The 54,778-nt window shown below is 70.9% G+C and carries 56 protein-coding genes and 1 tRNA gene (2 of these 57 cut by a window edge); 23 read left to right on the forward strand and 34 right to left on the reverse strand.

The genetic code is table 11. The features are described 5' to 3' along the window. Positions 1-271 carry the 5' portion of an amidohydrolase gene (locus OF850_RS11795; protein WP_301590329.1) on the reverse strand. Its footprint begins 881 nt before the window's first position, so 271 of the gene's 1,152 nt are visible here — the first part of the coding sequence; its start codon is at positions 269-271; the stop codon falls past the left edge of the window. Positions 272-422: 151 nt separating this feature from the next. Between OF850_RS11795 and OF850_RS11800 the strand changes: the two genes are divergently transcribed. Then, entirely contained in the window at positions 423-1,307 is an 885-nt protein-coding gene (locus OF850_RS11800) for a helix-turn-helix domain-containing protein (RefSeq protein ID WP_301590330.1), read from the forward strand. A gap of 13 nt (positions 1,308-1,320) precedes the next feature. Here OF850_RS11800 and OF850_RS11805 read toward each other — a convergent pair whose 3' ends face one another. Beyond that, positions 1,321-2,181, reverse strand: coding sequence for a metal ABC transporter permease (locus OF850_RS11805; RefSeq protein WP_301590331.1), 861 nt, complete (start codon positions 2,179-2,181; stop codon positions 1,321-1,323). Further along, positions 2,178-2,894, reverse strand: a complete 717-nt coding sequence (locus OF850_RS11810) for a metal ABC transporter ATP-binding protein (protein ID WP_301590332.1) — start codon at positions 2,892-2,894, stop codon at positions 2,178-2,180. Before OF850_RS11810 ends, OF850_RS11805 begins: the two co-directional genes overlap by 4 nt. 162 nt (positions 2,895-3,056) lie before the next feature. Here OF850_RS11810 and OF850_RS11815 point away from each other — a divergent pair, with 162 nt between their 5' ends. Both OF850_RS11815 and OF850_RS11820 read left to right on the forward strand, forming a co-directional pair. Continuing rightward, the gene (locus OF850_RS11815) at positions 3,057-4,340 is read left to right on the forward strand and encodes a DUF445 domain-containing protein (RefSeq protein ID WP_301590333.1); all 1,284 of its coding nucleotides are present in this window, start codon (positions 3,057-3,059) and stop codon (positions 4,338-4,340) included. Then, positions 4,340-4,786 (forward strand): MaoC/PaaZ C-terminal domain-containing protein, encoded by a 447-nt coding sequence (locus tag OF850_RS11820; protein ID WP_301590334.1) that lies wholly within the window; start codon positions 4,340-4,342, stop codon positions 4,784-4,786. The genes OF850_RS11815 and OF850_RS11820 overlap by 1 nt, the downstream gene beginning before the upstream one ends. A gap of 9 nt (positions 4,787-4,795) precedes the next feature. Here the strand turns inward: OF850_RS11820 and OF850_RS11825 are convergent, their stop codons facing one another. The 7 genes from OF850_RS11825 to urtA all read right to left on the reverse strand — a co-directional run bounded on the left by OF850_RS11825 (position 4,796) and on the right by urtA (position 13,154). Then, positions 4,796-5,515 carry a 2-keto-4-pentenoate hydratase gene (locus OF850_RS11825; RefSeq protein WP_301590336.1) on the reverse strand — a complete coding sequence of 240 codons (720 nt, stop codon included), beginning with the start codon at positions 5,513-5,515 and terminating at the stop codon, positions 4,796-4,798. An 89-nt stretch (positions 5,516-5,604) separates the two neighbouring features. After that, the gene (fusA, locus tag OF850_RS11830) at positions 5,605-7,686 is read right to left on the reverse strand and encodes an elongation factor G (protein WP_301590337.1); all 2,082 of its coding nucleotides are present in this window, start codon (positions 7,684-7,686) and stop codon (positions 5,605-5,607) included. 188 nt (positions 7,687-7,874) lie between these two features. Then, positions 7,875-8,567 carry an urea ABC transporter ATP-binding subunit UrtE gene (gene urtE, locus OF850_RS11835; protein WP_301590338.1) on the reverse strand — a complete coding sequence of 231 codons (693 nt, stop codon included), beginning with the start codon at positions 8,565-8,567 and terminating at the stop codon, positions 7,875-7,877. Positions 8,568-8,570: 3 nt separating this feature from the next. Next, entirely contained in the window at positions 8,571-9,308 is a 738-nt protein-coding gene (gene urtD / locus OF850_RS11840) for an urea ABC transporter ATP-binding protein UrtD (RefSeq protein WP_301590339.1), read from the reverse strand. Continuing rightward, positions 9,305-10,342, reverse strand: a complete 1,038-nt coding sequence (gene urtC, locus OF850_RS11845) for an urea ABC transporter permease subunit UrtC (RefSeq protein WP_301590340.1) — start codon at positions 10,340-10,342, stop codon at positions 9,305-9,307. Before urtC ends, urtD begins: the two co-directional genes overlap by 4 nt. Beyond that, on the reverse strand, positions 10,339-11,877 hold the full coding sequence (gene urtB / locus OF850_RS11850) for an urea ABC transporter permease subunit UrtB (RefSeq protein ID WP_301590341.1): 1,539 nt from the start codon (positions 11,875-11,877) through the stop codon (positions 10,339-10,341). The genes urtC and urtB overlap by 4 nt, the downstream gene beginning before the upstream one ends. A gap of 47 nt (positions 11,878-11,924) precedes the next feature. Next, positions 11,925-13,154 carry an urea ABC transporter substrate-binding protein gene (urtA, locus tag OF850_RS11855; protein WP_301590342.1) on the reverse strand — a complete coding sequence of 410 codons (1,230 nt, stop codon included), beginning with the start codon at positions 13,152-13,154 and terminating at the stop codon, positions 11,925-11,927. 194 nt (positions 13,155-13,348) lie between these two features. Here urtA and OF850_RS11860 point away from each other — a divergent pair, with 194 nt between their 5' ends. Genes OF850_RS11860 through OF850_RS11900 form a run of 9 tightly spaced genes read left to right on the forward strand, consistent with a single transcriptional unit; the run spans position 13,349 to position 19,155 of the window. Further along, a complete protein-coding gene (locus tag OF850_RS11860) occupies positions 13,349-14,179 on the forward strand; it encodes an urease accessory protein UreD (RefSeq protein ID WP_301590343.1) in 831 nt (276 codons plus the stop codon). A gap of 24 nt (positions 14,180-14,203) precedes the next feature. Continuing rightward, positions 14,204-14,506, forward strand: a complete 303-nt coding sequence (locus OF850_RS11865; RefSeq protein ID WP_301590344.1) for an urease subunit gamma — start codon at positions 14,204-14,206, stop codon at positions 14,504-14,506. Continuing rightward, the gene (locus tag OF850_RS11870; RefSeq protein ID WP_301590345.1) at positions 14,503-14,808 is read left to right on the forward strand and encodes an urease subunit beta; all 306 of its coding nucleotides are present in this window, start codon (positions 14,503-14,505) and stop codon (positions 14,806-14,808) included. The genes OF850_RS11865 and OF850_RS11870 overlap by 4 nt, the downstream gene beginning before the upstream one ends. 37 nt (positions 14,809-14,845) lie before the next feature. Beyond that, positions 14,846-16,525 carry an urease subunit alpha gene (gene ureC / locus OF850_RS11875; protein WP_408906471.1) on the forward strand — a complete coding sequence of 560 codons (1,680 nt, stop codon included), beginning with the start codon at positions 14,846-14,848 and terminating at the stop codon, positions 16,523-16,525. Further along, entirely contained in the window at positions 16,525-17,061 is a 537-nt protein-coding gene (locus OF850_RS11880) for an urease accessory protein UreE (RefSeq protein WP_301590347.1), read from the forward strand. The genes ureC and OF850_RS11880 overlap by 1 nt, the downstream gene beginning before the upstream one ends. Then, on the forward strand, positions 17,018-17,734 hold the full coding sequence (locus OF850_RS11885) for an urease accessory protein UreF (RefSeq protein ID WP_301590348.1): 717 nt from the start codon (positions 17,018-17,020) through the stop codon (positions 17,732-17,734). Before OF850_RS11880 ends, OF850_RS11885 begins: the two co-directional genes overlap by 44 nt. Then, the gene (gene ureG, locus OF850_RS11890; protein WP_301590350.1) at positions 17,731-18,384 is read left to right on the forward strand and encodes an urease accessory protein UreG; all 654 of its coding nucleotides are present in this window, start codon (positions 17,731-17,733) and stop codon (positions 18,382-18,384) included. The genes OF850_RS11885 and ureG overlap by 4 nt, the downstream gene beginning before the upstream one ends. Positions 18,385-18,388: 4 nt before the next feature. Then, complete coding sequence (locus OF850_RS11895; RefSeq protein WP_301590352.1) at positions 18,389-18,775, forward strand: fluoride efflux transporter FluC; 387 nt, start codon at positions 18,389-18,391, stop codon at positions 18,773-18,775. Beyond that, positions 18,772-19,155, forward strand: a complete 384-nt coding sequence (locus OF850_RS11900; RefSeq protein ID WP_301590353.1) for a fluoride efflux transporter FluC — start codon at positions 18,772-18,774, stop codon at positions 19,153-19,155. Before OF850_RS11895 ends, OF850_RS11900 begins: the two co-directional genes overlap by 4 nt. Before the next feature lie 32 nt (positions 19,156-19,187). Here the strand turns inward: OF850_RS11900 and OF850_RS11905 are convergent, their stop codons facing one another. The 5 genes from OF850_RS11905 to OF850_RS11925 are packed head-to-tail and all read right to left on the reverse strand — an operon-like array spanning position 19,188 to position 24,063. Then, on the reverse strand, positions 19,188-20,390 hold the full coding sequence (locus OF850_RS11905; protein WP_301590354.1) for a pyridoxal phosphate-dependent aminotransferase: 1,203 nt from the start codon (positions 20,388-20,390) through the stop codon (positions 19,188-19,190). Between the two features lie 46 nt (positions 20,391-20,436). Beyond that, positions 20,437-21,210 (reverse strand): ABC transporter permease, encoded by a 774-nt coding sequence (locus OF850_RS11910; RefSeq protein ID WP_301590355.1) that lies wholly within the window; start codon positions 21,208-21,210, stop codon positions 20,437-20,439. After that, the gene (locus OF850_RS11915; protein WP_301590356.1) at positions 21,207-22,070 is read right to left on the reverse strand and encodes an ABC transporter permease; all 864 of its coding nucleotides are present in this window, start codon (positions 22,068-22,070) and stop codon (positions 21,207-21,209) included. Before OF850_RS11915 ends, OF850_RS11910 begins: the two co-directional genes overlap by 4 nt. Next, positions 22,034-22,981, reverse strand: coding sequence for an ABC transporter ATP-binding protein (locus tag OF850_RS11920; protein WP_301590357.1), 948 nt, complete (start codon positions 22,979-22,981; stop codon positions 22,034-22,036). Before OF850_RS11920 ends, OF850_RS11915 begins: the two co-directional genes overlap by 37 nt. Then, a complete protein-coding gene (locus OF850_RS11925) occupies positions 22,978-24,063 on the reverse strand; it encodes an extracellular solute-binding protein (RefSeq protein ID WP_301590358.1) in 1,086 nt (361 codons plus the stop codon). The genes OF850_RS11920 and OF850_RS11925 overlap by 4 nt, the downstream gene beginning before the upstream one ends. A gap of 213 nt (positions 24,064-24,276) precedes the next feature. On the opposite strand from OF850_RS11925, the gene OF850_RS11930 reads away from it, so the two are divergent. The 5 genes from OF850_RS11930 to OF850_RS11950 all read left to right on the forward strand — a co-directional run bounded on the left by OF850_RS11930 (position 24,277) and on the right by OF850_RS11950 (position 29,028). Beyond that, on the forward strand, positions 24,277-24,933 hold the full coding sequence (locus OF850_RS11930) for a hypothetical protein (RefSeq protein ID WP_301590359.1): 657 nt from the start codon (positions 24,277-24,279) through the stop codon (positions 24,931-24,933). 46 nt (positions 24,934-24,979) lie between these two features. Next, positions 24,980-27,439, forward strand: a complete 2,460-nt coding sequence (locus OF850_RS11935) for a glycosyl hydrolase family 28-related protein (protein ID WP_301590360.1) — start codon at positions 24,980-24,982, stop codon at positions 27,437-27,439. A 25-nt stretch (positions 27,440-27,464) separates the two neighbouring features. Next, entirely contained in the window at positions 27,465-27,764 is a 300-nt protein-coding gene (locus OF850_RS11940; RefSeq protein WP_301590361.1) for a hypothetical protein, read from the forward strand. 13 nt (positions 27,765-27,777) lie between these two features. Further along, the gene (locus OF850_RS11945) at positions 27,778-28,152 is read left to right on the forward strand and encodes a phage tail fiber protein (RefSeq protein WP_301590362.1); all 375 of its coding nucleotides are present in this window, start codon (positions 27,778-27,780) and stop codon (positions 28,150-28,152) included. Between the two features lie 129 nt (positions 28,153-28,281). Next, complete coding sequence (locus OF850_RS11950; RefSeq protein ID WP_301590363.1) at positions 28,282-29,028, forward strand: Crp/Fnr family transcriptional regulator; 747 nt, start codon at positions 28,282-28,284, stop codon at positions 29,026-29,028. Between the two features lie 15 nt (positions 29,029-29,043). Here the strand turns inward: OF850_RS11950 and OF850_RS11955 are convergent, their stop codons facing one another. From OF850_RS11955 to efp, 9 genes are all read right to left on the reverse strand, one after another. Further along, on the reverse strand, positions 29,044-29,544 hold the full coding sequence (locus OF850_RS11955; protein WP_301590364.1) for a YciE/YciF ferroxidase family protein: 501 nt from the start codon (positions 29,542-29,544) through the stop codon (positions 29,044-29,046). A 32-nt stretch (positions 29,545-29,576) separates the two neighbouring features. Next, positions 29,577-30,686 carry a beta-glucosidase gene (locus tag OF850_RS11960; RefSeq protein WP_301590365.1) on the reverse strand — a complete coding sequence of 370 codons (1,110 nt, stop codon included), beginning with the start codon at positions 30,684-30,686 and terminating at the stop codon, positions 29,577-29,579. 5 nt (positions 30,687-30,691) lie between these two features. Further along, positions 30,692-32,983, reverse strand: a complete 2,292-nt coding sequence (glf, locus tag OF850_RS11965) for a UDP-galactopyranose mutase (protein ID WP_301590366.1) — start codon at positions 32,981-32,983, stop codon at positions 30,692-30,694. 183 nt (positions 32,984-33,166) lie between these two features. Continuing rightward, positions 33,167-33,796, reverse strand: coding sequence for a uracil phosphoribosyltransferase (upp, locus tag OF850_RS11970; RefSeq protein ID WP_301590367.1), 630 nt, complete (start codon positions 33,794-33,796; stop codon positions 33,167-33,169). A 7-nt stretch (positions 33,797-33,803) separates the two neighbouring features. After that, entirely contained in the window at positions 33,804-35,441 is a 1,638-nt protein-coding gene (locus OF850_RS11975; RefSeq protein WP_301590368.1) for a peptidoglycan -binding protein, read from the reverse strand. Next, positions 35,428-36,579: a flagellar motor protein MotA gene (locus OF850_RS11980; RefSeq protein WP_301590369.1), complete on the reverse strand. Its 1,152-nt coding sequence runs from the start codon at positions 36,577-36,579 to the stop codon at positions 35,428-35,430. Before OF850_RS11980 ends, OF850_RS11975 begins: the two co-directional genes overlap by 14 nt. A 10-nt stretch (positions 36,580-36,589) precedes the next feature. Further along, positions 36,590-37,135, reverse strand: a complete 546-nt coding sequence (locus OF850_RS11985) for an OmpA family protein (RefSeq protein ID WP_301590370.1) — start codon at positions 37,133-37,135, stop codon at positions 36,590-36,592. Between the two features lie 2 nt (positions 37,136-37,137). Beyond that, entirely contained in the window at positions 37,138-37,989 is an 852-nt protein-coding gene (locus OF850_RS11990) for an inositol monophosphatase family protein (protein WP_301590371.1), read from the reverse strand. Positions 37,990-38,059: 70 nt separating this feature from the next. Beyond that, on the reverse strand, positions 38,060-38,629 hold the full coding sequence (gene efp / locus OF850_RS11995) for an elongation factor P (protein ID WP_301590372.1): 570 nt from the start codon (positions 38,627-38,629) through the stop codon (positions 38,060-38,062). 123 nt (positions 38,630-38,752) lie between these two features. Between efp and OF850_RS12000 the strand changes: the two genes are divergently transcribed. Beyond that, positions 38,753-38,827: transfer RNA gene (locus OF850_RS12000), tRNA-Thr, on the forward strand. Between the two features lie 56 nt (positions 38,828-38,883). Here OF850_RS12000 and OF850_RS12005 read toward each other — a convergent pair. The 4 genes from OF850_RS12005 to OF850_RS12020 form a co-directional block, all read right to left on the reverse strand. Continuing rightward, complete coding sequence (locus OF850_RS12005; protein ID WP_301590373.1) at positions 38,884-40,122, reverse strand: sensor histidine kinase; 1,239 nt, start codon at positions 40,120-40,122, stop codon at positions 38,884-38,886. 52 nt (positions 40,123-40,174) lie between these two features. Next, on the reverse strand, positions 40,175-41,191 hold the full coding sequence (locus tag OF850_RS12010; protein WP_301590375.1) for a TAXI family TRAP transporter solute-binding subunit: 1,017 nt from the start codon (positions 41,189-41,191) through the stop codon (positions 40,175-40,177). Continuing rightward, positions 41,188-43,104 carry a hypothetical protein gene (locus tag OF850_RS12015; RefSeq protein WP_301590376.1) on the reverse strand — a complete coding sequence of 639 codons (1,917 nt, stop codon included), beginning with the start codon at positions 43,102-43,104 and terminating at the stop codon, positions 41,188-41,190. The genes OF850_RS12010 and OF850_RS12015 overlap by 4 nt, the downstream gene beginning before the upstream one ends. A gap of 232 nt (positions 43,105-43,336) precedes the next feature. Further along, the gene (locus tag OF850_RS12020) at positions 43,337-43,840 is read right to left on the reverse strand and encodes a nucleoside deaminase (RefSeq protein ID WP_301590377.1); all 504 of its coding nucleotides are present in this window, start codon (positions 43,838-43,840) and stop codon (positions 43,337-43,339) included. A gap of 182 nt (positions 43,841-44,022) precedes the next feature. Between OF850_RS12020 and OF850_RS12025 the strand changes: the two genes are divergently transcribed. Together OF850_RS12025 and OF850_RS12030 are read left to right on the forward strand one after the other, a co-directional pair. Then, positions 44,023-45,018, forward strand: a complete 996-nt coding sequence (locus OF850_RS12025; RefSeq protein WP_301590378.1) for an LLM class flavin-dependent oxidoreductase — start codon at positions 44,023-44,025, stop codon at positions 45,016-45,018. A gap of 53 nt (positions 45,019-45,071) precedes the next feature. Further along, positions 45,072-46,097, forward strand: a complete 1,026-nt coding sequence (locus tag OF850_RS12030; RefSeq protein WP_301590379.1) for a YeiH family protein — start codon at positions 45,072-45,074, stop codon at positions 46,095-46,097. Here OF850_RS12030 and OF850_RS12035 read toward each other — a convergent pair. Continuing rightward, positions 46,094-46,897 (reverse strand): DUF169 domain-containing protein, encoded by an 804-nt coding sequence (locus OF850_RS12035; RefSeq protein WP_301590380.1) that lies wholly within the window; start codon positions 46,895-46,897, stop codon positions 46,094-46,096. The two genes, OF850_RS12030 and OF850_RS12035, sit on opposite strands and share 4 nt — an antisense overlap. Before the next feature lie 53 nt (positions 46,898-46,950). Here OF850_RS12035 and OF850_RS12040 point away from each other — a divergent pair, with 53 nt between their 5' ends. Then, complete coding sequence (locus OF850_RS12040; protein WP_301590382.1) at positions 46,951-48,168, forward strand: glycosyltransferase family 4 protein; 1,218 nt, start codon at positions 46,951-46,953, stop codon at positions 48,166-48,168. On the opposite strand, the gene OF850_RS12045 is transcribed toward OF850_RS12040, so the two are convergent. Together OF850_RS12045 and pdxY are read right to left on the reverse strand one after the other, a co-directional pair. Continuing rightward, the gene (locus tag OF850_RS12045; RefSeq protein ID WP_301590383.1) at positions 48,165-49,484 is read right to left on the reverse strand and encodes an APC family permease; all 1,320 of its coding nucleotides are present in this window, start codon (positions 49,482-49,484) and stop codon (positions 48,165-48,167) included. The two genes, OF850_RS12040 and OF850_RS12045, sit on opposite strands and share 4 nt — an antisense overlap. A 7-nt stretch (positions 49,485-49,491) precedes the next feature. Then, a complete protein-coding gene (gene pdxY, locus OF850_RS12050; protein ID WP_301590384.1) occupies positions 49,492-50,337 on the reverse strand; it encodes a pyridoxal kinase PdxY in 846 nt (281 codons plus the stop codon). Positions 50,338-50,392: 55 nt separating this feature from the next. Between pdxY and OF850_RS12055 the strand changes: the two genes are divergently transcribed. After that, a complete protein-coding gene (locus OF850_RS12055; protein WP_301590386.1) occupies positions 50,393-50,851 on the forward strand; it encodes a hypothetical protein in 459 nt (152 codons plus the stop codon). A 9-nt stretch (positions 50,852-50,860) separates the two neighbouring features. Here the strand turns inward: OF850_RS12055 and OF850_RS12060 are convergent, their stop codons facing one another. The 3 genes from OF850_RS12060 to OF850_RS12070 form a co-directional block, all read right to left on the reverse strand. After that, entirely contained in the window at positions 50,861-51,991 is a 1,131-nt protein-coding gene (locus OF850_RS12060; protein WP_301590387.1) for a CaiB/BaiF CoA transferase family protein, read from the reverse strand. Positions 51,992-52,001: 10 nt separating this feature from the next. Then, positions 52,002-53,171 (reverse strand): acyl-CoA dehydrogenase family protein, encoded by a 1,170-nt coding sequence (locus OF850_RS12065; RefSeq protein WP_301590388.1) that lies wholly within the window; start codon positions 53,169-53,171, stop codon positions 52,002-52,004. A 90-nt stretch (positions 53,172-53,261) separates the two neighbouring features. Further along, positions 53,262-54,206 carry a LysR family transcriptional regulator gene (locus OF850_RS12070; RefSeq protein ID WP_301590389.1) on the reverse strand — a complete coding sequence of 315 codons (945 nt, stop codon included), beginning with the start codon at positions 54,204-54,206 and terminating at the stop codon, positions 53,262-53,264. A 289-nt stretch (positions 54,207-54,495) separates the two neighbouring features. Here OF850_RS12070 and OF850_RS12075 point away from each other — a divergent pair, with 289 nt between their 5' ends. Next, positions 54,496-54,778 carry the 5' portion of an alpha/beta fold hydrolase gene (locus OF850_RS12075; protein WP_301590390.1) on the forward strand. 509 nt of this gene lie beyond the right edge of the window, so 283 of the gene's 792 nt are visible here — the first part of the coding sequence; its start codon is at positions 54,496-54,498; the stop codon falls past the right edge of the window.

A 54,778-nucleotide genomic window follows, 5' to 3' on the forward strand; every position in this document is an offset into this window, starting at 1 on the left:
TGGTTGAGCGGTGGGGAAGCGCCTCGTCCGCTTCCTGGATGGGCAGCGCGTCCATGTCGGCCCGCAACCCCACGGCCCGGTTTCCGCCGCCCCGGCGCAGTGTGGCCACGACGCCGTGTCCTCCGATTCCCGTCTCGATCTCGGTGATGCCCAGTTCCCGCAGCTTCTCGGCCACGAAGGCCGCGGTGTCGCCTTCGTCCAGCGTCAGGCCCGGATGGGCGTGCAGATGGCGGCGCCAAGTCGTAAGGCGGCGGTGGAGATCCTGATCCATCGCGCGAGAGTAGCCGCTGCCGATCATGCGGACCACTGCCGGATGCGGAACGGTTTTTTCTCCGTGTTGTCGTTTCGCGCTCTTGTTCTTATGAACGATGGTTGTATCCCCTTCCTGAAACCGCGCTCAGGTTGCAGGCGCAGGAGGTTAGATGAAATTCGCGGATATTGGCCAGCAGCTCCGCGCCTATCGCATGGAATCGGGCATGCGGGCGGAAGAGATTGCGGCCCGCCTCGGCGTTTCGCGCGCCGCCCTGTATCGCTACGAGAAGGGCGAGGTGATCAAGCTGGAAACGATCCGCCGGCTTGCGGAGCTGTTGAAGGTCTCGCCCCTCGCCTTGCTGGGCATCGGCATCGAGTATTTCGCCCGTCCTGCCGCCTTCCAGGAGCGGCTGCGCGGACTGGAGGAACAGGCCGACCAGGTGCTGCAGATCGGCTTCCCCTATTGCGACCTGCTCACCTCGGACGGCTTTGACGGCGCGCTCGCCGAGGCGTGGCGCCAGGCGGCCCCGCCGGGGGCCGAAGGCACCGCCATGCTGGCGCAGGCGGATCAGGCGCTCGGGGCGCTGATCGCGCGCAAGCGGCTGCACGCCGCGCGCCGCCCGACCGTGATCGCGGTGCTGGGCGAGGCGGCGATCGGTTCCTTTCTGTCCCAGGGCCTGTGCTACGGCCTCGACCTGCCGCCTGCCACGCGCGAACGCTGCAAGGAGGCGGCGCGGCAGGAGGTTCTGGCCCTCGCCTCGCTGATGGACTCCATGCCTCTTGGCCTGCAGATCGGCCTCACGCGCGGCCCGCAGCCCGCCGCGCCCTTCGTGGTGCTGCGTGGGCGGGAACGCGCGCATGTCGTCACCTCGCCGCTTTCGGCCGAGCTGCCGGCCGGCGCCCAGGTGGGCGTCGCAGGGATCACGGCGGCGGATGAGGCGGTGGCGGCGCATCAGCGCATCGCCGAGACGATCTGGCGCGAGGCGCTGAAGGGTCCCGAGGCGGCGGAGCGGCTCCGCGAACTGGCGCGCCGGGCGGTCCTGCTGGCCGACTAAAGCGCGCCGGGCTTCAGCCCGACAGATGGCGGCGCGGCCAGTGCCGCGCCAGCAGCCCGTCCACCGGCCCGGCCACCACGGAGATGGCCCAGATGGCAGCGGCAGAAAGCAGGATCGACGGGCCGCTCGGCACGTCCAGGTGAAAGGATGCGCCCAGCCCGAGCAGGCTCGCCGAAAGGGCGATGCCGCAGGCCACCGCGACCATTCCGCCCACGCTGCGCGACCAGTGGCGCGACGCGATGGCGGGCAGCATCATCAGCCCCACCGCCATCAGGCTCCCCACCGCCTGCACCGCCGCCACGAGGTTCAGCACCACGAGGCCCAGCAGCGACAAGTGCCACGCCGAGCCGCGTACCCCCACCGCCCGCGCGAAGGCCGGGTCGAAGCATTCCAGGATGAGCGGGCGCCACGCGAAGGCAAGGAACGCCAGGGTGAGGCTGGCGCAGCCCGCCATCAGCAGCAGCGCCGGGTCGTCCACCCCCAGCACGCTGCCGAACAGGATCTGCGTCAGTTCCACCGCCGAGCCCCGCCAGGAGATGATCGCCACCCCTGCGGCCAGCGCGGTGAGGTAGAGCGCGGCGAGGGACGCATCCTCCCGCCCGCCCGTGCCGCGCGCCAGCGCCCCCGCCCCGAGGGCGATCAGCAGCCCTGCCAGCATCCCGCCCAAGGCGAGGCCGGGCAGCCAGAGCCCGAACACGACGAAGCCCAGCGCCACGCCCGGCAGCATCCCATGCGACAGTGCATCCCCCGCGAGGCTCATCCGGCGGAGCACCAGGAACACGCCGAGGGGCGGCGCGGAGAGCGACAGCGCCACGCAGCCCAGCAGGGCGCGGCGCAGGAAGCCGAACTCGATGAAAGGGTCGAAGGGAGTCACGCCGCCCGCGCGCAGGGCTCCGCGTGGGGGTCCCAGCCTTCCGCCATGCGCCGCGCGCGCAGCCGGTTGGCAGGGGAGAGCGCCTCCTCGGTCGGGCCCACCGCCACCGCCTCGCGCGCCAGCAGCAGCGTTTCCGGGAATTCGTCGCGCACGAGGTCGAGGTCGTGCAGCACGGCGAGGATCGTCCGGCCCTCGCCATTCCAGCGCCGCACCAAGGCCAGCAAGTCGGCGGCGGTGCGGGCGTCGAGCGCGTTGAACGGCTCATCCAGCAGGATCACCGGCGCATCCTGCAGAAGCAGGCGCGCGAAGAGCAGACGCTGGAACTGGCCGGTGGACAAGCTGCCGACGGGGCGCCCCGCGAAACCGCTCAGCCCCACCGCCTCCAGGGCGCGGAGCACGCGGCCATCCTCGGCGATGCGGCCGAAGCCGCCGCATTCGGCCCATAGGCCGAGCATCACCGCCTCGCGGCAGGAGAGGGGGAAGGAGCGGTCCAGCCCGGCCTGCTGCGGCAGCAGCGCCACGCGGCCCTCGGCCACGATCTCGCCCTCCGCCGGGGAGTGAAGCCCGGCGATGGCGCGCAACAAGCTAGACTTTCCGGCGCCGTTGGGCCCGACAACGGCCATCAGACCGCCCCGGCGCAGGGTGAAGGACAGATGATGCACGGCCGGGCGCCGGTCATGGCTCACCGTCAGGTTGCGCACCGCGAGGCTCATGCCGCGAGCGCCCAGAACACCCCGGCCCAAAGAACGGCCAGCAGCACGGCCGCGAGCGCGAGGCGCGCGCTGGCCGGGGCTGCGAGGTCGAGAGGGTTGGTGGGGCGAAGCATGAGGTTATCATGTAACATGCCCGCGCGCCGGTCGCCAATGCGGATCGCCATGCCTATTGTTCGGGGCATGAACGCCCAGGACGAGGCGCTGCGCGCCGCCCTGGCCCGGCACCGGGCCTTCGCGACCTTTCTTCTCCTCCTCATGGGTGCGCTGATGGTGCTCGGCTATGCACTGCCGCCCTCCTTGGGGGCCGACCTGCTGGCGGCCTCGGCCAAGGCGGGCGTGATTGGCGGGCTGGCCGACTGGTTCGCGGTCACAGCGCTGTTCCGTCGTCCGCTCGGCCTGCCCATCCCGCACACCGCCATCATCCCCCGCCAGAAGGAAAGGCTGGGCCAGGGGCTCGGCCGCTTCGTCGCCAACCACGTCTTCACCGAATCCGAGGTAGCGCGGGTGATCGCGCGGCTGGACGTGGCGGGCATCGTCGGCAATTTCCTGGCCGACCGGCAGGCCAGCCGCCCGGCCGCCGAAGCCCTGGCCGCCGCCCTGCCCCGCCTGCTGCAGACGCTGGAGGATGGGCGGGCACGGCGGATGCTCACGCGCCTCCTGCCGCGCGTGGCGGGCGGGCCGGGCGGGGCGCAGGTGGTGGCGCGGGCGCTGCGCGCGCTGCTCGCCGGTGGGCGCCACCAGGCCGTGCTGGACCTCGCGCTGGACCGGCTGAAGCTGATCCTGGCCGAGCGGCAGGACTCGCTGCGCGACGCCATCAAGACACGGGTGCGGGAGTCGGGCGGAGCGCTGGTGGGCTGGGCGGCCGGCGCCTATGTCGCCAACCGCGTGCTGGACGCCGTGAACACCGAGTTGGTCAAGATGGAGCCGGGCGATTCCTCGCTGCGCCAAGCCTTCGAGGCGTGGCTGGAAAGCGAGATCGAGCGGCTGGAGAACGAGCCGCAACGCGCCGCCGCGCTGGGCAACGCCATGCGCCAGGCCCTGGCCCACCCCGCCGTCGCCGAGTGGCTGAACGACGTGTGGAACCGCCTGCGCGACGCGCTGGCCGCCGACGCCGCCAACCCCAATGGCCGGAGCGTGGCGGTGATCGAGGGCGCACTGGCCAATGCCGGCCGCTTCCTGGCCGAGGACGAGAATGCGCGCGCCAAGCTGAACGCCGCAGTGGAGCGCACGCTGAACACCCTTCTCCCCTCCGCCCAGACGCGGCTCGCCGAGTTCATCGCCGGGGTGGTGAAAAGCTGGGACACGGCCGAAGTGACGGAGAAGATCGAGCTGCGCGTGGGGCGAGACCTGCAATACGTGCGGATGAACGGCACGATCGTCGGCTTTCTGGCCGGCGGCGTGCTTTACCTGCTGATCTACGCCCTGGTCGGGAGGGTCTCCCACTGATGAAGCCTCTTTCCTCCTGGCGCGAAATGTCGCCTGGCCAGCGCTTCGACTTCGGCACGCTGGCGCTCGGCGAGGCGGAGATCATCGAGTACGCGCGCAAATTCGACCCGCAGCCCTTCCACACTGACCCCGAGGCGGCTCGGCAGGCGCCACTGTTCAACGGGCTGGTGGCGAGCGGCCTGCACACGATGGGCGCGTGCTTCGGGCGCATCATGGGGTCCGGGCTCTTTGTCGAGGTCAGCCTGGGCGGGTCGCGCATCGACACGCGCTGGCCCGCCGCGCTGCGCCCGGATGAGGAAATCCGGGTGGAAGGCGAGGTGCTGGCCGCCGAGGCGCATCGCAAGCGCCCCGGGATGGGCGTGGTGACGATGCGTTACACCGGTACGCGCATCGCCGACGGGATGGTGGTGATCACCATGGAAGGCACGCATTTCCTGAAGGAATAAGCGGGCCGCTCAGCCCTCGAAACGCAGAGCCACCTCGCCGATGCCGGCAAGGCGGCCCAGGGCGCGCGCGCCCGGCGCGGCGAAGAGCATGCCGGTGAGTGAGCCGGTGGTCAGGATCTCGCCCTGTCGCAGCGCTTCCCCGCGGGCGGCAAGGCGCCGCGAAAGCCCGTGCAGCAGCCACTCCAGGCTGCCCGCGGTGTTGGCGCCGCGCGTCGCGGCCACGACCTCGCCATCCAGGCGCAATTCCGCTTCCAGCGCCGAGAAGTCCAGATCGCGCATGGGAATGGGCTCGCCCAGGACCAGCGCGCCGTGGGTCTGCAGATCGGCCAGCTTCAGCAAAGCGGGCGCCCGCTCCCATCCCGCCAGCCGCGTTTCCACCACCTCGATCGCCGGCAGCATCGCGTCGAAATCCGAGCGCCGGAGCGCCTCGCCGGCGGGGACGTCCCGGCTGAGGCGCAACGCCAGTTCCAGTTCAACCCCTCGCATCGCGCCAGGGAACACCGTGCCGGAGGGGAGCAGGCACCCGGCAGGCAGCGGCGCGGAAAGCGGCGTGGCGCTCGGGCTCGCCGCCCCCACCTTCCAGCCGCCGCGCAGGCCGATCCCATCCAGCATCGCCGACTGCACCGCATAGGCGGCCGCGGCATCAGCCGGTGGGGCCGTGCTGGCCGGCACCGGCGCACCGCCCTTCCAGGCGTCGAGAAGCAGGGTCGCGAGACGGGAATCGGCCATGCGGCCAGGATGGCGGCCACCGCGCACAAGTGAAAGGGGCGGCGCCGTCTCCGGCGCCGCCCCTTCCAGCTCCCCGAAGGATGCGGGCCTTAGCCCGCCGCCTTCATGATCTCGTCCGCCACGTTGCGCGGCACCGGGTCGTAGTGGTGGAACTGCATGGAGAAGGAGGCGCGCCCCTTCGTCATGCCACGCAGGTTGGAGATGTAGCCGAACATCTCCTTCAGCGGCACGTGCGCACGGACGATGACCGAGGTCCCGGCCATGTCCTGCGACTGGATCACGCCACGGCGGCGGTTCAGGTCGCCCACCACGTCGCCGACGTGATCCTGCGGCGTGGTCACCTCCACGTCCATGATCGGCTCCAGGATCACCGGGCCGGCCTTCTTCATGCCTTCACGGAAGCAGGCCTTGCCAGCGATCTCGAAGGCCAGGGCCGACGAGTCGACGTCGTGGTACTTTCCGTCCACGAGGGTGAACTTGAAGTCCACCGTCGGGAAGCCGGCCAGCACGCCCGTGTCGGCCTGGACCTTGATGCCCTTGTCCACCGCCGGGATGTATTCCTTCGGCACGGATCCGCCGACGACGGCGTTCACGAACTCGATGCCCTCGTTCCGCTCCTTCGGCTCGAAGGTGATCTTCACCTCGGCGTACTGGCCCGAGCCACCCGACTGCTTCTTGTGGGTGTAGGTCTCGGTGTGCGGCTTGGTGATCGTCTCGCGGTAGGCAACCTGCGGGGCGCCGATGTTGCAGTCCACGCCATACTCGCGGCGCAGGCGGTCCACGATGATCTCGAGGTGCAGCTCGCCCATCCCGGACAGGATGGTCTGGCCGGTTTCCTGGTCGGTCTTCAGCCGCAGGCTCGGATCCTCGCCGGCCAGCTTCTGCAGGCCGATCGTCATCTTCTCGACGGCTTCCTTGGTCTTCGGCTCGACCGAGATGTCGATCACGGGAACCGGGAAGGCCATGCGCTCCAGCACCACCGGATCCTCGGACGCGGCCAGGGTGTCACCCGTGCCGGTGTCCTTCAGCCCCACGAAGGCCGCGATGTCGCCGGCGGAGACCTCCTTGATCTCCTCGCGCTTGTCGGCGTGCATCTGGAACATGCGGCCGATGCGCTCGCGATGGCCCTTGGTGGTGTTCTGGATCATGTCGCCCTGGCGCAGCGTGCCGCGGTAGACGCGCACGAAGGTCAGGTTGCCGTACTTGTCGTTGATGATCTTGAACGCCAGCCCGGCAAAGGGCGCGTTCTCGTCGGCCGGGATCACGCGGCGCTCGGCCGTCTCGTCCTGGCCTTCCTCGGGGGCAACCTTGATGCCCTCGATGTCCACCGGGCTCGGCAGGTAATCGAGCACCGCGTCGAGCAGGGGCTGCACGCCCTTATTCTTGAAGGCGGAGCCGCAGAGCACCGGACGGAACTCGCCCGAGATCGTGCCCTTCTTGATGCACTTCTTGAGGGTCGCGACGGAAACGTCGCCCTTGTCGAAGTACTCTTCCATCGCCGTCTCGTCGATGCCGACAGCGGTGTCCACCAGCTTCTGGCGGTACTCGGCGGCCTTGTCGGCGAGCTCGGCCGGGATCTCGGCGTAGTCGTACTTCGCGCCCAGCTCATCGCCCTGCCAGACGATGGCGCGCATCTCGACCAGGTCGACCACGCCCTTCAGCGAGTCCTCGATCCCGATGGGGATCTGAAGAGCCACCCAGTTGATGCCCAGCTTCTCGGTCAGCGTCGCGGCGGCCTTGTAGAAATCGGCGCCCGTGCGATCCAGCTTGTTGATGAAGATGATGCGGGGGACGTTGTAGCGGTCCGCGAGGCGCCAGTTGGTCTCGCTCTGCGGCTGCACGCCGGCCACGCCCTCGATGATGAACACCGCGCCATCCAGCACGCGCAGCGAGCGGTTCACCTCGATGTTGAAGTCGATGTGGCCCGGGGTGTCGATGACGTTGATGCGGTGGCCTTCCCACTCCGCCGTCACGGCGGCGGAGGTGATGGTGATGCCCCGCTCCCGCTCCTGGTCCATGTAGTCGGTCGTGGTGTTGCCGTCATGCACCTCGCCGATCTTGTGGGACTTGCCGGTGTAGTAGAGGATTCGCTCCGTCGTGGTCGTCTTCCCGGCGTCGATATGCGCCGTGATGCCGATATTGCGGATCTTCTCGAGAGGGATGCGCGCCACGGTGGGCCTCCATGCGGCAAGGCAGGCCGGCACCCGTGCGGGTGCCGCCTGCCCGTCGTGATTCAGGAACAGGTCGTCAACTCTGTGCGGGGCATGTGCCCCTTCCCGACGAAATTTGCAAGCGATACCAGCGCTGCAAGGCCCGCCTGCCGGACATGACCGCCCTGCCGGCCGGGATGGGCGGCGCCTCAGACCGTCAGCAGCAGCCGCGCCGCTTCGAGGTCCAGTGCTGTCGTCGGGCCCGAGAGGGCAACCTGCCCCCGGACCATGACGGAAAGCTGGTCTGCCAGTTCGCGCGCCCAGTCGAAGTACTGCTCCACCAGCACCACGGCGAAACCACGGTCCCGCGCCAGGTGCCGGATCACCCGTCCGATTTCCTTGATGACGTTGGGCTGGACGCCCTCCGTCGGCTCGTCGAGGATGAGGAGGCGCGGCCTAGCGGTCAGGGCGCGGGCAATGGCCAGCTGCTGCTGCTGCCCGCCCGACAGGTCGCCGCCCCGCCGACGCAGGAACTGCCGCAGGATGGGAAAAAGGTCGAACACCTCGCCCGGCACGGAGGAGCCCCGCGGGGCCGCGGCCAGTGCCGTTTCCAGGTTCTCCTGCACGGAAAGAAAGGGAAAGATCTCCCGCCCCTGCGGAACGTAGCCGATGCCCGCCCGCGCCCGGTCCGCGGGGGCCAGCCGGGCGATGTCGCGCCCTTCCCATGCGATGGAACCCCCGCCGACCCGCTCCAGACCCATGATGGCGCGCAGCAGGGAGGACTTGCCGACCCCGTTGCGCCCCAGGACCGCATGGACCTCACCCGGGCGGACGGTGAGCGACACGCCCCGCAGGCAGAGCGATGCGCCATAGGACAGGGTCACGTCCTTCACCTCCAGCACTGGCTACCTCCCCAGATACACTTCGACCACGCGCGGGTCGGCCTGGACGTGGTCGATGCTGCCTTCTGACAGCATGGTCCCCTCGTGCAGCACGGTGACGCGGCAGCCCAGCGCGCGCACGAAATCCAGGTCGTGCTCCACCACCACCACGGAGCGTTCCCCCGCGATGCCGACGAGGAGGCGCGCCGTTTCCGCCGTCTCGTGGTCGGTCATGCCGGCCACAGGCTCGTCCACCAGCACGAGCTTCGGGTCCTGCATCAACAGCATGCCGATCTCCAGCCATTGCCGCTGCCCGTGCGACAGCCGCCCGGCCGGATCGCTGGCGCGCTCGGCGAGGCCGACCTGTTCGGCCGTCCTCTCGATGGCGGAGCGCGCCGCGCCGGAAAGCCGCCAGCGCAGGCACGCGACCGGGCCGCGCGGCGCCTTGAGCGCCAGTTCCAGGTTCTCGAAGACGGTCAAGGCGTCGAACACGGTCGGCTTCTGGAACTTCCGCCCGATGCCGAGATTGGCGATAACGCTCTCCTCCATCCGGGTCAGGTCGTGCCCATCGAAGCGCGCGATGCCGGAGACCGGCCGGGTCTTGCCGGTGATGACGTCCATCATCGTCGTCTTGCCGGCGCCATTGGGGCCGATTACCGCCCGCAGTTCCCCAGGCGCGACCAGGAGGGACAGGGTGTTCAGCGCCCGGAACCCGTCGAAGACCACGGTGACGCCGTCGAGGTAGAGCCCTTCCCCGGTCATCGCCGCAGCATCCCTACCAGGCCGCGCGGCATCAGCAGCGGCACGGCGATGAACAGCACGCCCAGCACGATCAGCCACAGATCGGGAGCGAAGGAGGTCAACCAGGTCTTCAGCGCGTTGACCGAGAAGGCCCCCAGCACCGCGCCCACCAGCGTGCCCCGCCCGCCGAAGGCCACCCAGACCACCGCCTCGATGCTGTTGGCCGGCGAGAACTCGCCCGGATTGATGATGCCGACGAGGGGCACGTAGAGCGCCCCGGCCAGCCCCGCCATCATCGCCGACAGCACGAAGACGAAAAGCTTGTGCCGCAGCGTGTCGTAGCCGAGGAAGCGCACCCGGCTTTCCGCGTCGCGGATCGCGGCCAGGACGCGGCCGAACTTGGTGCGCGTCATCGCCGCCGAGAGGAGGAAGCATCCCACCAGCGCCGCCAGCGCCGCGAAGTACAGGACCGAGCGCGCGAAGGGCGTGTTGAGCGGCATGCCCACCAGCTCCTTGAAGTCGGTGAAGCCGTTATTGCCGCCAAACCCCATGTCGTTGCGGAAGAAGGCGAGCATGAGCGCGTAGGTCATCGCCTGGGTGATGATGGACAGGTAGACGCCGGTGATGCGCGACCGGAAGGCGAGGTAGCCGACGGCGAAGGCCAGCAGGCCCGGCACCAGCAGCGCCATCAGCAGGGCGAAGGGGAAGTGCCCGAACCCCCACCAGAACCAGGGCAGTTCCTGGTAGCCCAGGAACACCATGAAGTCCGGCAGGACCGGATGACCATAGGTGCCGCGCGGCCCGATCAGCCGCATCAGGTGCATGCCGATCGCGTATCCGCCGAGCGCGAAGAACGCCCCGTGGCCCAAGGATAGGATGCCCGCATAGCCCCAAGCCAGGTCCAGCGCGAGGGCGAGGATCGCGTAGCACAGCCACTTCCCCGCCACGCTGACCACGAAGTCGGAGACGCGGATCGGATGACCCTCGGGCAAGAGGTTCAGCAGCGGAAGCAGCGCCAGCAGCGCCACGATCCCCGGGAGGAGGAAGCGCCTCACGACTCCGCCGCCCTCCCCTTCAAGGCAAAGAGGCCCTTGGGCCGACGCTGGATGAACAGCATGATGCCCACCAGCACGGCGACCTTGGCGAGCACGGCGCCGGCCCAAGGCTCCAGCAGCTTGTTCATCACGCCCAGGGTGAAGGCGCCGATCAGCGTGCCGAGCAACGAGCCGACGCCGCCGAACACCACCACCATGAAGCTGTCGATGATGTAGCCCGTGCCCAGATTGGGCGAGACATTGTCGATCTGCGACAGCGCCACCCCCGCCAGCCCGGCAATGCCGGAGCCGAAGGCGAAGGTCAGCGCATCCACCCGTCCCGTGCGGATGCCCATGGTCGCGGCGATGCGGCGATTTTGCACCACGGCGCGCATCTCCAGCCCGAAGCGGGTCAGGCGCATCGCGGCGAAGGTGCAAGCCAGCACCGCCAGGGAAAAAAGGATGATCCAGGCACGGTTCTGCGTCACCGTCACGTCGAAGGGCAGGGCCAGCGTGCCCTGCATCCATGGCGGCGAGATCACCTCGCGGTTCTGCGCGCCGAAGACGAGCCGCACCACCTGCTGCAACACCATGCCGACGCCAAAGGTCAGCAGCAGCGTTTCCAGCGGGCGGCCGTAGAGATGGCGGATCAACCCGCGCTCCATCGCCGCGCCGACCGCCGCCGTCACCAGGAAGGCGGCGGGGATGGCCAGCGGCAGGGACCAGGGGGCCAGGGTAGGGCTTGCGCGCAACGCTTCCTGCACCACCACGGTCGTGTAGGCGCCGAGCATCACGAACTCGCCATGTGCCATGTTGATGACGCCCATCACCCCGAAGGTGACAGCCAGCCCCAGCGCCGCGAGCAGCAGAACGGATCCGAGCGACAGGCCCTGGAACGCGGTCTCGGCCGCGTGGCGCAGGGCGAGGCGGCGGTCGATCGCCGCCACCGCCGCATCCACCGCCGGTGCCAGCTCCTCGTCGGTGCCAAGCGCCGACAGCAGCACCGCACGCGCTTCGGGCGAAGCAGTGGCGCCAAGCGCCGCTACACCCTCGCGTCGCACCGCCGGGTCGGATGAGCCCAGCCGCGCGGCGCCCAGCGCCAAATCCATGCGATCGCGGATGCGCGGGACGGACTCCCGCGCCAGCGCCGTCTCCAGCAGCGGGATGTCCTCGGCCGAGCGGGCGCGCAGCAGCCCGTCCGCGGCGACCAGCCGCTCCGCCGGATCGGGCGAGACAAGCTGCAACCGGCCCAGCGCCCCGCGTAGGGCCACGCGCACGCGGTTGTTGATGCGGATGACCTCCGGCCCCGAAGGCGTCGCGCCATTGGGCGCCACACGGACACCGCCGCCCTCGGCGCGCATCAGGCGGGATTCGGACAGGGCGCGTAGCAGCGGCAGGGCGCGCGGGTCGCCCAGCGAACCCAGGCGCTCCACCGCCTCGGCCTGCTGCGCGAAGCCCCCGGCCAGGCCGGACACGAGCGCATCGAAATCCTGCGCCCGTGCCGGCAAGGCCGCGAGCAGCAGGAGGAGAAGCAACCAACGGATCAAGCGATTCATCCCAGGAAAGGGTCTGGGCGCCGGGGATGCCGGCGCCCGGGATGCGCTCAGCCGCGGCGGCGATTCGCGTTCTCGGGGATGAAGGGCGACCAGTTCTCCGCCGCGATGGCCGTGGGCGTCTTGGAGACGATGCTGAACTGCCCGTCCGCCTGGATCTCGCCGATCATCACCGGCTTGGTCAGGTGGTGGTTCGCCTTCATCTCGCTCTCATAGCCTGAGGGGGCGGCGACCTTCTGGCCGATCATGGCGGTGCGGACGGCGTCGACGGAGGTGGTGCCGGCCTTTGCCACGGCCTGGGCCCACATCTTGAAGCCGATCAGCGTCGCTTCCATCGGGTCGTTGGTCACGCGGCGCGGGTTCTTGATATAGTTGCGCCACATGCCGACGAAGTCGCGATTGGCCGGCGCGTCCACGGACATGAAGTAGTTCCAAGCCGCCAGGTGGCCGACCAGAGGCCGCGTGTCGATGCCCGCCAGCTCCTCCTCGCCGACCGAGAAGGCGACGCAGGGAATGTCCTCGGCCTTGATGCCCTGGTTGCCCAGCTCCCGGTAGAAGGGGACGTTGGCGTCGCCGTTGATCGTGCTGACGATGGCGGTCTTCTTGCCCTCGCCCGCGAAGCGCTTCACCCGCGCGACAATGCCCTGCCAGTCGCTATGCCCGAAGGGGGTATATTCCTCCATGATGTCGGCATTGGTGATGCCCTTCGAGTTGAGGAAGCCGCGCAGGATGCGGTTCGTGGTGCGTGGATACACGTAGTCTGTGCCAAGCAGGACGATGCGCTGCGCCTCGCCGCCATCCGGCCCCAGCAGGTATTCGACGGCGGGGATGGCTTGCTGGTTCGGCGCGGCGCCGGTGTAGAAGATGTTGCGGCTTTCCTCCTCTCCTTCGTACTGGACCGGGTAGAAGAGCAGGCCGTTCAGTTCCTCGTAGACCGGCAGCACCGACTTGCGGGACACGCTGGTCCAGCATCCGAAGCTGACATCCACGCGATGCACCTGCAGCAGCTCGCGCGCCTTCTCGGCGAAGAGGGGCCAGTTGGAGGCGGGGTCCACCACCACGGCCTCGAGGCGACGGCCGCCGATGCCGCCCTGGCTGTTCTGCCACTCCAACATCATCAGCACCGTGTCGCGCAGCGCCGTCTCGCTGATCGCCATGGTGCCGGACAGGGAATGCAGCACGCCGACCTTGATCGGTGCACCCTGCGCAAAGGCCGGGGTGGCCAGGGGAAGGGTGCCGAGGCCCAGCAAGGCAGCGCGGCGGGAAATCCTGAGGTTCATGCTTGCTCTCCTCGGGCGCTCGATCCGGCGCCTCCGTCGCATCTTGCGGGGCAGCGCTGGGCGGCGAGAGACCTGAATCCAGTCCGGAATAGCCACCGCGCCGGCGTCCTGCCCAGTTTCATGGCAACATGTTAGCGCACCGCCCGCGAAACGGGCGCGTTGCGTGCGACCACCGTTCTGCGAAGCTTCCGCGCGTGACCACCCTGCCCTTTCGCCACCAGCGCGCCGATGGCGGCGTTTCCGCCCGCTTCGCCGCCGCGCCGGCCGGAGCGCGGCCGGAAGTGCTGGCGCAATCCGCGCCGCTGCGCCTCCTCCTCCCCGACGCGGAACCGGGCGAGTGCAGCATCGCCGCGCTGCTCAACACGGGCGGCGGCTTGGCGGGCGGCGATGCAGTGCGCGTCGCGCTGACCCTGGCGCCGGGCGCCCGTCTGACCCTTGCCACCGCGGCGGCGGAGAAGGTGTATCGCTCGCTCGGCCCCGCCACGCGGGTCGAGAACCACCTGGAAGCAGGGGACGGAGCGGCGCTGGAATGGATCCCGCAGGAGACGATCCTGTTCGACGGCGCCTCGCTGCAGCGACGCACGGAGATCGCCCTCGCCGCGACGTCGCGCCTTCTGGCGCTGGAGATGCTGGTCTTCGGCCGCGCCGCGGGCGGCGAGGTCATCCGCCGCCTGCACCTGCGCGACACATGGCGCCTGCGCCGCGACGGCCGCCTGCTCTGGGCCGAGGCGCTCCGCCTCGACGGACCGGACCGCCTCGCTGACCCGCTCGGCTTCGGGGGCGCGGGCGCGATGGCGACACTGCTCCTCGCCGGGCCCGGGGCGGAGTCCCTTCTGCCAACGCTGCGCGAATCCCTGCCCGACGGGGTGCGCGCCGGTGCGACCAAGCCCGCTCCGGGACTGGTGCTCGCGCGCTTCCTGGGAGAGGCGGGCGCGGTGCGTGCCGCGATTGCAGGCATCCTGCCGATGCTGCGTGCAGAGTTGCTCGGCCAGCCGCACACCCTGCCGCGGCTGTGGACGAACTGACCGCTCCCGGTTCAGGATGCGCCGATGCATTTGACCCCGCGCGAGAAGGACAAGCTGCTGGTCGCCATGGCGGCGCAGGTGGCGCACCGCCGGCTGGAACGCGGCGTGAAGCTCAATCATCCCGAGGCCATCGCGCTCATCACCGACTTCGTGGTGGAGGGCGCGCGCGACGGGCGAAGCGTGGCCGACCTCATGCGCGCGGGGGGCGAGGTGCTGCGGCGGGAACAGGTGATGGAAGGCGTGGCGGAGATGATCGGCGAGATCCAGGTCGAAGCGACCTTTCCCGACGGCACCAAGCTCGTCACCGTGCACCACCCCATCCGATGATCCCCGGCGAGATCATCCCCGCCCCCGGCGAGATTGAGTTGAATGCCGGGCGCGACGCGATGGAGATGGAGGTCGCCAATACCGGCGACCGGCCGATCCAGATCGGCAGCCACTACCATTTCGCCGAGACCAACCCCGCGCTGCGCTTCGACCGGGCAGCCGCGCGCGGCAGGCGGCTCGACATCCCCGCCGGCACGGCGACGCGGTTCGAGCCGGGGCAGACGCGCCGCGTGCGACTCATTTCCTTTGGCGGCGCGGGCATCGTCCACGGCTTCCGCGGCGAGACGGAAGGGAAAGTCTGACGTGCCCACCCGCCTCTCCCGCCCCGCCTATGCCGGCATGTACGGCCCCACCACCGGCGACCGCGTGCGCCTCGCCGACACCGACCTGTTCATCGAGGTGGAGCGCGACCTCACCACCCATGGCGAGGAGGTGAAGTTCGGCGGTGGCAAGGTGATCCGTGACGGGATGGGCCAGTCGCAGCGCAGCCGCGCCGAAGGCGCGATGGACACGGTGATCACCAACGCGCTGATCTTGGACCATGCAGGGATCTGGAAGGCCGATGTCGGCCTGCGCGACGGGCGCATCGCCGCCATCGGCAAGGCTGGCAATCCGGACACCCAGCCCGGCGTGGACATCGTGATCGGCCCGGGCACCGAGATCATCGCGGGCGAGGGCAGGATCCTGACCGCGGGCGGCATCGACCCGCACATCCACTTCATCTGCCCGCAGCAGATCGAGGAGGCGCTGGCCAGCGGCATCACCACGATGTTCGGCGGCGGCACCGGCCCGGCGCATGGCACGCTCGCCACCACCTGCACGCCCGGCGAGTTCCACCTCGCCCGCATGCTCCAGGCGGCCGAGAGCTTCCCGATGAATCTCGGCTTCCTCGGCAAAGGCAACGCGGCCCTGCCCGGTGCGCTGGAGGAACAGGCGCTGGCCGGGGCCTGCGGCTTCAAGCTGCACGAGGATTGGGGCACGACCCCCAAGGCGATCGACACCTGCCTGCGCCTCGCGGATGAGTACGACATCCAGGTGGCGATCCACACCGACACGCTGAACGAGAGCGGATTCGTGGAGGAAACGATCCGCGCCATCGCGGGCCGCACCATCCAGGCCTTCCACACGGAAGGCGCGGGCGGCGGCCATGCGCCGGACATCCTGCGCGTCGTCGGCCTGCCCAACCTGCTGCCCAGCAGCACCAATCCCACCATGCCCTACACGGTGAACACGGCGGATGAGCATCTCGACATGCTCATGGTCTGCCATCACCTCGACCCGAAGATCCCCGAGGACATCGCCTTCGCCGAAAGCCGCATCCGGCGCGAGACTATCGCGGCGGAGGACATCCTGCACGACATGGGCGCCATCTCCATGATGTCGTCCGACAGCCAGGCGATGGGCCGCGTGGGCGAGGTGATCATCCGCACCTGGCAGACCGCGCACAAGATGAAGGCGCAGCGCGGCCGCCTGCCGGAGGAGACGGGCGACAACGACAATTTCCGCGCCCGCCGCTACATCGCCAAGTACACGATCAACCCCGCCATTGCGCAGGGCGTCAGCGAGCACGTGGGCAGCGTGGCGGTCGGCAAGCTGGCGGACCTCGTGCTGTGGTCGCCCGCCTTCTTCGGCGTGAAGCCGGAGATGGTGCTGAAATGCGGCACCATCGCCATGGCGCCGATGGGCGACCCCAACGCCTCCATCCCCACGCCGCAGCCCGTTCATTACCGCCCCATGTTCGGCGGCTTCGGCAAGGCGATGGTGGCGAGCGCGGTCACCTTCACCTCCGCCGCCGCGCTGCTGGACCGCGGCATCGGCGGCCGGCTGGGGTTGGAGCGCCCGCTGCTGCCGGTGCGCAACACGCGCGGCGGCATCGGCAAGCGCGACATGGTGCTGAACGACGCGCTGCCCGTGGTGGAGGTGGACCCCGAAACCTACGAGGTGCGCGCAGACGGCGCCCTGCTGACCTGTGAACCGGCTTCCGTCCTGCCCATGGCCCAGAGGTATTTCCTGTTCTGATGACCGACACGCTTCCCCGCGCCACGCGCGTGCTTCCCGGCGGCGCCGGCACCCCGGCCGACACGGTGACGCTCGACTTCGACGACCGCTTCCGCCGTCGCAAGCGATACGTCGCCGATGGCGGCCTCGCCTTCCTGCTGGACCTGCCGGAGGCCACCGTGCTGCGCCAGGGCGACGGGCTGCTGCTGGAGGACAGGCGCGTGGTCGCCGTGCAGGCCGCGCCGGAAACCCTGCTGGAGGTCACGGCCGGCGAGGCGATCGGCCTCCCGCGCCTCGCCTGGCATCTGGGCAACCGGCACCTGCCGGCGGAGATCGACGGCGCGCGCATCCTGATCCGCCGCGACCATGTGATAGAGGAGATGCTGCGCGGCCTGGGCGCGGGGCTGCGCGAGGTCCTGGCGCCCTTCAACCCGGAAGGCGGCGCCTATGGCGAGCACAACCGCCAGCCCAGCCACCCGCATGGCCACCACGCGCACGACCACGATCACGCGCATGATCACGACCATGGGCACGGCCATCACCACCACCATCACTGACGGCGCCCTGTCGCGCCTCCTTGCCTGGTGCTCCCCCGCCTACCCTGTGGGCGGCTTCTCCTACAGCCACGGCATCGAGGCGGCGGTGGAGCATGGGCTATGCGAGAAGCGCGAAGGGCTCGTGTGCTACATCGAGACGGCGCTGCGCGACGGGGCCGGGGCGGTGGACGGGCCGATCCTCGCTGCGTGTCATCGCGCCGCCGAGGCGGGAGACGACCCGGCACTGGATGCGGCGGCGGAGCTGGCCGCCGCCTTTCGCGGCACGGCGGAGCTGTCGCTGGAATCCCTGCAGCAGGGCGGCTCCTTCGCCTCGGTGACGCAATCGGCTTGGCCCGACCCGCGCTTCGCGGCCTTCGCGGCGCGGCACAAGGGGCGGCTCGCCCATGCCGCCGCCTTCGGCGCCGCCGCGGGCTTCCAGGCCGTGCCGCTCCATGCCGCGCTCTTCGCCTTCCTGTCGGGCTTCGCGGCCAATCTCGTTTCCGCCGGCGTGCGCCTCGTGCCCCTTGGCCAGACGGATGGCCAGCTGGCCACCGCCGCGCTGCTGCCCGCCATCCAGGACGCGGTGGCGCATGCGCTGGAGACCCCGGCCGAGGACGCCGCCACCGCCTCCCCCATGCTCGACTGGCTCAGCATGGCCCACGAAACCCAGTACACGAGGCTTTTCCGCTCATGAGCATCTCCGACCCGACGCTCCGGGATTTTATCAGCCGGGGGGGCAACGGACCCTTCCGCGTCGGCGTCGGCGGCCCTGTCGGCTCCGGAAAGACCGCCCTGGTGGAGCGGCTGTGCCGCCACCTGCGCGCGTCGCGCGACATCGCCGCCATCACCAACGACATCTACACCCGCGAGGACGCGGAGTTCCTCACCCGCGCCGGCGCCCTGCCGCCCGAGCGCATCATGGGGGTGGAGACGGGCGGCTGCCCGCACACCGCCATCCGAGAGGACGCCTCCATCAACCTCGCCGCGGTCGCGGAGATGAATGCGCGCTTCCCGGACCTCGAGGTGCTGTTCATCGAGAGCGGCGGCGACAACCTCGCCGCCACCTTCAGCCCGGAACTGGCCGACCTGACGATCTACGTCATCGACGTGTCGGCGGGGGACAAGATCCCGCGCAAGGGCGGGCCGGGCATCACCCGCTCCGACCTGCTGGTCATCAACAAGACCGACCTCGCGCCGCTCGTGGGCGCCGACCTCGGCGTCATGGACCGCGACGCGCGCAAGATGCGCGGCAGCCGACCCTTCATCTTCACCAACCTCAAGGCCGAGCAGGGGGTGAAGGAGATCGCCGACTTCGTGCTGCAGCAGGGCGGCATCGCGGCCTGACGGGATGACCGAGGCGGCGCTGGTCATGGCCGGCGGCGCGGCGGGGGCGTGCTTGCGCTTCTGGCTGATCGCGGCCGTGACGCGCCGCGCGGGCGACGGCTTCCCATGGGGCACGCTCGCGGTGAACGTCTCGGGCTCCTTCGCCATCGGCCTCGCCTCCGTGCTCCCCTTCGCGTCGTCGCAAGGGATGGATGGCGCGGCGCTGGCGTGGCTGGCGATCGTGACCGGGGGGCTGGGCTCCTACACCACCGTCTCGTCGTTCAGCCTCAACACGCTGGCGCTGCTCCACCTGGGCGCGCATGGGCGAGCCTTCGCCAATATCGCCGCCTCCGCGGGGCTGTGCCTGGGGGCGTTGCTGGCCGGGCAGTTCCTTGGCGGATGGCTCCGATGAGGATCTACCTGGCCGTGGCGTCGGGCGGGGCTCTGGGATCGCTGGCGCGCTATGGCACCTCGCTCGCCGGGGTCACCCTGCTGGGGCCGGCCTTTCCATGGGGCACGCTGGCGGTGAACGTCGTCGGCTCTTGGCTGATCGCCTTCTTCGCCGCATCGGGCGGGCGCATCGCGGCCAGGGAGGATGCGCGGCACTTCGTAATGGCGGGGTTCTGCGGCGGCTTCACCACCTTCTCGGTGTTCAGCCTGGAGGCGGTCCAGATGGCGCAGGCCGGGTCGGTCGCGCGGGCGGCCGCCTATGTCGTCCTATCGGCCGCTGCCTGGATCGGCGCAGCCTGGGCCGGTCATGCGATGGCAGTGCGCCTCAGCCGGCGCGGCTGACGGGGCGGCGCGAAGCCGCCCCGCCGCGCCCATCACTTCAGACCGGCGCAGAAGCGCTGGATGCGCGTGCAGGCCTCGCGCAGGCTCTCATCATCCGTCGCGTAGCTGATGCGGAAGTGCCCAGGAAACATGAAGGCGGAGCCGTGCACCGCCGCCACGCCCTGCTCCTCCAGCAGCGCGGAGACGAACTCCTCGTCCGTTTCGATCCGCTTGCCGCCCTCGGTGGTCTTGCCAAGGCAGCCGTGGATGTCGGGGTAGACGTAGAAGGCGCCCTCCGGCTTGGCGCAGCGCACGCCGGGGGCCTGGTTCAGCATCTCCACCACCATGTCGCGGCGGCGCTTGAAGACACCGTTCATCGCGTTCACGGATTCCTGCGGGCCGTTCAGCGCCTCGACCGCCGCCGCCTGGGAGATGGAGGAGGTGTTGCTGGTGCTCTGCCCCTGCAGCTTGTCCATCGCCTTGATCAGCGCGACGGGCGCACCCGCGAAGCCGATGCGCCAGCCCGTCATGGCGTAGCCCTTGGAGCACCCGTTCATCGTGATGGTGCGGTCCTTCAGGCGCGGCTCCACCTGCACGATCGTTGCGGGCTTGAAGCCGTCATAGGCCAGCTTCTCGTAGATGTCGTCGGTGAAGATCCACACGTCCGGGTGGCGCAGCAGCACCTCCGTGATGGGCTTCAGCTCCTCGGCGGAATAGGCGGCGCCGGTCGGGTTGCAGGGGTTGTTCAGGATGAACCACTTGGTGCGCGGCGTGATCGCGGCCTCAAGCTGCTCGGCCGTGATCTTGAAGCCCTGGTTCTGCCCGCAGGGCACGATCACCGGCACCCCCTCGGCGAGCTGCACGATGTCCGGGTAGGACACCCAGCACGGCGCCGGGATGATCGCCTCGTCGCCCTTGTCGATCGTCGCCATCAGGGCGTTGAAGATCACCTGCTTGCCGCCGGTGGTGACGATGATCTCCTCCGGCGTGTAGTCCAGGCCGCTGTCGCGCTTGAACTTGGCGCAGACCGCCTTGCGCAGCTCCATCGTGCCGGCGACGTCGGTGTACTTCGTCTCGCCGCGCTGGATGGCGGCGATGGCGGCGTCCTTGATGTTCTGCGGCGTGTCGAAATCCGGCTCACCCACCGAAAGGCTGATGACGTTCTTCCCGGCTGCCTTCAGCGCCCGCGCCTTGGCGGTGATCTGGATGGTCTGGGAAGGGGAGATGCGGTCGAGCCGCTCGGCGGTGAGTTGCATGGAAGGGCCGTGTCCTTGGGCAGGCTTCGGAAAACCGCCGCGGACCCTACGCCCGCCTGCGGAACCATGCAAACCCGGCCAGCAGCAGCCCAGCGATGCCAAGGGTGACGACCGCGAGCGCGTTCGCCTCCGGCGTCATGCCCAGGCGCAGCTGGCTGAACAGGAAGACCGGCAGCGTCGTCCCCCCCGGCCCAGAGACGAAGGAGGCCAGCACCACGTCGTCCAGCGACAGCACGAAGGCCAGCGTCCAGGCGGCGCCGAGGCCGGGCGCCAGCATGGGTAGGGTGACGGTCCGCAGCACGGCGAGGCGCGAGGCCCCAAGCCCCATCGCCGCCTCCTCCAGCCGCGGGTCCAGCGCTGCGATGCGCGACTGGATCAGCACCCCGGCATAGGCGGCGCCCAGGCTGGCATGGGCCACGAGCACCGTTCCCGCCCCGCGCTGCGCCGGCCAACCGAACAGTGTCTGCATGCCCACGAAAACCAGCAGGAGCGCGAGACCGGTCACCACCTCCGGCAGCACGAGGGGCGCCCCGGCCAGCGCACCGAAAAGGGCGCGCCCACGGAACGGGCCATGCCGCGCCAGCACCCATCCCAGCACCCCGCCCAGGAGCGTCGCCAAAGTGGCCGAGGCGGCAGCGATGCGGACCGACAGCCAAGCCGCCTCCAGCACGCGCTCATTCCCCGCCAGGGCAACGAACCAGCGCAGGGAGAGGCCGCCCCACTCGAAAGGCTCGCGCGAGGCGGAGAAGGCGTAGAGCGCCAGGAGCACCACCGGTGCCCACAGGAACAGGACGCCCAGGACCAGCAGGATGCGGGTCACCGGCGCACCGAGAGCCGTTGCTGCACCGCCAGAGGCAGGGCGAGCAGCGCGAGCAAGGCGGTGGCCAGCACGGCGGCGAGCGGCCAGTCGCGGGTCTGGAAGAACTCGGCCCAGATGGCGCGGCCCAGCAGCACCGCATCCGGTGCGCCGAGCAACTCCGGGATCACCACCTCCCCCATCGCCGGGATGAAGACGAGCAGAAAGGAGGCCAGCGCGGCGGGGGCGGCGAGCGGCAGGGTGACGCTGCGGAACACGGTGAAGGGCGAGGCGCCGAGATCGGCGGCCGCCTCCTCCAGCGCCGTGTCGCGCCGGGCCAGGGCAGCCCAGAGCGGCAGCACCGCGAAGGGCAGGTAGGAGTGCACCATGCCGACCAGCAGCGCCGCATCCGTGTAGAGAAGCCGCAGCGGCTCAAGGCCGAGATGACCGAGCATCCGGTTCACCCATCCCGCATCGCGCAGCGTCCCGACCCAGGCCGCCATCCGCAGCACGAAGCCGCACAGGAAGGGCGCGAGGACGAGGCCAAGCCAGAGCGGCTGGCGGCGCGCAGGCATGCGTGCAATGCCGAGCGCCATGGCGAAGCCCAGCACGAGGCAGCACAGCGCCGTGATGCCCGCGAGGCGCAGCGAGCGCAGCGCCGCGCCGAGGTAGTAGTCGTCCTCCAGCAGCAGCGCCCAGGATTCCAGGCTGCCCTGCCAGCCCTCCGCGCCCCAGGGCAAGCGGACGGGCGGGATGCCGGGCTGCGCGGTGCCGAAGCCCATCGTCGCCACGACGGCCAGCGGCAGGGCCACCAGCAGCGCCAGCCAGATCCAGGCCAGAGCGCGGATCAGGTGGCGAGCGGCACGAGGTCGTCCGCCTCCCATTGCATTTCCACTGCCTCGCCCGGCACAGGGGCGCGGGCGGCAACGGGGAGGAGGATGCGCAGCGCCATGCCATCCTCGAGCCGCGCCAGCACGAGCACGTCGGCGCCGCGGAACGCCACCTCCTCCACGCGGGCCGGGCGGCCGCCGGGGGCGATGCGGATGCGTTCGGGCCGCAGCGCGAAGCCGCCGCCCGGCCCGTCCAGCAGGTTGGCGGCGCCGAGGAAGCGCGCGACCTCGCGCGTCGCCGGGCGCTCGTAGAGTTCGCGTGGCGGGGCGACCTGGGCGATGCGGCCGGCGTGGAGCACGGCGACGCGGTCGGCGAGCGACAGCGCCTCGGCCTGGTCATGCGTCACCATCACGAAGGCACTGCCGGTGCGGCGCTGGATGGCGCGCAGCTCGAAACCCGTGCGCTCGCGCAGATTGGCGTCCAGCGCAGCCAGAGGCTCGTCCAGCAGAACCAGGGTCGGGCGGCGGGCCAGGGCGCGGGCCAGGGCGACGCGCTGTGCTTGACCGCCCGACAATTGGTGCGGCCGCCGCCGCTCCAGCCCCGCGAGGCCAAGCATCTCCACCAGCTCGGCGACGCGCGGCCCGGGCGCCTCGCCCTTGCGGCGCAGACCGTAGGCGATGTTCTCGAACACCGTCATGTGCGGAAACAGCGCGTAGCTCTGGAACATCATCGCGACGTCGCGCTTCTGCGGCGGCAGGGCGGTGATGTCGGTGCCGCGCAGGAGGACGTGGCCGGAATCCGGGCGCTCGAACCCGGCCACGGCGCGCAGCAGCGTGGACTTGCCGCTGCCCGACCCGCCGAGCAGCGCCAGGAACTCCCCTTCCCCCACTTCGAGATCAAGCGCGTCCAATGCCGTGGCTGCGCCGAAGCGCTTGGAAACGCCCTGGAGCGAAAGCAGGCTCAACGCCCCGCCCTGAACCGCGCCCAGAGCCGCGCCCGCGCCCGCTCTCCCGCCTGGGCCGGCGTGCCGGCGATGAAGGAGCGCTCAATCACTTCGGGCGGCGGAAAGACGCTCGGATCGTCGCGCACCGCCTCGGGCAGCAGGGGGCGCGATTCCGGCACGGCGTTGGCGAAGCGCACCTGGCGCGTGATGCCCGCCATCACGTCAGGGCGTAGGAGGAAGTCGATGAAGGCGTGCGCCGCGTCCGGGTTCGGCGCGTCGGCCGGGATCGCCAGCATGTCGAACCAGAGCTGCGCGCCCTCGCGCGGGGCGACGTACTGCACCGAAAAGGGTCGCTGCGCCTCGCGCGCCCGCGCCGCCGCCTGGATCACGTCGCCCGAATAGGTGAAGGCGGCGCAGATCTCGCCATTGGCCAGCGCCTCGATCAGCGCCGGCGGCGAGGGGATGGAGCGCAGATGCGGGCGGATCGCCAGCAAGGCGCGCTGCGCGGCCTCCAGGTCGGCGGGATCGGTGCTGTCCGGATGGCGGCCCAGGTGGCGCAGCACCGAAGGCAGCACGTCCACCGCGCTGTCCATCACCGCCACGCCGCAGCGCGCGATGCGGCGGATGTTGTCGGGATTCAGCAGCAGGTCGAGGCTCTCCAGCGGCGCCTCGGGCCAGAGGGAGCGGATGCGCTCGGGATTCAGTCCCAACCCCACCGTGCCCCACAGGTAGATCACGCCGTGCCGGTTGCCCGGGTCCACCTCGGCGACGCGGCGCATCAGCACGGGATCGAGGCCGCGCGCATGGGGGATGCGCGCCATGTCCAGCGGCCGTAGCGCCCCGGCCCGCAGCAAGCGCTTGAAGGACGGCTCGCTGGTCGGGACCACGATATCGTAGCCGGAACGCCCGGTGGAGAGCTTGCCCTCCAGCGTTTCCAGCGTGTCGTACACGTCGTAGCGCACGCGGATGCCGGTTTCGCGCGTGAAGCGCTCCACCGCCGCGGGGTCGATGTAGTCGGCCCAGTTATAGACGTTCAGCACGGGCTGCGCCCGCGCCGGCAGCGCGGCGAGGATCAGGATCAGGGCGAGGAAGTGGCGGCGCATCGCGGTGTCCCTCCGGCGGGCCACGCTTCATGGATGATCGCGCGCAGCCTCGCAACCTTGCCAGTTTTTCCTTGACGTTTCTGTTTTGTTCGCGCATACGGGCCGGGCCAAGGGGCATGCTGCGTCCAGCGCGCCGCCCCGGCATCCCCGCACCTCTCCATCCGCACCCAGCCAACCGCCCGCGCATGCGCCGGCGGCAGGAGACGCTCGTCCATGCCCTTCTCCGCCTCCGCCCTCATCCCGCTGCTGCAGAACAGCGACTTCACCCTCTGGCTCTACCGCTCGCCCGACCTGAAGGCAGAGGTGGCGGCGGCGGGCTACTTCAACCCGGCCTCCGGCCGGCTCCGCGTCGGCGGCCTGATGCTGCTGCAGTCGGGCGATGCCATGGCGATCCTGCCCGTGCGCTCCAACGCCGCCACCGGGCCGGGCGTGACGCTGGACGGCGCGGTGACGCCCATCGCCATCACCCGCGCCATCGCGCAATCCTTCCGCATCACCCAGGTCGCCTCGGCCGTCGTGCGGACGGTGGTGCTGGCGCCGATCATGACAGGCATCGTCGTCGGCAGCTCCATCCCAGTGGAGGCGAAGGTGACCGGGCCGGTCAGCCAGGTGGTGGTGACGCTGCGCGACAGCGCCGGCCGCGTCGTGCCCCCGGCGCAGACGGTGAATGTCGAGCAGGGCTACGCCCTCGCCACCCTGCCGACGCCGCCAGTCGGCACAGGCTACCGCATCCGCGTGGAAGACACGCTGGATGGCTCCGTTTCCGCCACCAGCCCCGCCTTCACCATCCTGCCCGACCTGCGCCTCGTGCTGACGGAAAGCGCGGCACGCCTCGCGCTCGAGGAAGGGGGGACGCTGCTGCAGGAGTGACGACGCGCGACTGCTCTTCCCTTTCGCATCGACCGGACGGAGATCCATGCCCGACCTCAAGATCAGCGAACTCCCCGCCGCCAACAGCCTTGCCGACACGGACATCGCGCCCCTGGTCCAGAACCAGGGCAGCCTTGCGACACGCCGCGCGACGCTCTCCCAGCTTCGCGGCGCCATGCTGCGCGAGCGCGGCGTGCATATCCGCGACTTCGGTGCGGTGGGCGACGGCGTGGCCGATGACGGGCCGGCGCTGCAGGCCGCGATCAACGCGCTGTCCCCCAATGGCGGCGTCGTGCATCTCGGGGCCCGCACCTATCGCATCGGCACGGCGGTGACGGTGAGCAGCCACGCCGTCCGCATCGAGGGCCAGGGCTTCACCGAGGGCGGCAATCCAGGCGAGGGAACCTGGCTCACCTGCGCCAACCCGGCGATCTTTCCCCTCACCTTCTCCGGCGCCGCCGCGCGCGGCTCCGTCGTCCGCAACCTCGCGGTGCGGGAGGCCCATGGCGCCTCGCAGAACACGAGCTGGCAGCCCACCGCCTACCAATGGTTCTTCCGAGTGCTGGATTGCTATGGCGGCGTGGATTTCGAGGATCTGCTGCTGTCCGGCGTCCATCGCGGCTTCCTGGTCCGCAACTCGGGCCGCACCGCCTTCCGCCGCATCCGTGGCCAGGTCTTCTCCACCGGCATCGAGATGGACGAGGTCTACGACGTCGCGCGGATCACCGGCGTGCATTTCTGGCCCTTCTGGTCGACGAACGACAACGTGGTACGCTGGCAGCAGCTCAACGGCGACGCGATGGTGTTCCGGCGGGTGGATGGCGTCTTCGTGGACCAGTCCTTCGTGCTCGGCTACCGATCCATGTTCCGCTTCTCCTCCTCGGCGGCCGGGGTCACGCAGAAATTCTCCATCGGCCAGGCCTATGCCGATTTCGTGCGCCATGGGCTGTGGGTCGAGGCGGCGGGCACGGATGGTCAGGTCGACTCCATGTCCGTGCAGTGCGAGCGCTTCAACGCCAGCGGCGCCACCCTGCCCGGCTCGGTCGGCATCCTCCTGGGCGCCCATTCCTCCCGCGTGCAGATCGGCCAGCTGCGGGTGGATGATTGCGAGGACAATGCGATCCGCGTGGAGGGCCATTCCAACCGGCTCGACATCGGCTCGCTGCGCGTTGTCCACTTCAACCAGCGCAACAGCGGCGCGGCCGCCTGCCACCTCGCCCACGCCGCGACGGGCGTGCCGAACCGCGTCCTCCTCGCCACCGCGCCCCTGCTGGAAGGCACGACGAATGCCGGGCTGCTGGTGAATGCCGGCACCAACGGCACGGTCGGCGGGCAGATGGCAGCCGGCGCCGCCGCCGCGCCGGGGCTCGCGGTCGGCACGTCGGATACCGGCCTGTTCCAGCCGGGCACGGGCGGCCTCGCCGCCTCGGCCGCGGGGGCGGAAGTCATGCGCCTTGCCGCCGGGACGGCCACGCTGGGCGGTCCCCTCGGGGCGCATGCCTTCGAGGTGACGACGCCGGCCGATGCGGTGAACCGCCCGCGCGCGGTGGGCGCCGCCGCGGGCCAGGGCGTTTCCATCCAGGCCAGCGGCAGCGACGCCAACCTCAACCTCGCTCTCGATGCGAAGGGCGGCGGTTCGCTCGTCCTGCGGACCGGCGGCGGGGTGCAGGCGCAGATCGCCCACACGGCCGGCGCGGTGAACCAGGTGGGCATCAGCGGCGGCGCGACCGGCGGCGCGGCCAAGGTCTCGGCGACCGGGGCGGATGCCAATGTCGCCCTCGTCCTGTCGCCCAAGGGAACGGGCGCGCTGCTGGCCCAGGCGCCGGATGGCGGCGCGGATGGCGGCGCGGCCCGGGGCGCCAATGCGGTGGACTGGCGGCAATCGCGCAACGCCGCCGCCCAGGTGGCGAGTGGCGCCGGCGCGGTGATCGCCGGCGGGATGGGCAACACCGCGAGCGGCAACCACAGCTGGGTGCCGGGCGACACCCGTGCGTCCACCCGGGGCCATCTCGGGCGCGGCGCGTGGAGTTCCGGCTTCTTCGCGGTCCAGGGCGACAGCCAAGCCGGGGAGTTCGTGCTCCGCGCCGTGACCAGCGACGCGACGCCGGTGCGCCTCACCGCCGATGGCGCCGCACCCGGCGCGGCGAACACGGTCAACCTTCCGAACAACGGCGGATACCGGCTCAAGGTCCTGGTGGGCAGCTTCCAGACGGGCGGGACCGGCGGCGCATGGGACATCGCAAGCTGGGAGATGGACCTGCACATCAAGCGCGGCACCATCAACACCGCGTATGTGGGGGGCTACTCCTCCGGTCCCTCCGGCAATGCGGCGATCGCCTCCGGCGCATCCATCGCCCCCGGCATCGCGGATCCCCCCGCCGCCGCGCTCCGGGTTTCCGTCGCCGCCGACAGCACCAATGGCGGCCTCGCCCTCACCGCGATCGGCGAGGCCGGGAAGACGATCCGCTGGGTCGCCCGGGTCCTCGCCGTCGAGGTGACGTCCTGAACCGCTTGCCGTGAGGAGAACCGACATGGCCTTCCATCTGCCCATCGAACTCGACAACACGGGGGTGGCAGCCAGCTACTGGCGCATCACCCATGTCCAGCTGGACCGCGCCGCAGGCGTCGTGGAAGCGGTGATGCACGGCTTCCGCGACGCCGAGGCGCGCGAAGGCGGCAAGGCGCCGCTGCAGCGTCTGGGCTTCCGCCTCGAACTGGAGGCGATGGACGACCCCTGCACCCTCGCCCTGGAGGACCTGTACCGCGCCATCCGCGCCATCCCCGCCGCGGATGGCAACGCACCGATCTTCGCCGACGCCACCGACATCTGAGGAGCCGAGCCGCATGAGCAACCTGACCGACCACGCCAAGAACATCCTCACCCGCGCCCTGTGCGGGCGCTCCCCTACGCTGCCGGGTGCGGTCTACCTTGCCCTCGGCACAGGGGGCAGCGCAGCCACCGGGCTGACGGGCGAGGCGGTGGGCAATGGCTATGCCCGCCAGCGCGTCGTCTTCACCGGCACCGGGTCGCAGCTGAACGCGGAGGCGGCGCGCTTCACCTTCACCGCGGCCGCCGGCACCTATACCCAGGTGGGGCTGTTCGACGCCCTGGCGGGCGGCAATCCGCTCACCGTCTCGGCGCTCGTCCAGGCGGCGCCGGTCGCGGGGCCGGGCACGGTGACGATCAACCCGGGGAGCTTCACCGTCTCCGGCGCATGACGGCCCCGCCCGGGCGGCATTCCCCGCCGGGGCGATCTTGCCTCCAGGGAGGCTAAGTGGGACTGCGCGGGTTGAAACAGGCCCCTTGCAGCACCTAGCTTCACCCTGAATAACAGGAGCACCTTCCCGGTGGCACCACGGGACGCGATTCGGCCCGCCTTGCGCGACGCTATGATGACCGACCCCTGCATCGGCTGCGGCGGTCGCCTGGCCGGGCTGTGCCAGCCCCTGGACACGAGCGCCCTGGACGAGATCTCCTCGGAAAGCGAGCGCGTCACGCAATCCGCCCGCACGGTGCTGTTCCGCGAGGGCGATCCGGCGGTGCGTGCCTTCTCCATCGGCGCGGGCATCGTGAAGCTGTCGCGCCTTCTGTCCGACGGCAAGCAGCAGGTGGTCGGGTTCCGCTTCGCCGGCGACATCGTCGGCTACGGCACCGGCAAGACCTACCCTTACGATGCGGAATTGCTCACCGGCGCGTCCTTCTGCCGCATCGAGCGCAGCCGCCTCGATACGCTGCTGCGCCGGCACCCGGTGATGGAGCGTCGCCTGCTGGACATGTGCCTGCAGGAACTGGCGGCAACGCAAGATCAGCTGGTGACGGTGGGGCGCCGCTCCGCCGAGGCGCGCGTCGCCTCCTTCCTGCTGGGGCTGGAGGAGGCCTATCGGCGACGCGGCGCGGTGCCAGACCCGCTGCCCATGCCGATGACGCGCTCCGACATCGGCGACTTCCTCGGGCTGACGCTGGAAACCGTGAGCCGCAGTCTCAGCCACTTCAAGAAGCAGAAATGGATCGAGGAGCCGGCGCACCAGAAGCTGCGCCTCTCCGACCGCGCCATGCTCACCGAGCTGGCGGAGGGGATGGTCCAGGATCTGTGACCATCCCCGGCCCGGTCAGGCCGCCTTTGCGGCTTCCGGGTTCACCGCGGTCTCCGCGAGGCGAGTCAGCAGCTCATCGGTCTGCTTCTCCTCCTCGAGGTTCTGCTGGAGCAGGTCGGTGATCTCGCTCTTGCCGGCGGCGTTGGCCCAGGCGATCAGCGTGCCGTAGCGGGCGATCTCGTAATGCTCGACGCATTGCGCCGCCGCCAAGAGGCCCGCGTCGCGCACCGGGCTCGGCTCCGGCGCTTCCTCCATCAGTTCGGAGGCTTCCTCCAGGATGCCGTTCATCGCTTCGCAGGTGACGCCCTGGGCGCGCTTGCCCAGGATCTCGAAAACCTGCTGCAGTCGCTCGATCTGCGTCTGCGTCTGCTCGCGATGCAGGGTGAAGGCCTGCTTCAGCTCGGGGTGCTGCGCCGCGCGGGCCTGCTTGTTCAGCGCCTTCAGGATCTGACGCTCGGCGTAGTAGATGTCCTTGAGGGTATCGAGAAACAGCTTGTCGAGATTCATGGTTGCCATGGAAATCCTCCTGATCGGCGGCTTGGGAACGCTCAGGCGGCGCGCGCGTCGCGCCGGCCTTCGCGCAAGGCGTTCACGGCACGGATGGCGGCGACCTGGCCGGGGCGGAGGTGCCGTCCCTGCACCGCGTCGCGCCGGATCGGGCCGCAGGGAACGTGGCGGTCATTGTCCCAGCCCGCGTAGTCCATGATCGGATAGACGCAGATCCCCTCCACCGGCACGCCGGCGGCGAGGGCCCTGCCCACCTCCTCCGCCACATAGGCCATCCAGGCATCGCCGCGCGGTTCCTCGGCGCCGGTCTCGGCCAGCATCAGTGGCCTGCCGAAGCGCGCATGGGCGTCGGCCAGCAGACCGGCGAGGCGGCGGAAGCGCCCATCGTCCAGCCAGATCTGCGGTCCGCCCCAGACCCACTGGTTGTGCGGGTAATGGTTGAAGCCCACCACGTCCACGCTGTCGCGATCCTCGGCGAGGAGCCAATCCACCACCTCGAAGGATCCCTCGTTGTGGCCATGGGCGAGGCGCGCGGATTCCGGGTCGCCCACCTCGGGCACCACGTTGATCAGGGGTTCGGCGACCACCACCGGCTCGCGCGCACCGGCACGGCGCAACTCCTCGATCACCGCCAAGTGGGCGCGGAAGAGCTGGCGCTTGAGGTCGTAGCCACGGCCTTCCAGCCAGGGCTCGAAGTGGCCCATGTCGCCGCCGGCCCAGGCCCAGAACGACATCTCGTTCACCGGCACCCAGCCGCCCACGGGCGCGCCTTCCGCGCGCAGCATCCGCACCGCCGCGCGGGCAAGGCGGGCGACGCGGCCGGGGAACTCGGGCGACATGACATCCAGCCCCTCGGGCACGCCCCAGTGGCAGATGTCCCAGATCACCTCCACCCCGGCATCACGGGCGGCATGGACGATGGGCAATGCGGAGGACCAGTCGAACCTGCCCTCCTCCCGCTCGATCAGGTGCCAGCGCAATGCCTCGCGCGTCGTTGCGATCCCCATCTCCCGCATCAGGGCATAGTCCCGCCGGGCATGGAGGTCGTGCGCCGAGGAGGCGATCGTGTCCACCCGCCGGCGGTCCCGCCGCCGGTGGGTGGAGCCTTCAAATCCGCCCAGGGCAAAGGAGCGGAATCGGCAAGCCGTCACTCAGTTCAGGCCTTCTGCGGAGCAGCCACCTGGATGACGGTGCGGGGTGCGCCCGCATCGCGCGTGGCGGGGATAAGGCGCCGCGCCGTGGCGAGGGCCTGGCCCACCACTTGGTCCATGTTCATGTACCGGTAGGTGCCCAGGCGGCCGAGGAAGGTCACCCCCTTCTCCGCATCCGCCAGCGCCTCGTAGCGCTTGTAGAGCGCCGCGTTTTCCGGGTTCGGGATCGGATAGTACGGATCGCCCTCGCTCATCGGGAACTCGCGGCACAGGCTGCTCATACGGTGGCTCTGGCCCGTGAGGTGCTTGAACTCCGTCGTGCGGGTGAAGGGCACGTCGGCGGAAGGCTGGTTCACCGTGCCGACCGGCAGCGCCCATTCCTGCCCCACCGTCTCGTGCTCGAAGCGGAGCGAGCGATAGGGCAGACGGCCATAGCGATGGTCGAAATACGCATCCACCGGCCCGGTGTAGACGAGATGGCCGAAATTGGCGCGCGGCACCTCGCGGAAATCCACGCCCGTCATGACCGTGATGTTGCGGTGGTCGAGCATGTTCTCGAACATCCGCGTGTAGCCGTGCAGCGGCATGCACTGGTGCTTGTCGGTGAAGTAGCGGTCATCCGCGCTGGTACGCGTCGGCACCCGCGCCGTCACCGACCGGTCGAGCTGCGACGGGTCAAGGCCCCACTGCTTGCGGGTGTAGCCCTCGAAGAACAGCTCGTAGAGGCGGCGGCCCACGGCGGAGATGACGAAATCCTTCGCCGTCTTCACCTCGCCCACCGGCTCGGCCAGGGACTTGAGGAAGGCTTCCGCGGCGGCGTCGTCCGGCAGATCCACCTCGAACAAGCGCGACAGCGTCGTGCGGTTGATCGGCATGGGGAGGAGCTGACCCTCCACCTCCGCCAGCACGCGGTGCTCGTAGGGGCGCCACTGGGTGAAGCGCGACAGGTAGGCCAGCACCTCGTCGCTGTTGGTGTGGAAGATGTGCGGCCCATACTTGTGGATCAGGATGCCCGCGGCGTCCTGGTGGTCATAGGCGTTGCCGGCGATGTGGTCGCGCCGGTCCACCACCAGGACGCGGTGGCCAGCGGAGGCGATGCGCTCGGCCATCACGGCGCCCGCGAAGCCCGCGCCCACCACAAGATAGTCCGCCGCCTTGGCGGAGACGACGCGCAGGGCTGGGGCCGCAGCGCCATGGCGCTGCGCCGCACGGTGCAGCAGCGCGGCCATCGCGGCGTGGATGCCGTCCCAGCTCATGGTGTCCAGCAGCTGGTCCACCTTCGACTGGTCGGGCAGCGCCTTCCAGGAAAGGGTGCGCTCGCAAGCGGCGATGAAGGCCTCGTGGCCTTTCACCACCTCGACGGCGCCGATCCCCTCGTAACGGGTCACGACATCGGCGACGGGGGTGGAGACGACCGGCTTGCCGCCGGCCAGGTACTCGGGCGCCTTGGTCGGACTGATGAAGCGCGTCGCCTCGTTCAGCGCGAAGGGCATCAGCGCCACGTCCCAGTTGGACAGGTAGGAAGGCAGCGTCTTGTAGTCGCGCCCGCCAAGCCAATGGATGTTCGCGCCGCGCGGCAGATCCTCGTCGCGCACCTTCACCACCGGGCCGATCATGACGACCTGCCAATCCGGCCGGGCCTCGGCCAGGGCACCGATCAGGTCGAGGTCCAGCCGCTCGTCGATCACGCCGAAATAGCCGAGGCGCGGCCGCATGATCTCGGCCTGATCAGCCGGATCGGGAAGGCCGGCCAGGGCCTGGGCGAAATGCGCGCGGTCCACGCCGGAAGGGAAGCAGTGGATGTTGGCGTGCAGGTGCTTCTTCGCCTCGTAGAGCGAGCGGCCGCCGGTGAAGACGACATCGGCCTCGGCGATCAGGCGTCGCTCCAGCTCCGGCAGGTCGGCGCGAGCGAAGCGGAAGGCCGACAGCTCGTCCATGACGTCATAGGCCAGCGCCCGCCAGGTGACATGCGCGCTCCAGGACCGCATGGCCGGGGTGTAGTACCACGCCGCCGCCTCGCCCTTTCCGGCGAGCAGCCCATCCAGCATGCGGCGCATCGTCTCGTCGCCCTCGCCCTGCGCAAGCACGGGAACGCAAACCCGGACGCCCGTGCGGGAACAGGTCTCGATGCGGATGGTGGATTCAGGACCAGGGACCGGCTCCTCGACGAAATACACGTCGCGGGCCCGCGCAAAACGCGACATGAGATGGTGCGGCCGCTGGAACACCGAGTTCCACCGAAGATGCGAGAAACAGAAGATCGGCGGCAATTCGTTGTTCTGCTTGGAGCCGGTCATCAAGTTGTCCCTCATGGAATGCGCAAGCGGGAACCCGCGGCACGTTCTCGCGTTCACACTGCCAAGGCAGGACTTGAGGGCGGCACGCCGGACTGTTCCCGACGTGATGTGAAACGACGTGTTCCCCTTTCGGTTGCATGCAATGCAACATGACATTTCAATAAAGTCACGCACATGCGAGCACTACTCGGTGCCGAAGCAGCGATCCCCCGCATCGCCCAAGCCAGGCACGATGTAGCCGCGCTCGTTCAACTTCTCATCCAGCGCTGCGGCAATCACTGGGACATCGGGATGCGCTGCGCACAGCGCATGCAGCCCTTCCGGCGCGGCGACCACGCAGGCGAAGCGGATCGTGGTGGCACCCGCCTGCTTCACCCGCGCCACCGCCTGCACGGCGCTGCCGCCCGTCGCCAGCATCGGGTCCAGCACCAGCGCGCCGCGCGCGGCGAGGTCGCGCGGCAGGCGCACCACGTATTCGCTCGCGACCAGCGTGTGCTCGTCCCGCACGAGGCCGAGATGGCCGACCGGCGCTTCCGGCAAGATACCGCGCGCCCCTTCCAGCAGGCCCAGCCCCGCGCGCAGCACGGCGACGAGGCAAGGCTCCGGCGCGGCCAGCATGCGGGCGCGGGTCGCGGTGACAGGAGTCTCCACCGCCTCCTCCCGCTCCGGCAGGTCGGCCATGGCCTCCATCGTCAGCATCGCGCCGATCTCGGCGAGAAGGCGGCGGAAGCCGGCGCTGTCCGTGCGGCGGTCGCGCAGCCGGGCCAGCTTGTGGCGCAGCAGCGCATTGTCGGGGATGCGAAGGCCGGTCATGGGCGCGTCACCGGTCGGTCAGCCGCACTTCGATGCGGCGGTTGCGGGCATAGGCTTCGGGCGTGTCGGCGGCGTCGAGGGGCTGGTTCTCGCCAAAGGCCGCGGCGGCGATGCGGTTGGCGGGCAGCCCTGCCTCGATCATCAGATTCGCTACCGCGATGGCGCGGGCAGCCGACAATTCCCAGTTTGAGGCGAAGCGGCCGCCACGGACCGGGTTGCGGTCGGCATGGCCGTCCACGCGCAGGATCCAGGGGACATCCGCCGGGATGCGCTGCGACAATTCGAGCAGCACCCGGGACAATTGCCGGATCTGCGCCACGCCCGCCGCGGACAAATCGGCCGAGGCGGGCGGGAAGAGCACCTCGCTCTGGAACACGAAGCGGTCGCCCACCACGCGCACCTCGGGCCGGTCGCCCAGCACCTCGCGCAGCCGGCCAAAGAACTCGGAACGGTAGCGCTGCAGTTCCTCGACGCGCTGGGCCAGGGCGGCGTTCAGCTGGGCGCGAAGGTTCACCACCTGCGCCTCGCTCTCGCGGTCGCGCGACTGGGCGGCGTCCAGCGCGTTGGCAAGGCGGTTCAGCTGCCCGCGCAGCTCGTCCAGCTGCCGGTTGAGCAGGGCGATCTCCGCCCGGGCGGATTCGGAAAGCCGCTGGGCCTCGGCCTCGCCGGCGCGGCGCTGCCGCTCCTCCTCGCCCGCGCGGGCGAGGGCGGCGCGGGCCTGGCGCTCCGCCTCGTCGCGCAGGGCGGTGAGGCGGGTGATCTCGCCCTGCAGGCGGGCGAGATCCGCGAGGCGCGCCTCGATCGTCGCGCGGTCGGCGCGGACGGTGCGGTTCAGCGCCGCCTCCGCCTCGCGCAAAGCCGCCACGTCGCGGCGCGCCTGCTCCAGCTGGGCCAGGGCCTCCGCCTGGAGGCGGCGAAGCGTGGCGAGGTCGGCGCGCGCGGTCTCCAGCGCGCCTTCCGAGTCACGGGCGCGGCGCTCCGTCTCGGCGAGGCGCGTCTCGGCCGCGGAGCGCGCGGCGCGTTCGGCCGTGATGGCCCGGGTCTGCTCGGCGATGCGCGCATCGGCCTGGGAGCGGGCGGCGCGTTCGTTGGCCAGGGCATCGCGCTCGGCGGCGAGTTCCCTGCCCTGCTCGTTCAGGCGCTGGACGGTGCGCGCCGCCTCGCCCGTCGCGGCCTCGGCGCGGCGCAGCGCCTCGGTCAGCTGCGCCTCGGCACCGGTGAGGCGCTGCGCGGTGCCGGCGCGGGCGGCATCCAGGTCGGCCAGGCGGGCAGCAAGGCGGTCACGCTCGGTCCGCAGCGATGCGGCTTCCGCCGCGCCCTGCTCGCGCGCCGCCGTCACGGCGCGAAGCTGGGCGGAGAGCGTGTCGCGCGCCCCGGTGGCGGCGCGAAGGTCGTCGGCGGCGCGGGACAGGAGGCCACGCAACTCCTCCGCCTGGGTGCGCTCCAGCGCCAGCATCTCCGCCAGTTCCGCCGCCTGCCGGTTCAGCCGTTCCAGCGCCTGGTCGCGCGTGGACAGGGCGGAGGACAGGAAGCCCTGGGCCAACACGAAGACCAGCAGGACGAAGATCGTGACCATGAGCAGCGTGGACAGCGCATCCACGTAGCCCGGCCAGGGCTCGATGCCCCCGCGCCTAGCCCTGGCCATGGGGGGGCGGTTCCGCCAGCGCGGTGATGGTGCGCGTCAGCAGCTTGATCTCCGAGCGCAGTTCCGCCGTGGATTGGGCACGGCCCTGGGTCACCTCCTCCAGGATGCGCGCGAGGTAGAGTTCGGCGTTGCGCAGATGGGCGCGGCTCGCCTCGTCCAGGCCGCCATGCTGATGGCTCTGAGCCATGCGTGCCAGGGCGGGCGCGAGGCTTTCCTGCACCTCGGCGACGCGCTGCATCAGGCTCTGGCCCGCGCGCATCTGGTCGGTGAGGACGGAAAGCCGCTCGGCCAGGGTGGCGAGGGCCTGGGCATTGGCGCCGCGCGACTCCTCGCCCCGCGCCATGACGCTTTGCAGCGCCTCCAGGTTCTCGGCGGTCTGTTCCAGCAGGGCCTGGAGATAGGCGGGTGCGGAGCCGCCCTCCCCTTCCCCGCCCAGCACGCCGGAGGCGAGGCGGGTCTGCCCGGCCAGCCAGTCCTCCAGCTCCGTGTAGAAGCGGTTCTGCGCCTGCCCGGCGGTGAGGTCGAGGAAGCCGAGCACCAGCGCGCCCGCGAGGCCGAGCATGGAGGAGGAGAAGGCCACGCCCATGCCGCGCAGGGGCTGGGCGAGGCCGGACTTGAGCTGGTTGAACAGCGCGTTCACGTCGCCCGAGCCGAGGCTCATCGCCCCGATCACGTCCGCCACGGCGCTGATGGTCAGCAGGAGGCCCCAGAAAGTGCCCAGCAGGCCGAGGAAGATCAGCAGCCCCGTGGCGTAGCGCGAGATCTCCCGCTGCTCGTCCAGGCGCGAGGCGATGCCGTCCAGCACCGAGCGCATGGAGGCGGCGGAAAGCGAAAGCCGGTCGGAGCGCCGCGCCGAGAGCATGGAGGCCATGGGCGCGAGGAGGCGCGGCGAGGGCTGGGCGCGCCCGCCCTCGCGCGGGGCGCGGAAGGCCTGGAGCCACGCCACCTCCTGCCGCAGCAGCAGCACCTGCCGGATGGTCCAGGCGATGCCGCAGAGCAGCACGAACACGATCACCCCGTTCAGGATGGGGTTGGTCGCGAAGGCGTCCAGGAGTTCCGCGTGCAGCAGGATGGCCACCACCGCCACCAGCGCGAGGAAGCCCAGCATGCGCCAGAGATAGAGGAGCGGTTGCGTCATCGCATCCACCTTAGCGGTCTGGGGAAGCAGGCGTCACGCCCGGGGGTAGGATGAGCACCCGATCCTCGCCAGAGCCGAGGGCGCGGATGTCCACGCGCCGTCCCTCCAGCCCGCCTTCCTCCAGGGTCATGCGAACCGCGCGCCCGCGCGCGAGGGACAGGCGGCGCGTGTCGGACAGCTCGCCCGAATCGGCGGCTTCGGCCGGCAGGGTGACGCGGCCCGTGCTCCGTTCGGCGAGGCGGGCGGCGATGCGCCGTACCGCTTCCGCCTGCTCCGGGTCGAGCGTCGCCGCGCCGGGGGCGAAGCCGATCCGCCAGCCGGCGGGCTCGATCTCGGTGATTCCGGGGGCGAGCGGGAATGGCGGGTCGTTCAGCGGCCGGGGCGGCGGGGGCGGCGGTTCGGGCTCCGGTTCCGGTTCGGGCTCGATGGGGGGCGGCGGGGGCGGCGCGATGGGTGCGGCCCGGGGGGGAGACCGGCGGCGGACGGGACGCGGCCGCTCCTGAGCCCCGGCGGGAAGCGGGGCCAGCAGGAGCAGCGCCAGCGCCCGCCGGCGCATCGTCAGGCGCTTTCGGGGCGGCGGGCGGCGACGGCAGCGATGCCCTCGCTCACCGCCTCGCGCAGCCGGGGATGGAAATGCGGGTTCGCCGCGACGACGTTGCCCTCCGAATAGGCGTCGCCGCCATCGGGCGAGGTGACGTAGCCCCCAGCCTCCCGCACCATGACGAGGCCGGCGGCCATGTCCCACTTGTTCAGGCCGAGTTCCCAGAACCCGTCATAGCGTCCGGCCGCCACCCAGGCGAGGTCGAGCGCCGCGGAGCCGAATCGCCGGATGCCCGAGACCTGCGGCATCAGCCGCGCCAGGGTCTGCACGAACTCGCCCTTGCGGGGGATGGAGGCGAAGGGGATGCCGGTGGCGAAGAGGGCCTGGGTCATGTCGCGCCGGCCGGACACGCGCAGGCGCCGGTCGTTCAGGAAGACGCCCATGCCCTTCTCGGCCCAGAACAGCTCGTCGGCGGCGGGGTTGTAGATGACGCCCGCCATCACCTCGGACTTGTCCTCGCCGACGCGCTTCTCGATGCCGACGGAGATGGCCCAGTGCGGGATGCCGTGCAGGAAGTTGGTGGTGCCGTCCAGCGGGTCCACCACCCAGCGCCACTCCCAGTCCTTGTCGCCGGAGACGCCGCTTTCCTCCATCAGGAACGCGAAGCCCGGGCGGGCGCGGGACAGGTCCTCGCGCAGGGAGCGCTCGGCGCGCATGTCCGCCTCGGAAACGAAGTCGCCGGGCGCCTTGGACTGGACCTGGAGCTGCTCCACCTCGCCGAAGTCGCGCAGCAGGCGGCGGCCCGCCTTGCGGACGGCCGAGACGACGACGTTGAGCGCGGGGGAAAGGCGGGGCGAGGCGCCGGACATGGGCAGCGTTCCTGAAGGTTCTGGGCAGGTTCGGCGCGGGCGGCCCGCCGCCGCCCGGCCGGGTTGGGCGTCAGCCCTTGGCGCGCTCGATGTAGGACGCGTCCTCGGTGCGGACCACGATCCTCTCGCCGGCCGTGATGAAGGGCGGCACCATGGTCTTCACGCCGTTCACGAGGATGGCCGGCTTGTAGGAGGAGGAGGCGGTCTGCCCCTTCACCACCGGGTCGGCCTCGGCGATCTCGAGCGTCACCGTCTCGGGCAGGTCCATGGAAACGGGGTCGCCCTCGATCAGCCGCACGTTCACCGTCATGTTCTCCTGCAGGAAGGGCAGGCGGTCGCCGAGGATGGCGCCGGGAACCTGCGTCTGCTCGTAGGTCTCGGGATCCATGAGGACGAGGTTGTCGCCGTCGGCGTAGGAGTAGGTGAACTCCTTGTCCTCGGTCGTCAGGCGCTCGACCGTGTCGGCGGTGCGCCAGCGCTGATCCTTCTTGGCGCCCGTCTTGATGTTGCGCATCTCCACCTGGATCACTGCGGCGCCCTTGCCGGGGATCATGATGTTCTGCTTCAGGATGGTGTAGCGCTGGCCTTCGAACTCGATGACCATGCCGGCACGCATCTGGTTGGCCTGCATCTTCGCCATGGGCGGCCGCCTTCGTCGCTGGTGAGGTTGATTGGGTGGCGGGGCATTACACGCGGGGGCGCGTTTGGGCAACCCGGACCCCCTTGCGGCGGCGCGCCGGGGCGTCTAGGGAAGCGCCGGAGCGCTGTTGTAGCTCAGTGGTAGAGCACTCCCTTGGTAAGGGAGAGGTCGAGAGTTCAATCCTCTCCAACAGCACCATCCCCTTTGCCCAGCTTAGCGTAGTCTGCCCTCGGCGAGCCGTCGGGTCTGTCCCCTCACATGACCAACGGGAAGCGGATGGTGATGCTGGTGCCGCGCTCCGGCGTCTCGAACTCGACCTCGCCCCCAAGCTGCCTGACCAGCTGGCCAAGGAGTTCGAGCCCCTGCCCGCCCCCCTCGGAATAGCGGGCCTTGCCCGGCACCGCCGACATGCCGCGGCCCTCGTCGGCGACGCTCAGCGCGGCCTCGGCGCGCGCCTCGTCGGCCACGAGGGTGACGCGCACGGCGCCGCCTTCCTGCCCGTCCGGATAGGCATACTTGGCCGCATTGGTGACAAGCTCGTTCGTGGCCAGTCCGACGGCGACGGCCTTGTCGAAGGGCAGCACGCATTCGTCCAGCACGGATTCGATGACGACCTTGCCTTCGAGGCTCAGTTCCAGGCTGCCCAGCAGGGCGCGCAGGTAGCCGGCAAGGTCGGTTCCCGTGCCATCGCCACGTCCACCGGCCTCCACCACGGAAAGGCGGTCCTGCGCCAGCGCGATCGCGGTGACGCGCTGCATCAGGCGCTCGAGCCGCGCCGCGCCGCGCGCGTCCTGCTCCGCGTTGGCCGCCCTGCGCTCGCGGGCCAGCATGGCCACCACCAGGGAAAGGTTGTTCTTGCTGCGGTGCTGCAGTTCGCGCAGCAGCACCACGCCCCGCTCGGTCCGCACGGCGGCCTCCGAGGCCGCGATCTCGCCCCGTTCGACCGCCTCCCGGCGCTGCAAGGCCCCTGCGATCAGCGCCGCCATCGCTTCCAGGAACTCGATGTCCGATTCGTCGAAATGCCCCGGCTCGTCACTGTCGGCCTCCAGCACGCCCCAGTTTACGCCGTCGAAGGTGACCGGGACGTTCAGCAGGCACACGATGCCGTGCTCGACCATCACGGGGTGGTCGCGGAACTCCGAATGGCCGCGGATGTCGTCGATTAGCACTGCCTGCCCCGTCTGGAGCGCCCGGCCCGAGGGCGAGGCCGGGTCGGAGCCGAAACGCGCCTTGCCCACGACGCCGGGCTGCCACCCGACGCCCGCTTCGACGAGAAGGTCGCCCTGGTCGACGCGGTAGCGCATCACCTTGGTGTGGCGAACGCCTGTTGCGCGGGCGATCTGCGCCACGGCGCGCTGCAGCAGCGGCCGCACCTCCAGGTCTTCCAGGGCGATCCGCCCGAAATCCCGCAGGATGCGCTGGTGCATGCGCAGGCGCCGCGCGCCGGGGCTGGATGGCTCGGGCTTGCCGCCCGGTGAAGCTTCCTTGGCCATGCCGGCTCAAACACACGAGGCCCGGGCGGGTTCGCCCGGGCGGCGTCGCGCCTCAATAGCGCTGGGTGACCCGCGGCGTGGCACGCGCGTCGAAGCGGGTCCAGCCTGGCACCTCGGCGGCCAAGTTCACCTCGCGCCATTTCGGGTGGCGGGGCGGGCGTAGGAATTCGTCGAAGCGCGACTGCAACGCCTCCACGAAGCGCGCGACCTTGCGGTGCCGCTCCGTGCCCGGCTGCCAGGCATAGACGGCCATCACTGCCCCCACCGCGATGGTTTCCGCCTCCGCCCCCTCCTGTACCAGCGTCGGATAGGCGGCATGGGTCAGGGTGGAGGGGAGGTAGGTTTCCATCAGCGCCGGCGTGGCGGGGATGGGCAGGAAGCGCAGGCCGGAATCGGCGGGAACCCCGGCGAAGATGCGCGCCGGGCTGCCGGCCACGAACATCATCGCTGCGATCTCCCCGGCCAGGAGCTTGGTCAGCGCCACGTCCTGCGTGTCGTGGGCGAGGCGCGGCTGGACGCGCAGCGCCTCGAAGACGAGCGAGGCGGTCATCGCCGTGCCCGATCCCGTCCCGTCCACGTTCACGACCTGTCCGGAAAGCTGCTCCATCGAGGTGATGCCTGCCCGCGCGAGGACGTGGATCTCCTCGTCGTAGAGCTTCGTGATGTACTGGATCAGGTGGTCCACACCCGGCAGCAGCCGGTTCCGCCGCGCGAAGGCCAGCGCGTCGGACTGCACGATGCCGATGTCGATGCCGCGCAGCAGCATGATGTCGTGGATGTTCTGGATCGAGCCCTTGCCGATGACAGGCACGATCCGCAGGTCGTCGCCGTCCAGCACCGCCGCGAGGTCGGCCGCGATGCGGACATAGGTGCCGTCCACCCCGCCGGAGATGACGCCCACCGTCCCGGCATTGGCGCGCGCCGTCAGCGCGTTGATGTTCATGCTGCCGCCGGTCGGCCAGGGGCCCCCCGGCCCCCGGCTGGTGCCCTGCGCCAGGGCGGGCGCGGCAAGGGACGCGAAGACACCCCCCAGCAGGAAGCGGCGCGTGGCAGGGGTGGCGGGCTTCATCTCGTCTGGCTCTCCAATTCGCGGATCCGTGGCGCGGCCTCCGTCGCGCCCAGCTCGGCCGCGTGGCGGTACCAGCGCAGCGCCTGCGAGGCGTCCGGCTGCAGGCCGCGCGCGCCGCGCGCCTCGAGGAAGCGCTGGTCGTGCGTTTCGGCCAGCAGCAGGGCGGCCGGGGCGTTTCCGGCCTGGGCGGCGCGCTGCAGGAAGCGGCGCGCGCCGGAGATGTCGCCCTGCTCCAGCAATCCCTGGCCGCGACGCAGCATCAGCGCAACGACCTCCGGTGCGACGGTGGCGGCCTGCGCGGGGCGCGCAGCCTGCTCCCTTGGCGCGGGCGCCACGGGAGGGGCGGCGGCCGCGGCTGGAGCGGGCGTCGTGGCTGGCGCGGGCGTAGCGGGCGGTGCCGCCGTCACGGCCGGCGCAGGCATCGCGGCAGGGGCGGGGCTCGCCGCCGATTCTGGTGCCATCGCCGGTCGGGGAGCCGCGGCTGGCGCTGCCACCGGCGCGGGGGCCACCGCAGGCGCGGGGGTCGCAGCCGGCGCGGCAGTCAGGGCCGGCGCCATGGGCGCGGGGACAGGTGGCGGCGGGACCTCGGCTACCGCCGGCTCCCGCGGGATGGGTTCGGCCGCCGGAGAGGCAGGATCCGCCGGCCGGACGGCCAGAGCGGGTTCTTCCGGCAGCCTCTCCATGGGGCGCGCGGGCTGCGCCGCCTCGCGGGGGGCTTCGGCGGCCGGAGGGGTGGCCGGAGAATCGGCCAGGGCCGGCTCCTCGGGAATATGCTCCACGGGCCGCGCGACGGCCTGGGCAGGCGGTGCCGGCTGCGGGGTGGGCTGGGGCACCTCTGCGAGGGCCGGTTCCTCCGGCAGTGGCTCCATCGGCGGAGTTGGCGCTGCAGCGGCAGCCGGTGCGGCGGGAAGCGGAGGCACCTCGGCCAGCGCCGGCTCCTCGGGAATGGGTTCGGCTGGGATGGCCACGGTCGGGGCCGGCTCGGTCCTGGCCGGTGGCTCGAGCGTTCCCGCACGGGCAGGTTCCTCTGCCGCTGGCTCCGCCGGAGCGGGCAGCTTCGCCTTTGCCTCGGGGCGCACCCCTTCCTCCGGCGCGGGCCGCTTCACCGCCTGCACGGGCAGGGACGCCTCGGGCGCGGGCGGCGCGGACTCGGCCACCGAGACGGGCGCAATTTCAGGGACCGGGCCAGGCCGGGCGTCGCTGCTCGTCGCTTCCGAGATGGCGGCGAAGACCGAAGGCGACGGGCGCGGCGCGGATGTGTCTGGGGTCGCGGCCGCCTCCTCCGGACCCGCGCCCGGGGTGGGGCGCCGCAGCACCGTGTCGGTCAGGGCGGTCCAGCCCGCGGCCAGGAGGGCGGCCCCCTGCTGCTGGCCTTCCGGCAGGAGCGGCGTGCCACGCGTGGCTGCGTAAAGCCCGCCGCCACCCGCGACGAGGAGCACCGCGACGATCGGAAAGGCCAGGCGGTGGGAGCGCGCAGGAGGCGGCGACGCGGCCGGCGGCTGCGCTGCCGGTTCCGTCGCTTCGGTCGGGGATGTTTCCGGAGAGGCAGCGACCAGGATGGGCCGCGCATCCTCGACCCGGGCGATCTCCACACGTGGGGCCGCGCCGGGACGGGGCGCAGGCGCAAGCCCGGCGGGATGGACCAGCCGCCCGATCTCCTCCTCCCAGGGCAGGTCGGCCGGGATGGTGAGCGGCGGCTCCAGCGACATCGCCTGCTCGATCAGCGGCGCGAGCTGATAGGCGTCCATCTCGCCGAACAGGCGATGCGCGATGGGAAGGCAGCCGGGATAGGCCTCCGTGAAGCCGGTCTCGTCCAGGCGGTGGCGGAGGCGCTGGACCGCGTCCTCCGTCCAGCGCGGCGCCATCTCCAGCAACACCACGCCCCTGCCCGGCACAACCGCGACCAAATCCACCCCCGCAGGCCCCCGCCGGGTCCCGCGCACGAGCAGGAACCCGGCCGAGGTCCATTGCGCGGGGGGAACTGCGTGACCCGACCTCGCAGGTTTGGGGCTTGGCGATCCTTGTTCGTGCAAGCCTTGCATTCCCGGTCCTCAACCGGAGCGGTTATAGCAACGGATGCCATTCCATCGCTAGTCATATGATGACAGAAGCGACACCCGGACGCCCGATCGTCGCCGCCGCGCCTCAATACATCTGCTTGTCCGGCCGCGCCGCCCATGCCTCGAAGCCCTGCCAACCCTCCGCGGCCAGGATGCGGCGCATGGGCAGGCGACGCTGCTCCAGCGGGCGCGACACCTCCTCGTAGATGGCGGCGTCGTCGAAACCGATCCGCGCGGCCTCGGCGCGGCTGTTGCTGAAGACGATCTCCTTCACCCGCGCCCACCACGCGGCGCTGAGGCACATCGGGCACGGCTCGCAGCTCGTGTAGAGCGTCGCGCCGCTGAGGTCGTGCGTGCCTTCGCGCCGGCATGCGTCGCGAATCGCCACGATCTCGGCATGCAGGGTCGGATCGCGCCCCGGCACGACGTGATTCGCGCCCTCGCCCAGCACGGCACCTCCGCGCGCCACCACCGCGCCGAAAGGTCCGCCCGCGCTGCCAACCGCAAGCGCCAGGGCGCGTCGCATCATGTCCTCGTCCATGCGGAGCAGGCTGGCCCAGCCGCGCGGGGGAAGCCAGCCCTCATCCACGGCCTCCATGACCGGAGTGACGGTACGGTCACGATGCCGTGGGAAGGCGAACCGCCGTCTCCCCGCGCCCGTTCCCGCCGCACTCCAAGCGGGCAGAACTCGCGTGGTGGCCGCTCACGCCTGACGCCGGACCGGGTCGGGTCTGGTCCGGCGCGGGGAAGCGTGGATAGTCTCGCGCATCCATGCTTCCCCGCCTTTCCATCCTCGACCAATCCACCGTGGTCTCCGGCCGCACCCCCCGCGACGCGATCGGGGAGACGCTGGCCCTCGCGCAGCTTGCCGACCGGCTGGGCTATGCTCGCTACTGGCTCGCCGAGCACCACAACAGCGCCAGCCATGCCGGCTCCGCGCCCGAGATCCTGATTGCCGCCATCGCCGCCACCACGCAGCGCATACGCATCGGCTCCGCCGGGGTGATGCTGCCGCATTACGCGGCGCTGAAGGTGGCCGAGCAGTTCCGCGCACTCGAGGCGATCGCGCCCGGCCGCATAGACCTCGGTGTCGGGCGCGCGCCCGGCAGCGACGGGCGCACGGCCTATGCGCTCAACCCCAACGCTGCGCAGGCGGCGGACGCGTTCCCCGCGCAGGTGCGCGACCTCCTCGGCTGGCTGGGCGACGGGCTGCCCGAGGGCCATCCGTTCCGCGAGGTGCGGGCGAGCCCCGCCGTCGCGACGCGGCCGGAAGTCTGGGTACTCGGCTCCAGCGACTACGGCGCGCAGCTCGCGGCGTATTTCGGCCTGCCCTACTGCTTCGCGCATTTCATCACGGAGGGGCGAGGTGCGGCGGAGGCGCTGCACCTCTACCGCGAAGGCTTCCGCGGCGAGCGCCCCCACGCCGGCATCGCCGTCTATGCCCTGACGGCGGAAACTGAGGAGGAGGCGCAGCGCCTGTTCCTGCCGCGCGCCCTGTGGCGCCTCCATCGCGACCGCGGCCACTTCCCGCCCCTGCCCACCCTGGAGGAGGCGGAGGCGCATCCCTGGACGCAGGCCGAGCGCGACCGGATGGAAGCCATGCGCGCCCGAGCCTTGGTCGGCACGCCGGAGCGGGTGCGCGACCGCATCGCCGCCCTCGCCACCGAGATGGGCGCGCAGGAGGTGGCGGTGCTGACCCCCTGCCATGACGCCGAGGCGCGGCGGCGTTCCGTTTCCCTGCTGGCAGGAGCCTTCGGGCTGGGTTGACGCACCCCACCCCCGGGTGGACCGTCTCCGGCGAAACGTCCAGAATCCGGTCCATGGCCCTTCCTGTCAGCGCCCCGGCGGCGCCGTCCTCTTCCCTGTCGCGCCTTCGTGAAATCGCGCCAGGGCTGCTTCTCTGCCTCGTCATCGCGGCCCTGTGCATCGTGATCCGCAATGCGACCGGCATCGCGGCGCTGAATCCGGTCGTGCTCGCGCTCGCCGCCGGCATCGCCATCGGCGCCACGGTCGGGCGCCCGGCCTCGCTGAAGCCCGGCATCGCCTACGCGGTGAAGCCGCTGCTGCGCGCCGCCATCGTGCTGCTGGGCCTGCAGGTGACGCTGGGACAGCTGGCCGCGCTCGGCCCGGGCGCCCTGGCACTGGCGGTGGCGGTGGTGGCCCTCACCCTGCCCTTCACCATCTGGCTCGGCCGCGTGCTGGGGGTGGAGCCGGCGCTGTCGCAGCTGATCGGCACCGGCACGGCGATCTGCGGCGCGTCTGCCATCGTCGCGGCCAACCAGGTGGCGCGCGGCAAGGACGAGGACGTGACCTATGCCCTCGCCGTCATCACGCTTTGCGGCACGGCCTCGCTGATCCTGTTCCCGCTGCTGGGCGATCTCATGGGCATGTCGGAGCGCGCTTATGGGCTCTGGGCCGGTGCGGCGATCCATGAGGTGGTGCAGGCCGTGGGCGCGGCGGCGGCAGGCGGGCCGGAAGCCGCGCAATCCGGCACGGTGATGAAGCTGGCGCGCGTGTTCCTGCTGGCCCCAGCCGTGGTGGCGCTCGGCTGGTGGGTGGCGCGCGGCGGCACCGAGGCGGGCGCGGCCAAGGCCCCGGTGCCCTGGTTCGCCTTCGGCTTCCTGGCGCTGGTCGTGCTCGGCTCCACCGGCCTCGTGCCCGGGGCGGCGGTGGAGGCATCGCGCTTCGTCGTGCCGCTGATGCTCGCCGCTTCCGTGGCGGCGCTCGGCATTTCCACCGACCTCAAGGCGCTGAAGAAGCGCGGGGCGCGCCCGCTGCTGCTGGGCGTCGCCTCCACCGTGTTCATCGCCGTGCTGGCGCTGGCCGGCGTCGCGCTCGGGATCTAGCTCTTTCCGGCGTAGGAGCGGCCCATCCCCTCGGCCGGGTCGGCCTGGGGGCCATAGGGCATGATGGGGTAGCGCAGCCCCGCCTTGGACAGGCCCATCAGCCCCTCGACCGCCGTGCGGAGGTCGGTGGGCGGGCAGGCCATCAGCATCTCGTCATCCGCGACGCCGCCATAGCGCCGCTCGGCATAGCAGGGGATGGACAGGCAGGCGGTGCGGTCGCGCAGGGCGCGTCCCCAGGAATCCGCGCAGGCGCTTTCCCCGGTCACGGAGAAATCGAAGCGGCGGTAGTTGCGCCACTGGAGTCCGTTGATGAACAGGATCATCTGCGCGGGGTTCGCGTAGAACAGGCAGATATCCGGCGGGTCGAGCCGCCCCGAGCGCAGCGGCGAGACGACGAGGCCGTGATGCACCGGGGCGGCGCGCGGCATCTGCGCCTGGTGCGCCGCCGCAGCCTCCCGGTTCTCGAACCAGACACCCTCCATCTTACGACCCGAGAGGTAGAGGTCGGAAGGCTCGTTCAGCCCGATCACCCCGCCGCAATTGCTGAACTCGGGGACGTTGTCGTGGGTGATGCCCAGGGTGAAGCCGGCGATGCGCGCCTGGGTGACGAGCTGGCAAGTAGAATAGCGGCGCCCAGGATTGGGCCGGCGCAGCCCCGGCACGGCGTCGAACTCGGCGGCATCGGTGAACAGCTTCATGCCGATGGGCAGGGTGCGAAGCTTCAGCAGGTCGGAAAGCTGCGCGGCGAGCTGGGTCAGCTCGGCCGCGCCCGGGCCCGCCGGGGCTGGGTTCGTGTCCATGGTGTCCTCCCTCGTTCTGCCGCCGATGCTAGGGCGACGAGACGGGATGCGCTATGCGCCTCCGGCCGATGCACCTGCTCCTCGACATCTCGCTGACCGTCGCCAAGCCGTGGCTGCTCGCGCCCTCGGGCATCGACCGGGTGGAGTTCGCCCATGCGCGCCACTGGTCTCGCCTGCCGGCCCGCGACGTCACCTTCGTGATGCGCACCGCCTGGGACCGCTTGGCCGCCCTGCCCGACGGGCTGGCGCGGGAGATCCTGGCCGACGCTGCCGCGCGCATCGCGCCGGGGCTGGACCACCGGGGCATCTCGCTGCGGGCGCGGCCAGCCCTGGCCATGACCCGGCAATTCCTCGGCGACGGGGTGGCGCGGCTGCGCGGCCGGCTGACGGAGCGACGGGACGCCGTGCTGCTCAGCGTCTCCTGCGCCACGCTGCACAAGCACGCGGCACTGGCGGCGGTGAAACGGCGCGGCGCGAAGGTGGCGGCGCTGGTGCACGACGTCATCCCCCTCACCCACCCGCATTGTTTCCCGCAGGGCGAGGCGGAGCGGCATGCGCGCCGCATGGAGGGCGTGTCGCTCTTCGCCGATGCCGCCATCGCCGTTTCCGCCGCGACGCGCGACGGGATGCAGGGCTGGTTCGCCGCCCGCGGCCTCGCCCTGCCACCGGTGGAGGTCGCGCATCTCGGCCTCGACCTCCCGCCGCCCGAGCCGGCGCCGGGCGAAGGGGAGCGGCCCTATTTCGTCATGCTCGGCTCGCTGGAGCCACGCAAGAATCACTGGCTGATGCTGGAGGCATGGCGGGAGATGGCGGGCAGGCCTGACGCGCCGCACCTCGTCATCATCGGCCGCCGCCCGGCGGAGCCGCATCTCGGCACCATCCTTTTGGATCGCGGCGATTTCGGCGGCCTCGTCGAGTATCGTGGGCGGCTGCCGGACCGCGAGGCGGCGCGGCTGCTGCGCGGGGCACGGGCCCTGCTCTTCCCCTCGCTCACCGAGGGATTCGGCATCCCGGTGGCCGAGGCGCTGGCGCTGGGCGTGCCCGTGCTCGCCTCCGACATCCCCGCCTTTCGCGAGGTAGGGGGCGAAACGCCGGAGTTCCTGCATCCGCTGGATGGGCCGGGCTGGCGCGCGGCGGTGCTGGACTATGCGCGGCCGGACAGCCCGCGCCGGACGGCGCAGCTTGCGCGGCTGCCCGGCTGGAGCGCGCCCTCCTGGGACCGGCATTTCGCCGTGGTGGAGCGGGTGCTGGACGGGCTGGCGCGCGGCTAGTCCTGCACCAGCGGTACGCCGCGCGGCCGCACCACCAGGAACAGGAGCAGGATCGCCGCCAGGACCACCCCGGCGATGAGCGGGGCGCGCCAGTCCCCCGTCGCCACGCGGTTCAGCAGCAGGGCCAGGCAGACCAGCGCCCCGAGCGCGGGCACGAAGGACGGCACCTCGAACCCGCCCGGCTTCTCGCCCGGCCGCCGCTGCAGTACCAGCAGCGCCACGTTCACGCAGGCGAAGACGGCCAGCAGCAGCAGCACGGTGGCGGAAGCGAGCTGCCCGATGTCGCCCGCCAGCATCAGCGCCACCACCACGACGAACAGCGCGCCCACCGCGACATGCGGGGTGCGGGTGCGCGGATGCACCCGTCCCAGCACCGCCGGCAGCAACCCCTGCCGCGCCATGCCGTAGGTGAGGCGCGAGGCGGTGACGTAGTTCAGCAGTGCCGTGTTGGCGACGGCGAAGACGGTGATGGCGACGAAGACCCAGCCCGGCATCCAGGGCGCGGCGCGGGCCATCACCTCGGCCAGCGGGCCGGGGGTCACGGCGAGTTCCCGCCATGGCACGACCGAAACGGCGACGGCGGCCACCACCATGTAGAGCGTGGCCGCGACCAGCATGGCCGAGACGATGCCGACCGGTATGGTGCGGCGCGGGTCCTGGCACTCCTCGGCCACGTTCAGCGTGTCCTCGAAGCCGATGAAGGCGAAGAAGGTCAGGATGGCGCCTTGCAGGATCAGCGTCGCCTCGATGGTCCCGGTCGGCGTTTCCAGCAGGTTCGCCTGGCCGATCCAGGGCAGCCCCACGGCGATGACCAGCGCGAGGCCCGTCGCCTCCACCGCCGTGCAGAGCATGTTCATCCACATGCTCTCGCGGATGCCGCGCAGCACCACCCCGGCGATGAACACCAGGAAGCCGAGCGAGATGAGTACCGGCGCGACGCCCGGAATGTCCAGCAGGCGCAGGAGGTTCTCCGCCACCACGCGCGACTGCGTGGCGACCGAGGTGAGGCCCGAGGCCATGACCGCCAGCCCCACCGTCCAGGTGAGCAGCGGCCGGCCGAAGCCGCGATGCGTGACATAGGCCGCGCCCCCGGCGCGCGGGTATCGCGAGCCGAGCGAAGCATAGGAAAGACCGGTGAGCAGCGCCGCCACCATGGCGACCAGGAAGCCGAGCCAGACGGCGCTGCCGAGCTCCCCGGCGGCGCGGCCGACCAGGCCGTAGATCCCCGCGCCCAGCATGCCGCCGAGCGTGTAGGCGAAGAGCTGGATCGGCCCGATGCTGCGGCGCAGGGTCGGTTCCGCGACGGCGTCGCTCATCGCCGCCTCACGCGGGAAGCGCGGCGAAGGCGCGGGAGGGAAGGACGAACTCCTCCTGCGCCGCGACGGTGAGAATCTCGCGCGAGCCGGCCTCGGCCGTGCGGCGCAGCACGCCGAAGATGGAGGAGGCCGCGGCGGAGAGCGCGGTGCCGGCCTCGCCGGTCTTCAACCGATGGAACAGGAAGAGCGCCGCGACCGCGTCCCCGGCGCCGTTCACGCCCAGCGGCAGGAGCGGCGTGGAAAGCCGCCAGAACCGCCCGCCTTCCGCAGCCATCATGCCGATCTCCCCATCCTCGGTGCCCGCTTCCAGGCTGGTGACAAGGACGCAGCGCGGACCCATGGCCTGCAACGCGGCAATGGCCCGCTTCGTATCCTCCACCGTGCGCGCCTCGATGCCTGTCAGGTATTCCAGCTCGAAGCGGTTGGGGGTGGCGATATCGGCCTCCGGCAGGGCACGGTCGCGGAAGAATTCCGGGATGCCGGGGCGCACGAAGACGCCGCGCCCCACGTCGCCGATCACCGGGTCGCAGCACCACAGCGCCTGCGGGTTCACCTGCTTCACCCGCGCTACGGCCCCCAGGATCGCCTCGCCGATCGCGGCGTCGCCCATGTAGCCGGACAGCACGGCGTCGCAGCCCGGCAGGGCGCCGCGCTCCTCGATGCCCTGCACCAGGTCGCCGATCAGCCCCGCCCCGAAGACCTGGCCACGCCAGGCGCCGTAGCCGGTGTGGTTGCTGAACTGGACGGTGTTGATGCCCCAGACCTCGGCGCCGAGGCGCTGGAGAGGAAAGATGGCCGAGGCGTTGCCCACATGCCCGTAGGCGACCCAGGACTGGATGGAGAGGATGTTCATCGGCGGCCATCGTAAAGCCGCGCCCGGCGGACCGGCTAGGCGTTAGGATGGCACCATGAAACCCGCGCGCCTCGCCCCGCTCCTGCTCCTCGCCGCCTGCGCCGTGGACCCTTCGGTCGGCACGGTGCGCGAGGTCTTGCCCCCTGCCGCGCATGAATGGGACCACGGCCCGCCCTGGCCTGAGGGGGCCGAGCCCTGGGCGCCGCCCCCGGCGAACCTGGCCGAGGCGCCGCTCGGATATGGCTGGGAGGGCACGGCGCCCTATCCCTACCCATACCCCTATGCCTATCCGGGCGTGGTCGCGCCCTCGGTAACGATCGGGCTGGGCTATGGCTGGTGGTGGGGCTACCGGCCCTGGCCGCGCTACTATGGCGGCTGGGGCGCGCCAGCCTGGCGGCCCTGGGGCGGCTACCGCCCAGGGTGGGGGTATCGCGCACCGCCGCCCGCCTTCCGCGGCTGGGGCGGACGCGGCTGGGGTGGCGGTTTTCGCGGCGGCGGCTTCCGCCGCCGCTGAGCGAAGAGCCTACGCCGCGAACTCGGCGCGGATGGCGGCGTCGTGCTCGCCCAGGGCTGGCACGGGGCCCAGTTCGCGGTCGCCATCGCTGAACCGCGCCGCCGGGGCGGCGATCGCCACGGGACCGACTTCCGTCGCCACCGTCACCCGACGCAGCGCCGGGTGCTGGGACAGACCGTCCACGCCGTTGACGAAGCCATAGGCGATGCCGGCCGCGTTCAGCTTGGCCGCGCATTCCGTCCGGGTCAGCCGCGCGAAGCCGCGCCCCACATGCGCGTCCACCATGGGCCGGTGCGCCACGCGCTCCACGTTGGAGCGGTAGCCATCGCGCTGCGGCAGGTCCGGCTCCTCCAGGAACACGGCGCAGAGGCGCTGCCACTCGCGCTCGTTCTGGATGGAGATGAGCACCAGCGCGCCATCCGCCGTCTCGAAGGCGCCATAGGGGCAGATGGAGGGGTGCGCGAGGCCGATGCGCTCCGGCTGTTTGCCAGTGCCCTCGAAGTAGAGGAGCGGCACGTTCATCCAGTCGGCCATGCCGTCGAAGAGCGAGCAGGAGATGCCCTTGCCCTTGCCCGTCATGCCGCGCTCGATCAGCGCCTCCAGCACCGCCGCATGGGCCATGGTGCCGCAGGCGATGTCGCAGACGCTGAACCCCACCCGGCCCGGCCCCTCGGCGCGGCCGGTCACGGAGGCGAGGCCGGATTCCGCCTGCACCAGCAGGTCATAGGCCTTCATCTTCGCGTACTCTCCCTCCTCGCCGTAGCCGGAGATGTCCACGGTGATGAGGCGCGGGTTCTTCTCCCGCAGCGTCTCGCTCGCGAAGCCGGCACGGGCCAGGGCGCCGGGGGCGAAGTTCTGGATGAACACGTCCGCCTTGGCGATGAGCCGGTTCAGCAGCGCCTTGTCTGCATCGTCCTTCAGGTCGAGCGTCAGGCTTTCCTTGCCGCGGTTCAGCCACACAAAATAGGTGGAGAGCCCGTTGCAGGCGGCGTCGTACTTGCGCGCGAAGTCGCCCTCCGCGCGCTCGATCTTGATGACCCGCGCCCCCGCATCGGCCAGCTTGGCCGAGCAGGTGGGCGCGGCCACCGCCTGCTCCATGGAGATGACGAGGAGCCCGTCCAGCGGCTTGCCCGGCTTCATGTGCGGCGCCTCAGTAGGAGCGCGGCATGCCGAGGACATGCTCGCCGAGATAGGAGAGGATCAGGTTGGTGGAGATGGGCGCCACCTGGTACAGCCGCGTCTCGCGGAACTTGCGCTCCACGTCGTACTCCTCGGCGAAGCCGAAGCCGCCATGCGTCTGCACGCAAGCCTCGCCCGCCGCCCAGCTTGCCTCGGCCGCCAGCATCTTGCCCATATTGGCTTCCTCGCCGCAGGGCAGCCCGGCCTCGAACTTCTCCAGCCCCTTGTGGACGATGGCCTCCGCCGCGCGCATCTGCGCGTAGGACTTGGCGATGGGGAATTGCACGCCCTGATTCTGGCCGATGGGCCGGCCGAACAGCACGCGCTCCTTCGCGTAGTTCACCGCCTTCTCGATGAACCACTTGGCGTCGCCGATGCACTCGCTGGCGATCAGCAGCCGCTCGGCGTTCATGCCGTCCAGGATGTAGCGGAAGCCCTTGCCTTCCTGACCGACGAGGTTCTCGGCCGGAACCTCCATGTTGTCGAAGAAGACCTCGCAGGAATTGTGGTTCATCATGGTGCGGATGGGGCGGATGGTGAGGCCCTTCCCCAGCACGGTCCGCATGTCCACGATGAAGGTGGACAGGCCCTCGGTCTTCTTCTGCACCTGGTCGCGCGGCGTGGTGCGGGCCAGCAGCAGCATCAGGTCGGAATGCTCGGCACGGCTGGTCCAGATCTTCTGGCCGTTGACGATCCACTTGTCGCCCTCGCGCCGCGCCACCGTGCGCAGCGCGGTGGTGTCGGTGCCCGAGGTCGGCTCGGTCACGCCGAAGGCCTGGAGGCGCAGCTCGCCGGAGGCGATGCCGGGCAGGTACTTGTCCTTCTGCTCCTTGCTGCCGTGCCGGAGGATGGTGCCCATGATGTACATCTGGGCATGGCAGGCGGCGCCGTTGCAGCCCTGGGCCTGCACCTCCTCCAGGATGGCGGCGGCGGCGGAAAGGCCGAGCCCGGCCCCGCCATACTCCTCGGGGATCAGCGCGCCGAGGTAGCCGGCCTCGGTCAGGGCCTGGACGAACTCGGTCGGGTAGCCGCGGCGGGCGTCCAGCTCGCGCCAATACTCGCCGGGGAAGCGGGCGCAGAGCTTTCGCACCTCCTCGCGGATCTCGGCATGGGGGTCGGCGTTCAGGAGGGTCTGGTCCATGACGGGTTCCGTCTGCTTTCATGTCCGGCGGGTCGCGCGGCACAGTGCCTTCGCAGCCGCATCCCATAAACTACAATCCGGGCCAAGCACTTATGCCGGATTTTGATGGCCGATGAGAAGCTGTCCGTCCAGCACGCCTTCGCGCACCATCGCTGCCACCTCCTGCCGCAGCACCTGCTCGAAGCGGCGCACGGCGTTGGAGGCGGGGCGGCCCAGCGGCTGCGCCACCACCAGCTTGCGCGACAGGTGGGGGTCGAAGATCGGGGCGGCGCCGAGCACTCCGGCCCGCACCTCATCGTGCACCGAGGCGAGGGGCAGGATGGTGCAACCCAGGCCGCGTGCCACGAGCCCCTTCAGGACCTGCAGCGCATCCGCCTCCACCGCGATGTTGAGCGAAAGTCGGCGGAGCCGTGCCTCCCGCTCCACCAGGCGGCGCAGCCCGTGCTGTGGTCCCGGCATGACGAGACGCGCCTGCGCCACCTCGGCAAAGGGGACGGCGTGGTCCGGCGCAGGCGATGCGGCGCGCGGCGTCACGAAGCACAGATTCTCCACCAGGAGCGGGGAGAGCTTCATGCTGGCCTGCGCTTCCGTCCCATAGACCACGGCGATGTCCACCTCCCCGGCATGCAGCCATTCGAGGAGGTAGCCGCTGAAGGCCGGCACGGCGCGCAGCGACACCTCGGGGTGCTCCAGCAGGAAGCGCTCGATCAGCCGCGTGGCGAGGATATCTCCCACCGTGGGCGGCATGCCGAAGACCACGCGGCCGCGCACTGCCCCCGCTTCCTGTGTCAGGTCGGCGCGCGTTTCCTCCAACTGGCGCAGGATGCTGCCGGCCCGGGCCCGCAGCATCTCGCCCGCCGCAGTCAGCGCCATGCCGCGCCCATGCCGTTCGAAGAGGCGCAGCTTCAGCTCCTCCTCCAGCAGGCGGATCTGCCGGCTCAGCGCCGGCTGGGCGATGCGCAGCCGGTCCGACGCCTTGCTGAGGCTGCCGAGGTCCGCGACCTGGATAAAGGTGTTGAGCTGCCGCAGGTCCATGTCCGATATAAAATCGGCATTGCTGGGCGAGCAAGCCTCGCGCTTCTCGAAACCTCCCTATCGCCTCGCCTCCGCTCCGGCATCGCGACCGGCGCGCTGGCGGGGCTGACCCTGGCCACGGTCAAGATCGCCGCCGCGAACGCACCACGGGTCCTGCTGCCGCGCGACGAGGTTGAGGAGAAGAACCGCTTCCGCCGTGCCCTCGGTTTCCCCACGACCTGCGGGAACGGCGCTGGACGCATGCCTCCGCCTGGATGCAGCCTGCGGGGAAGATCTTGGAGGAACCGCCATGAATCGTCGCACCGTCGTCGCCGGGGGCCTTGCCGCCCCGGCCCTCGCCGCCATGCCCGCCGCCGCGCAGGGTGGGGGCAAGACTTTCGTGCTGCTGCACGGCGCCTGGCATGGCGGCTGGTGCTGGCGCGACGTGGCCGAAGTGCTGCGCGCAGGCGGCCACAGCGTCTTCACCCCAACCCAGACCGGGTTGGGCGAGCGCAAGCACCTCATGTCGCGCGACATCACCCTCGACACCTTCGTCACGGATGTCGTGAACGTGCTGGAAGCAGAGGAGCTGG

This window comes from Sabulicella glaciei, from assembly GCF_026183895.1.
GTDB classification, from domain to species: Bacteria; Pseudomonadota; Alphaproteobacteria; order Acetobacterales; family Acetobacteraceae; genus Roseococcus; species Roseococcus glaciei.

Excerpts from the sequence above, each read along its gene's own strand:
- OF850_RS11800 (WP_301590330.1), top strand. The coding sequence starts at position 423 with ATGAAATTCGCGGATATTGGCCAGCAGCTCCGCGCCTATCGCATGGAA.
- OF850_RS11810 (WP_301590332.1), bottom strand. The coding sequence starts at position 2,894 with ATGAGCCTCGCGGTGCGCAACCTGACGGTGAGCCATGACCGGCGCCCG.
- OF850_RS11815 (WP_301590333.1), top strand. The coding sequence starts at position 3,057 with ATGCCTATTGTTCGGGGCATGAACGCCCAGGACGAGGCGCTGCGCGCC.
- OF850_RS11820 (WP_301590334.1), top strand. The coding sequence starts at position 4,340 with ATGAAGCCTCTTTCCTCCTGGCGCGAAATGTCGCCTGGCCAGCGCTTC.
- OF850_RS11825 (WP_301590336.1), bottom strand. The coding sequence starts at position 5,515 with ATGGCCGATTCCCGTCTCGCGACCCTGCTTCTCGACGCCTGGAAGGGC.
- urtD (WP_301590339.1), bottom strand. The coding sequence starts at position 9,308 with ATGACCGGGGAAGGGCTCTACCTCGACGGCGTCACCGTGGTCTTCGAC.
- urtB (WP_301590341.1), bottom strand. The coding sequence starts at position 11,877 with ATGAATCGCTTGATCCGTTGGTTGCTTCTCCTCCTGCTGCTCGCGGCC.
- urtA (WP_301590342.1), bottom strand. The coding sequence starts at position 13,154 with ATGAACCTCAGGATTTCCCGCCGCGCTGCCTTGCTGGGCCTCGGCACC.
- OF850_RS11865 (WP_301590344.1), top strand. The coding sequence starts at position 14,204 with ATGCATTTGACCCCGCGCGAGAAGGACAAGCTGCTGGTCGCCATGGCG.
- OF850_RS11870 (WP_301590345.1), top strand. The coding sequence starts at position 14,503 with ATGATCCCCGGCGAGATCATCCCCGCCCCCGGCGAGATTGAGTTGAAT.
- ureC (WP_408906471.1), top strand. The coding sequence starts at position 14,846 with ATGTACGGCCCCACCACCGGCGACCGCGTGCGCCTCGCCGACACCGAC.
- OF850_RS11880 (WP_301590347.1), top strand. The coding sequence starts at position 16,525 with ATGACCGACACGCTTCCCCGCGCCACGCGCGTGCTTCCCGGCGGCGCC.
- OF850_RS11885 (WP_301590348.1), top strand. The coding sequence starts at position 17,018 with ATGATCACGACCATGGGCACGGCCATCACCACCACCATCACTGACGGC.
- ureG (WP_301590350.1), top strand. The coding sequence starts at position 17,731 with ATGAGCATCTCCGACCCGACGCTCCGGGATTTTATCAGCCGGGGGGGC.
- OF850_RS11895 (WP_301590352.1), top strand. The coding sequence starts at position 18,389 with ATGACCGAGGCGGCGCTGGTCATGGCCGGCGGCGCGGCGGGGGCGTGC.
- OF850_RS11900 (WP_301590353.1), top strand. The coding sequence starts at position 18,772 with ATGAGGATCTACCTGGCCGTGGCGTCGGGCGGGGCTCTGGGATCGCTG.
- OF850_RS11905 (WP_301590354.1), bottom strand. The coding sequence starts at position 20,390 with ATGCAACTCACCGCCGAGCGGCTCGACCGCATCTCCCCTTCCCAGACC.
- OF850_RS11915 (WP_301590356.1), bottom strand. The coding sequence starts at position 22,070 with ATGGGAGGCGGACGACCTCGTGCCGCTCGCCACCTGATCCGCGCTCTG.
- OF850_RS11925 (WP_301590358.1), bottom strand. The coding sequence starts at position 24,063 with ATGCGCCGCCACTTCCTCGCCCTGATCCTGATCCTCGCCGCGCTGCCG.
- OF850_RS11930 (WP_301590359.1), top strand. The coding sequence starts at position 24,277 with ATGCCCTTCTCCGCCTCCGCCCTCATCCCGCTGCTGCAGAACAGCGAC.
- OF850_RS11935 (WP_301590360.1), top strand. The coding sequence starts at position 24,980 with ATGCCCGACCTCAAGATCAGCGAACTCCCCGCCGCCAACAGCCTTGCC.
- OF850_RS11940 (WP_301590361.1), top strand. The coding sequence starts at position 27,465 with ATGGCCTTCCATCTGCCCATCGAACTCGACAACACGGGGGTGGCAGCC.
- OF850_RS11945 (WP_301590362.1), top strand. The coding sequence starts at position 27,778 with ATGAGCAACCTGACCGACCACGCCAAGAACATCCTCACCCGCGCCCTG.
- OF850_RS11955 (WP_301590364.1), bottom strand. The coding sequence starts at position 29,544 with ATGGCAACCATGAATCTCGACAAGCTGTTTCTCGATACCCTCAAGGAC.
- glf (WP_301590366.1), bottom strand. The coding sequence starts at position 32,983 with ATGACCGGCTCCAAGCAGAACAACGAATTGCCGCCGATCTTCTGTTTC.
- upp (WP_301590367.1), bottom strand. The coding sequence starts at position 33,796 with ATGACCGGCCTTCGCATCCCCGACAATGCGCTGCTGCGCCACAAGCTG.
- OF850_RS11975 (WP_301590368.1), bottom strand. The coding sequence starts at position 35,441 with ATGGCCAGGGCTAGGCGCGGGGGCATCGAGCCCTGGCCGGGCTACGTG.
- OF850_RS11980 (WP_301590369.1), bottom strand. The coding sequence starts at position 36,579 with ATGACGCAACCGCTCCTCTATCTCTGGCGCATGCTGGGCTTCCTCGCG.
- OF850_RS11985 (WP_301590370.1), bottom strand. The coding sequence starts at position 37,135 with ATGCGCCGGCGGGCGCTGGCGCTGCTCCTGCTGGCCCCGCTTCCCGCC.
- OF850_RS11990 (WP_301590371.1), bottom strand. The coding sequence starts at position 37,989 with ATGTCCGGCGCCTCGCCCCGCCTTTCCCCCGCGCTCAACGTCGTCGTC.
- efp (WP_301590372.1), bottom strand. The coding sequence starts at position 38,629 with ATGGCGAAGATGCAGGCCAACCAGATGCGTGCCGGCATGGTCATCGAG.
- OF850_RS12005 (WP_301590373.1), bottom strand. The coding sequence starts at position 40,122 with ATGGCCAAGGAAGCTTCACCGGGCGGCAAGCCCGAGCCATCCAGCCCC.
- OF850_RS12010 (WP_301590375.1), bottom strand. The coding sequence starts at position 41,191 with ATGAAGCCCGCCACCCCTGCCACGCGCCGCTTCCTGCTGGGGGGTGTC.
- OF850_RS12025 (WP_301590378.1), top strand. The coding sequence starts at position 44,023 with ATGCTTCCCCGCCTTTCCATCCTCGACCAATCCACCGTGGTCTCCGGC.
- OF850_RS12030 (WP_301590379.1), top strand. The coding sequence starts at position 45,072 with ATGGCCCTTCCTGTCAGCGCCCCGGCGGCGCCGTCCTCTTCCCTGTCG.
- OF850_RS12035 (WP_301590380.1), bottom strand. The coding sequence starts at position 46,897 with ATGGACACGAACCCAGCCCCGGCGGGCCCGGGCGCGGCCGAGCTGACC.
- OF850_RS12040 (WP_301590382.1), top strand. The coding sequence starts at position 46,951 with ATGCGCCTCCGGCCGATGCACCTGCTCCTCGACATCTCGCTGACCGTC.
- OF850_RS12045 (WP_301590383.1), bottom strand. The coding sequence starts at position 49,484 with ATGAGCGACGCCGTCGCGGAACCGACCCTGCGCCGCAGCATCGGGCCG.
- pdxY (WP_301590384.1), bottom strand. The coding sequence starts at position 50,337 with ATGAACATCCTCTCCATCCAGTCCTGGGTCGCCTACGGGCATGTGGGC.
- OF850_RS12055 (WP_301590386.1), top strand. The coding sequence starts at position 50,393 with ATGAAACCCGCGCGCCTCGCCCCGCTCCTGCTCCTCGCCGCCTGCGCC.
- OF850_RS12060 (WP_301590387.1), bottom strand. The coding sequence starts at position 51,991 with ATGAAGCCGGGCAAGCCGCTGGACGGGCTCCTCGTCATCTCCATGGAG.
- OF850_RS12065 (WP_301590388.1), bottom strand. The coding sequence starts at position 53,171 with ATGGACCAGACCCTCCTGAACGCCGACCCCCATGCCGAGATCCGCGAG.
- OF850_RS12070 (WP_301590389.1), bottom strand. The coding sequence starts at position 54,206 with ATGGACCTGCGGCAGCTCAACACCTTTATCCAGGTCGCGGACCTCGGC.